This window comes from Shumkonia mesophila, assembly GCF_026163695.1.
In the GTDB taxonomy this organism is placed as follows: domain Bacteria; phylum Pseudomonadota; class Alphaproteobacteria; order Rhodospirillales; family Shumkoniaceae; genus Shumkonia; species Shumkonia mesophila.
The window spans coordinates 111,326-167,294 of the sequence record NZ_JAOTID010000011.1; the positions used below are offsets into that span (position 1 = coordinate 111,326).

52 protein-coding genes, 1 other RNA gene and 1 riboswitch (2 of these 54 cut by a window edge) are annotated in these 55,969 nt (G+C 66.8%); of the genes, 28 read left to right on the top strand and 25 right to left on the bottom strand.

The features are described from left to right. Positions 1–40: the 5' end (the start) of a hypothetical protein gene (locus ODR01_RS17430; RefSeq protein ID WP_316978970.1), read on the bottom strand. The gene continues 443 nt to the left of window position 1, outside the view; only the first 40 of its 483 coding nucleotides appear in the window; the start codon lies at positions 38–40; its stop codon lies off the left edge, out of view. A 127-nt stretch (positions 41–167) separates the two neighbouring features. On the opposite strand from ODR01_RS17430, the gene ODR01_RS17435 reads away from it, so the two are divergent. Then, a complete protein-coding gene (locus ODR01_RS17435) occupies positions 168–2,204 on the top strand; it encodes an O-linked N-acetylglucosamine transferase, SPINDLY family protein (protein ID WP_316978971.1) in 2,037 nt (678 codons plus the stop codon). Between the two features lie 532 nt (positions 2,205–2,736). Next, positions 2,737–5,367, top strand: a complete 2,631-nt coding sequence (locus tag ODR01_RS17440; protein ID WP_316978972.1) for a glycosyltransferase family 2 protein — start codon at positions 2,737–2,739, stop codon at positions 5,365–5,367. An 88-nt stretch (positions 5,368–5,455) separates the two neighbouring features. On the opposite strand, the gene ODR01_RS17445 is transcribed toward ODR01_RS17440, so the two are convergent. Next, the gene (locus ODR01_RS17445) at positions 5,456–6,451 is read right to left on the bottom strand and encodes an aldo/keto reductase (protein WP_316978973.1); all 996 of its coding nucleotides are present in this window, start codon (positions 6,449–6,451) and stop codon (positions 5,456–5,458) included. A gap of 119 nt (positions 6,452–6,570) precedes the next feature. Here ODR01_RS17445 and ODR01_RS17450 point away from each other — a divergent pair, with 119 nt between their 5' ends. Next, a complete protein-coding gene (locus ODR01_RS17450) occupies positions 6,571–7,470 on the top strand; it encodes a LysR family transcriptional regulator (protein WP_316978974.1) in 900 nt (299 codons plus the stop codon). Here the strand turns inward: ODR01_RS17450 and can are convergent. Next, complete coding sequence (gene can / locus ODR01_RS17455) at positions 7,448–8,065, bottom strand: carbonate dehydratase (RefSeq protein ID WP_316978975.1); 618 nt, start codon at positions 8,063–8,065, stop codon at positions 7,448–7,450. The two genes, ODR01_RS17450 and can, sit on opposite strands and share 23 nt — an antisense overlap. 132 nt (positions 8,066–8,197) lie before the next feature. Between can and glgX the strand changes: the two genes are divergently transcribed. Next, positions 8,198–10,342: a glycogen debranching protein GlgX gene (gene glgX, locus ODR01_RS17460; protein ID WP_316978976.1), complete on the top strand. Its 2,145-nt coding sequence runs from the start codon at positions 8,198–8,200 to the stop codon at positions 10,340–10,342. 61 nt (positions 10,343–10,403) lie between these two features. Here the strand turns inward: glgX and ODR01_RS17465 are convergent, their stop codons facing one another. Beyond that, the gene (locus ODR01_RS17465; protein WP_316978977.1) at positions 10,404–11,282 is read right to left on the bottom strand and encodes an MBL fold metallo-hydrolase; all 879 of its coding nucleotides are present in this window, start codon (positions 11,280–11,282) and stop codon (positions 10,404–10,406) included. 276 nt (positions 11,283–11,558) lie between these two features. Further along, on the bottom strand, positions 11,559–12,278 hold the full coding sequence (locus ODR01_RS17470; protein ID WP_316978978.1) for a matrixin family metalloprotease: 720 nt from the start codon (positions 12,276–12,278) through the stop codon (positions 11,559–11,561). A 219-nt stretch (positions 12,279–12,497) separates the two neighbouring features. Here ODR01_RS17470 and ODR01_RS17475 point away from each other — a divergent pair, with 219 nt between their 5' ends. Continuing rightward, positions 12,498–12,965 carry a PRC-barrel domain-containing protein gene (locus ODR01_RS17475; RefSeq protein ID WP_316978979.1) on the top strand — a complete coding sequence of 156 codons (468 nt, stop codon included), beginning with the start codon at positions 12,498–12,500 and terminating at the stop codon, positions 12,963–12,965. A 97-nt stretch (positions 12,966–13,062) separates the two neighbouring features. Here ODR01_RS17475 and ODR01_RS17480 read toward each other — a convergent pair whose 3' ends face one another. From ODR01_RS17480 to ODR01_RS17500, 5 genes are all read right to left on the bottom strand, one after another. Next, positions 13,063–14,073 (bottom strand): ABC transporter permease, encoded by a 1,011-nt coding sequence (locus tag ODR01_RS17480; protein WP_316978980.1) that lies wholly within the window; start codon positions 14,071–14,073, stop codon positions 13,063–13,065. Continuing rightward, complete coding sequence (locus ODR01_RS17485) at positions 14,070–14,831, bottom strand: ATP-binding cassette domain-containing protein (protein ID WP_316978981.1); 762 nt, start codon at positions 14,829–14,831, stop codon at positions 14,070–14,072. The genes ODR01_RS17480 and ODR01_RS17485 overlap by 4 nt, the downstream gene beginning before the upstream one ends. 70 nt (positions 14,832–14,901) lie before the next feature. Next, a complete protein-coding gene (locus ODR01_RS17490) occupies positions 14,902–15,894 on the bottom strand; it encodes a sugar ABC transporter substrate-binding protein (RefSeq protein WP_316978982.1) in 993 nt (330 codons plus the stop codon). Positions 15,895–16,010: 116 nt separating this feature from the next. Beyond that, positions 16,011–16,766 (bottom strand): FadR/GntR family transcriptional regulator, encoded by a 756-nt coding sequence (locus ODR01_RS17495; RefSeq protein WP_316978983.1) that lies wholly within the window; start codon positions 16,764–16,766, stop codon positions 16,011–16,013. 206 nt (positions 16,767–16,972) lie between these two features. Continuing rightward, positions 16,973–17,308, bottom strand: a complete 336-nt coding sequence (locus ODR01_RS17500; protein WP_316978984.1) for an NIPSNAP family protein — start codon at positions 17,306–17,308, stop codon at positions 16,973–16,975. A 147-nt stretch (positions 17,309–17,455) separates the two neighbouring features. On the opposite strand from ODR01_RS17500, the gene ODR01_RS17505 reads away from it, so the two are divergent. The 7 genes from ODR01_RS17505 (at position 17,456) to msrB (ending at position 24,238) form a co-directional block, all read left to right on the top strand. After that, positions 17,456–18,418, top strand: coding sequence for a Gfo/Idh/MocA family protein (locus tag ODR01_RS17505; RefSeq protein WP_316978985.1), 963 nt, complete (start codon positions 17,456–17,458; stop codon positions 18,416–18,418). 117 nt (positions 18,419–18,535) lie between these two features. Continuing rightward, entirely contained in the window at positions 18,536–18,661 is a 126-nt protein-coding gene (ykgO, locus tag ODR01_RS17510) for a type B 50S ribosomal protein L36 (RefSeq protein ID WP_316978986.1), read from the top strand. Positions 18,662–18,836: 175 nt separating this feature from the next. Continuing rightward, positions 18,837–20,054, top strand: a complete 1,218-nt coding sequence (gene glcE, locus ODR01_RS17515; RefSeq protein WP_316978987.1) for a glycolate oxidase subunit GlcE — start codon at positions 18,837–18,839, stop codon at positions 20,052–20,054. Positions 20,055–20,065: 11 nt separating this feature from the next. Then, entirely contained in the window at positions 20,066–21,355 is a 1,290-nt protein-coding gene (gene glcF / locus ODR01_RS17520) for a glycolate oxidase subunit GlcF (protein ID WP_316978988.1), read from the top strand. 65 nt (positions 21,356–21,420) lie between these two features. Further along, complete coding sequence (locus ODR01_RS17525; protein WP_316978989.1) at positions 21,421–21,735, top strand: UxaA family hydrolase; 315 nt, start codon at positions 21,421–21,423, stop codon at positions 21,733–21,735. Continuing rightward, entirely contained in the window at positions 21,735–22,904 is a 1,170-nt protein-coding gene (locus tag ODR01_RS17530) for a UxaA family hydrolase (protein WP_316978990.1), read from the top strand. The genes ODR01_RS17525 and ODR01_RS17530 overlap by 1 nt, the downstream gene beginning before the upstream one ends. A 203-nt stretch (positions 22,905–23,107) precedes the next feature. Next, on the top strand, positions 23,108–24,238 hold the full coding sequence (msrB, locus tag ODR01_RS25260) for a peptide-methionine (R)-S-oxide reductase MsrB (protein WP_449441455.1): 1,131 nt from the start codon (positions 23,108–23,110) through the stop codon (positions 24,236–24,238). Between the two features lie 10 nt (positions 24,239–24,248). Here msrB and ODR01_RS17545 read toward each other — a convergent pair whose 3' ends face one another. Further along, a complete protein-coding gene (locus ODR01_RS17545; RefSeq protein ID WP_316978991.1) occupies positions 24,249–24,923 on the bottom strand; it encodes an HAD family hydrolase in 675 nt (224 codons plus the stop codon). 167 nt (positions 24,924–25,090) lie between these two features. On the opposite strand from ODR01_RS17545, the gene ODR01_RS17550 reads away from it, so the two are divergent. The 3 genes from ODR01_RS17550 to ODR01_RS17560 all read left to right on the top strand — a co-directional run bounded on the left by ODR01_RS17550 (position 25,091) and on the right by ODR01_RS17560 (position 30,643). Then, positions 25,091–25,648 (top strand): tetratricopeptide repeat protein, encoded by a 558-nt coding sequence (locus ODR01_RS17550; protein ID WP_316978992.1) that lies wholly within the window; start codon positions 25,091–25,093, stop codon positions 25,646–25,648. 92 nt (positions 25,649–25,740) lie between these two features. Then, positions 25,741–27,129, top strand: coding sequence for an FAD-binding oxidoreductase (locus ODR01_RS17555; protein ID WP_316978993.1), 1,389 nt, complete (start codon positions 25,741–25,743; stop codon positions 27,127–27,129). A 133-nt stretch (positions 27,130–27,262) separates the two neighbouring features. After that, positions 27,263–30,643 (top strand): AsmA family protein, encoded by a 3,381-nt coding sequence (locus ODR01_RS17560; protein ID WP_316978994.1) that lies wholly within the window; start codon positions 27,263–27,265, stop codon positions 30,641–30,643. A gap of 8 nt (positions 30,644–30,651) precedes the next feature. Here ODR01_RS17560 and ODR01_RS17565 read toward each other — a convergent pair whose 3' ends face one another. Further along, positions 30,652–30,894, bottom strand: a complete 243-nt coding sequence (locus tag ODR01_RS17565; protein WP_316978995.1) for a ribbon-helix-helix domain-containing protein — start codon at positions 30,892–30,894, stop codon at positions 30,652–30,654. Then, positions 30,891–31,247, bottom strand: a complete 357-nt coding sequence (locus ODR01_RS17570) for a TfoX/Sxy family protein (RefSeq protein WP_316978996.1) — start codon at positions 31,245–31,247, stop codon at positions 30,891–30,893. Before ODR01_RS17570 ends, ODR01_RS17565 begins: the two co-directional genes overlap by 4 nt. 460 nt (positions 31,248–31,707) lie before the next feature. Here ODR01_RS17570 and ODR01_RS17575 point away from each other — a divergent pair, with 460 nt between their 5' ends. The 4 genes from ODR01_RS17575 to ODR01_RS17590 are packed head-to-tail and all read left to right on the top strand — an operon-like array spanning position 31,708 to position 35,536. Continuing rightward, entirely contained in the window at positions 31,708–32,730 is a 1,023-nt protein-coding gene (locus tag ODR01_RS17575; protein ID WP_394356844.1) for a sulfate ABC transporter substrate-binding protein, read from the top strand. A gap of 9 nt (positions 32,731–32,739) precedes the next feature. After that, positions 32,740–33,582, top strand: coding sequence for a sulfate ABC transporter permease subunit CysT (gene cysT / locus ODR01_RS17580; protein WP_316978997.1), 843 nt, complete (start codon positions 32,740–32,742; stop codon positions 33,580–33,582). After that, positions 33,575–34,438 (top strand): sulfate ABC transporter permease subunit CysW, encoded by an 864-nt coding sequence (cysW, locus tag ODR01_RS17585; RefSeq protein ID WP_316978998.1) that lies wholly within the window; start codon positions 33,575–33,577, stop codon positions 34,436–34,438. The genes cysT and cysW overlap by 8 nt, the downstream gene beginning before the upstream one ends. Positions 34,439–34,450: 12 nt before the next feature. Continuing rightward, the gene (locus tag ODR01_RS17590; RefSeq protein WP_316978999.1) at positions 34,451–35,536 is read left to right on the top strand and encodes a sulfate/molybdate ABC transporter ATP-binding protein; all 1,086 of its coding nucleotides are present in this window, start codon (positions 34,451–34,453) and stop codon (positions 35,534–35,536) included. A gap of 4 nt (positions 35,537–35,540) precedes the next feature. Here ODR01_RS17590 and fumC read toward each other — a convergent pair whose 3' ends face one another. The 9 genes from fumC to ODR01_RS17635 all read right to left on the bottom strand — a co-directional run bounded on the left by fumC (position 35,541) and on the right by ODR01_RS17635 (position 43,030). Continuing rightward, entirely contained in the window at positions 35,541–36,944 is a 1,404-nt protein-coding gene (fumC, locus tag ODR01_RS17595) for a class II fumarate hydratase (RefSeq protein ID WP_316979000.1), read from the bottom strand. Positions 36,945–36,997: 53 nt separating this feature from the next. Beyond that, the gene (locus ODR01_RS17600; protein ID WP_316979001.1) at positions 36,998–37,612 is read right to left on the bottom strand and encodes an alpha/beta family hydrolase; all 615 of its coding nucleotides are present in this window, start codon (positions 37,610–37,612) and stop codon (positions 36,998–37,000) included. Positions 37,613–37,637: 25 nt separating this feature from the next. Further along, positions 37,638–38,078 (bottom strand): C-GCAxxG-C-C family protein, encoded by a 441-nt coding sequence (locus ODR01_RS17605; RefSeq protein ID WP_316979002.1) that lies wholly within the window; start codon positions 38,076–38,078, stop codon positions 37,638–37,640. A gap of 15 nt (positions 38,079–38,093) precedes the next feature. After that, entirely contained in the window at positions 38,094–38,687 is a 594-nt protein-coding gene (locus ODR01_RS17610) for a SagB/ThcOx family dehydrogenase (RefSeq protein ID WP_316979003.1), read from the bottom strand. A 63-nt stretch (positions 38,688–38,750) separates the two neighbouring features. Continuing rightward, the gene (locus tag ODR01_RS17615) at positions 38,751–40,376 is read right to left on the bottom strand and encodes a fumarate hydratase (protein WP_316979004.1); all 1,626 of its coding nucleotides are present in this window, start codon (positions 40,374–40,376) and stop codon (positions 38,751–38,753) included. A gap of 81 nt (positions 40,377–40,457) precedes the next feature. Next, positions 40,458–40,976, bottom strand: a complete 519-nt coding sequence (locus tag ODR01_RS17620; RefSeq protein WP_316979005.1) for an SspB family protein — start codon at positions 40,974–40,976, stop codon at positions 40,458–40,460. Between the two features lie 43 nt (positions 40,977–41,019). Continuing rightward, positions 41,020–41,350: a transfer-messenger RNA gene (gene ssrA, locus ODR01_RS17625) on the bottom strand. Between the two features lie 87 nt (positions 41,351–41,437). Then, on the bottom strand, positions 41,438–42,679 hold the full coding sequence (nhaA, locus tag ODR01_RS17630; protein WP_316979006.1) for a Na+/H+ antiporter NhaA: 1,242 nt from the start codon (positions 42,677–42,679) through the stop codon (positions 41,438–41,440). Positions 42,680–42,718: 39 nt separating this feature from the next. After that, entirely contained in the window at positions 42,719–43,030 is a 312-nt protein-coding gene (locus ODR01_RS17635) for a hypothetical protein (protein ID WP_316979007.1), read from the bottom strand. Between the two features lie 181 nt (positions 43,031–43,211). Between ODR01_RS17635 and ODR01_RS17640 the strand changes: the two genes are divergently transcribed. Then, positions 43,212–44,132 (top strand): LysR substrate-binding domain-containing protein, encoded by a 921-nt coding sequence (locus ODR01_RS17640; RefSeq protein ID WP_316979008.1) that lies wholly within the window; start codon positions 43,212–43,214, stop codon positions 44,130–44,132. On the opposite strand, the gene ODR01_RS17645 is transcribed toward ODR01_RS17640, so the two are convergent. Then, on the bottom strand, positions 44,116–45,114 hold the full coding sequence (locus ODR01_RS17645; RefSeq protein ID WP_316979009.1) for a universal stress protein: 999 nt from the start codon (positions 45,112–45,114) through the stop codon (positions 44,116–44,118). The genes ODR01_RS17640 and ODR01_RS17645 overlap by 17 nt on opposite strands. Before the next feature lie 293 nt (positions 45,115–45,407). On the opposite strand from ODR01_RS17645, the gene thyX reads away from it, so the two are divergent. Then, positions 45,408–46,358 (top strand): FAD-dependent thymidylate synthase, encoded by a 951-nt coding sequence (thyX, locus tag ODR01_RS17650; protein ID WP_316979010.1) that lies wholly within the window; start codon positions 45,408–45,410, stop codon positions 46,356–46,358. Between the two features lie 149 nt (positions 46,359–46,507). Here thyX and thiC read toward each other — a convergent pair whose 3' ends face one another. Then, on the bottom strand, positions 46,508–48,304 hold the full coding sequence (gene thiC / locus ODR01_RS17655; protein ID WP_316979011.1) for a phosphomethylpyrimidine synthase ThiC: 1,797 nt from the start codon (positions 48,302–48,304) through the stop codon (positions 46,508–46,510). A 79-nt stretch (positions 48,305–48,383) separates the two neighbouring features. After that, positions 48,384–48,495: riboswitch (TPP riboswitch) on the bottom strand. Between the two features lie 118 nt (positions 48,496–48,613). Here thiC and ODR01_RS17660 point away from each other — a divergent pair. The 3 genes from ODR01_RS17660 to nadC all read left to right on the top strand — a co-directional run bounded on the left by ODR01_RS17660 (position 48,614) and on the right by nadC (position 51,614). Beyond that, positions 48,614–49,633, top strand: a complete 1,020-nt coding sequence (locus tag ODR01_RS17660; protein ID WP_316979012.1) for an NUDIX hydrolase — start codon at positions 48,614–48,616, stop codon at positions 49,631–49,633. 125 nt (positions 49,634–49,758) lie between these two features. Further along, on the top strand, positions 49,759–50,757 hold the full coding sequence (nadA, locus tag ODR01_RS17665; RefSeq protein WP_316979013.1) for a quinolinate synthase NadA: 999 nt from the start codon (positions 49,759–49,761) through the stop codon (positions 50,755–50,757). Then, positions 50,757–51,614, top strand: a complete 858-nt coding sequence (gene nadC / locus ODR01_RS17670) for a carboxylating nicotinate-nucleotide diphosphorylase (protein ID WP_316979031.1) — start codon at positions 50,757–50,759, stop codon at positions 51,612–51,614. The genes nadA and nadC overlap by 1 nt, the downstream gene beginning before the upstream one ends. A 70-nt stretch (positions 51,615–51,684) precedes the next feature. On the opposite strand, the gene ODR01_RS17675 is transcribed toward nadC, so the two are convergent. Then, complete coding sequence (locus tag ODR01_RS17675; protein ID WP_316979014.1) at positions 51,685–52,815, bottom strand: Mrp/NBP35 family ATP-binding protein; 1,131 nt, start codon at positions 52,813–52,815, stop codon at positions 51,685–51,687. A 189-nt stretch (positions 52,816–53,004) separates the two neighbouring features. On the opposite strand from ODR01_RS17675, the gene hflK reads away from it, so the two are divergent. The 4 genes from hflK to ODR01_RS17695 form a co-directional block, all read left to right on the top strand. Next, positions 53,005–54,120, top strand: coding sequence for an FtsH protease activity modulator HflK (gene hflK / locus ODR01_RS17680; RefSeq protein ID WP_316979015.1), 1,116 nt, complete (start codon positions 53,005–53,007; stop codon positions 54,118–54,120). A gap of 2 nt (positions 54,121–54,122) precedes the next feature. Continuing rightward, the gene (gene hflC, locus ODR01_RS17685) at positions 54,123–55,010 is read left to right on the top strand and encodes a protease modulator HflC (protein ID WP_316979016.1); all 888 of its coding nucleotides are present in this window, start codon (positions 54,123–54,125) and stop codon (positions 55,008–55,010) included. Positions 55,011–55,079: 69 nt separating this feature from the next. Beyond that, the gene (locus tag ODR01_RS17690; protein ID WP_316979017.1) at positions 55,080–55,265 is read left to right on the top strand and encodes a DUF2065 domain-containing protein; all 186 of its coding nucleotides are present in this window, start codon (positions 55,080–55,082) and stop codon (positions 55,263–55,265) included. A gap of 181 nt (positions 55,266–55,446) precedes the next feature. Next, on the top strand, positions 55,447–55,969 hold the 5' end (the start) of the coding sequence (locus ODR01_RS17695; RefSeq protein ID WP_316979032.1) for a DegQ family serine endoprotease. The gene runs 1,004 nt beyond the window's last position; only the first 523 of its 1,527 coding nucleotides appear in the window; the start codon lies at positions 55,447–55,449; the stop codon falls past the right edge of the window.

Sequence of the window (55,969 nt, forward strand, 5' to 3'; positions counted from 1 at the left end):
AGGCGAAGAAGTAGGCCCACTTCTGACGAGCGATCGACATCACAGGTTAGCTGGGAGGAAGACGCCGGCAGGTCAAGGACGAATGCCTCCTGGTGCGCGGCCCGGCGGATCGGGCTAGACTGCCGGCGCGACCGGCAGGGGCGCTCAAGGCGAGGAGAGGGATCGGCGTGTTCGACAAGGGGCAATCGGCGGACGATCTGGTCCAGCGCGGGTTGGCTCTGCATAAGCAGGGACGGCTGGCCGAGGCCCGCCCTCTTTATGCCGCCGCCCTGGCCAGCGATCCCGGGCACGCCGAGGCGTTGCACCTGATGGGGTTGGCCGCCTATCAGCAAGGCGATTTCGACGAGGCCTTGGCGCGTATCGAGGCGGCCATCCGCCAGCGGCCCGGCGTCGCCAAGTATCACAGCAACCGGGGCAACGCGCTCAAGGAAAAGGGACGGTTGGAAGAGGCCATCGCCGCCTACCGCCAGGCCATCGCCCTCGATGCCGCCTTCGCCGACGCCCCCTTCAACCTGGGGGTGGCGTTGCGCGAGGCTGGCGACGCGCCCGGCGCCGTCCGGGCCTTCCAGGCGGCGCTCCGGCTCAATCCGTCCAACGTCGACACCCGGCAGAACCTGGCGACCGCGCTCTATTCGCTGGGCCGGCACGATCAATCCATCGATCTGTTCCGCGAAGTCCTCAAGGCTCGCCCGAATGCGGCCGAAGTCCACTTCAACCTGTCGCAGACCTTGGAAAGGGCCGGCCGCTACGCCGAGGCGATCGCCGAGGCCCGCGTCGCGCTCGCCCTCGCTCCCGCCTACGCGGCGGCGGCGGCGGCGCTCCACTTCCTGATGCGGCGCTGTTGCGCGTGGGAGGGCATGAGCGAGGTGGCCGCCGTCGTCGATGCCAACATCGACGCCGCCGGTCCCGGCGTTCGCGTCGCCGAGACGCCGTTTCTCAACGTCGGGCGGTGCGACGATCCGGTCCGCAACCTGGCGGTGGCCCGAAGCTGGGGAAACGCCCTGGCGAACAGCGTGTCGCCGCTGTTCGAGCGACGGCCGCCGTCGCCCCGGGCGGAGGGGCGCATCCGCCTGGGCTATCTTTCGTCCGACATGCAGAGCCACGCGGTGGGGCAACTCATGCGGGGCCTTCTGCGCCGCCACGACCATGGCCGCTTCCACGTCTCGGTCTATTCCTACGGCCGCGACGACGGCAGCGCCTACCGGCAGGACATCGTCCGGGCGTGCGACGCCTTCCTCGACATCCGCGACCTCGCCCACGCCGACGCGGCGCGGCGCATCCACGCCGACGGCACCGACATCCTGGTCGACCTCAACGGCTGGACGCGGGGTCACCGCCTGGCCATTTGCGCCTATCGGCCGGCGCCCGTCCAGGTCGGCTTCCTCGGCTATCCCGGGACCACCGGATGCCCGTTCATCGACTACGCCATCGTCGATTCGGTGGTCGTTCCCCCCGCGCATGCCGGCCTCTTCAGCGAGGCGCTCGTCTTCCTGCCGGACTGTTATCTGGTGACCGACGACGGCCAGGCCATCGCCGGGCGCGGCCCGTCGCGGGCCGAAGCGGGCCTGCCGGCGGACGCGTTCGTATTTTGCTCGTTCAACGGGCCGGCCAAGGTCGAGCCGGTCATGTTCGATGCCTGGATGCGCATCCTGGGCGCCGTGCCCGGCAGCGTGCTGTGGCTGCGCCACGGCGACGATCTGGCCGACGCCAACCTGCGGGCGGAAGCGGAGCGCCGGGGCGTCGCCGGCGATCGCCTCGTCTTCGCCCGCGCGGTGCCGGGCAAGGACGACCATCTTTTCCGCATGGGGCTGGCCGACCTCGGGCTCGACACCCGCATCTACAACGGCCACACTACCACCGCCGACACCCTGTGGGCGGGGGTGCCGGTCGTCGCGCTGGAAGGCCGCCACTTCGCCTCGCGTGTCGCGGTGAGCTGCCTCAAGGCGGTGGGGCTCGACGAACTGGCGACTCCCACCCTCGACGCATACGAGGCCCTGGCCATCCGCTTGGCGTGCCGGCCGGACGAGATCGGGCGCCTGCGCGAACGGCTGGCGGCCAACCGCCTGGCCTTCCCGCTGTTCGACACCGCCCGGTTCGCCCGCCACATCGAGCAGGCTTTCGAGACCATGTGGCGGCGCCATGAAGGGGGCGAGCGGCCTTCCCCCATCGTCGTCCCGCCCTGTCGCGCGGTGCCCACGCCATAAATCCGCCACGATCATTCTCTATCCATCATAACCGTGATCGGAGCGGTGGAACGAGGGGAAATGGCGGAATCGAGCCGGGAACGGGCGGAAAAGGTATGCCCTAAGCCCTTGAAAAGATTCCCGTCAGGCCCCCTTGCGAATCCTGGCGATTTGGATAGAATTCGCGGCCGATGCGTTGGGGCGTTTTCCCTGGCTTGTCGTAGGAGTTGGGTTGTGGTCGCCGGTTGTCTGTCCGCCTCTCGTGGGGCGGCTTTTTTCTTGGGAAGGCCCTTCGCCCCTGCGGCGTTCCGCTCCGGCGCTTTTCATATTTCTTTTTGGCGGAACAACGAGCGTCCGCCCGATCGTGACGCCTGGCCGAGTCTCCGGCGGGTGGGAGCGGCTTCGTTGGCTTCCCTTCCCTGACGGGGTCGAGCCGTCCTACCTCCGAATTTCCCGGAACTGAGCTCTCCACACATCGATTTACAGAAACAGGGTCCGTCCCAACATTCGTCATCCGATGAAGCAGGGCGTCCCGACAAAAGAACAGACGGTCATGAGAATCCTCAACTACCTTGCGATCATCCCCTTTGCGGTGCTTTCCGTGGTGCTGTGGGCCATGGCCGATCGATCCTCCGACGAGCCGAACTGGCCGGACCGCGTCAAGGGGGTCGCTTTCTCGCCCTACCGGCTCCAGCACAATCCCGTCAGCGAGATCGACCCCACGCTCGACGATATCCGCGCCGACATCGAGCTCCTGGCCGGCAAGGTGACGAACCTGCGCACGTATACGGTGAAGGGCACGTTGGGCGACATCCCGATGCTGGCCGCCGACGCCGGCATGACGGTGACGCTGGGGATCTGGATCAACGGCGACAAGGCGGCCAACGAGGTCGAACTCGAACGCGGGATCGCCATTGCCAAGGCCAACCGCAACGTCACGCGCGTCATCGTCGGGAACGAAGTGATGGTTCGCCGGGAGCTTGAGCTCAAGGAACTCGTCTCCTACGTGGACAGGGCGCGCCAGGCGCTGGCCAAGCGCCGCATCCCGGTGAGCACGGCCGAGACCTGGGATATCTGGCTGGCCAACCCCGAACTCGGCCGCCATGTCGACTATGTCGCCGCCCACATCCTGCCCTACTGGGAAGGCGTCCATCTGGATTACGCGATGGACCACGTGAGGGCGCGCTACGCCGATCTCAAGACCACTTTCCCGAAGCTCCCCATCGTCATCGCCGAGGCGGGTTGGCCGTCCACCGGCCGTGCCCGCAAGGACGCCGTGGCCTCCAACGCCAACGAGGGCATCTTCCTGCGCCGTTTCCTTTCCGAGGCGCACCGGGAGCGCTGGGACTATTCACTGATGGAGGCCTTCGACCAGCCATGGAAGGCCATCTCCGAAGGCGCGGTCGGCGCCTACTGGGGCGTCTGGGACGCCGAGCGCAACGCCAAGTTCTCGTTCACGCAACCGCTCCGCCACCTGCCGCAGTGGCCGGGCCTGGCCATCGCGACGGCGGCCATCGCTTTTGCCTCGCTGGGCTTCCTGCTGCGCGACGGCACCCTGCTGAAAAACCGCGGCCGCAGCTTCCTGACCATCGTCGCCCATGGGGTGGCGGCGGGCGCCGTGTGGATCGGCTTTGAATACTTCAACCAGTACATGACGCCGCTCAGCATTTCCATCGGCATCGTGCTTTTCATCGGTTTCTTCGGCTTGGCCGTGGTGCTGCTGACCGAGGCCCACGAGATGGCCGAGGCCGCCTGGGTGAAGGCGCGTCGCCGTTCGTTCGCCCCGGCCCCGGTCGCTTCCGGGGCGCCGTTGCCCAAGGTCTCCATCCACGTGCCGGCCTACAACGAGCCGCCGGAAATGATGATCGACACCTTGAACGCGCTGTCGCGCCTCGACTATCCAGACTTCGAGGTGCTGGTCATCGACAACAACACCAAGGACGAGGCGGTGTGGCGCCCGGTCGAGGCGCATTGCCAGCGCTTGGGCGAGCGGTTCAAGTTCTTCCACGTCTGCCCGCTGGCCGGCTACAAGGCGGGCGCGCTCAACTACATCCTCGAACGCACCTCTCCGGATGCCGAGGTGGTGGCCGTCATCGACAGCGACTACATGGTCTCGCCCGACTGGCTCAAGGATCTGGTGCCGCACTTCAACCGGCCCGAGATCGCCATCGTCCAGGCGCCGCAGGACTACCGCGACGAGCACGAAAACATCTTCAAGAAGATGTGCTACGCCGAATACCGCGGCTTCTTCCACATCGGCATGGTGACGCGCAACGACCGCAACGCCATCATTCAGCACGGCACCATGACGATGATCCGCACCCGCGTGCTGCGCGACGTGGGCGGCTGGGCCGAGTGGTGCATCACCGAGGACGCCGAGCTAGGCCTCAAGATCCTGGAGAAGGGGTGGGAGGAAGCCTACGTCGAGAAGTCCTATGGCCGCGGCCTGATGCCCGATACCTTCATCGATTTCAAGAAACAGCGCTCGCGCTGGGCTTTCGGGGCCATCCAGATCCTGCGCAGCCATACGCGCGACATGTTCAGCCTGACCCAGTCGCGCCTGACGCTGGGCCAGCGCTACCACTTCCTGGCCGGCTGGCTGCCGTGGATGGCCGACGGGCTCAACCTCGCCTTCACGCTGGGCGCGGTGCTGTGGTCGATCGGCATGCTGATCTGGCCACTCGCGGTAGAGGCCCCGTTGGCCGCCTGCGCCATTCCGCCGTTCGCGCTGTTCTCGTTCAAGCTGATCAAGCTGCTGGTGCTTTATCGCGCCCGCGTGCGCATCCCATTCTCGCTTTCCGTCGGCGCCGCGGTGGCCGGTCTGGCCCTGTCCCACACCGTCGCCAAGGCGGTGATCGCCGGTTTCCTGACCAAGGAACGGCCGTTCTTCCGCACGCCGAAGTGCGAGAACAAGCCGCTTTTCGTGCAGGCCCTGCTGGCCGTGCAGGAAGAGGTGGCACTGCTGGTGGTGCTGGTCGGCATGGCCGTTGCCGTGTGGATGGTCGATACCGGCTGGACCTTCGAGGTCCGCGTGTGGTGCGGCATGCTGGTGATGATGGCGCTGCCCCACCTGGCGGCGCTCGCCATGTCGATCCTCAACGTCCTGCCGGCCCGCCGTCCGGCGCTGCCCAGGGTCATGCCCCAGGCGACCAAGCCGGCCGGCGATACCGTCTCGGCAGGCTGAACGGCTTTCGATATTCCGTTCCATGCGAAACCCCCGGGGGCGACCCCGGGGGTTTTCGTTTGGGGGCGGTGCCTTGCGGCGGGACCCTTCAGCGCTTCTCGCTGTCCAGGTGGGCCATCAGCGGCGCCGGATAGCGCTCGCCGGCCGCCGCCCCCTTGGGCACGGCGCGCTCGATGGCGGCGAGGTCTTCGGCGGTGAGGGAGAGATCGAGCGCGCCGAGCGATTCGGCCAGCTGGTCGCGGCGCCGGGCGCCCACCAGCGGCACGATGTCCTCGCCCTGCGCCGCCACCCAGGCGACGGCCATCTGCGCGGCACTCGCTTCTTTGGCTTCGGCCAGCCGGCCGAGGGCCTCGGCGAGCGCCAGGTTGGCCTCGGCGTTGGCGCCCTGGAAGCGCGGGCTGCGCGAGCGGAAATCGCCGGGGGTCACGGCCTCCTTGCGGAAGTGGCCGCTGATCAGGCCGCGTGACAGCACGCCATAGGCGGTGATGCCGATGCCGAGTTCGCGCACGGTGGGCAGGATGGCGTCCTCGATGCCGCGCGAGATCAGCGAATACTCGATCTGCAGGTCGCAGATGGGGTGGACGGCGGCGGCGCGGCGGATCGTTTCCGCGCCCATCTCGGAAAGCCCGATGTAGCGCACATAGCCGGCCTTCACCATGTCGGCGATGGCGCCCACCGTATCCTCGATCGGCACCTGGGGGTCGAGCCGCGAGGGCCGGTAGATGTCGATGTGGTCGAGCCCGAGGCGTTGCAGAGAATAGGCCAGAAAACTCTTTACCGCCGCCGGCCGGGCATCGTACAGGGACCAGCCGCCGGCCGGGTCGCGCAGGGCCCCGAACTTGACGCTGACGATCGCCTTGTCGCGGGCGACGCCCTTCAAGGCCTCGCCGATCAGCATCTCGTTGTGGCCCATGCCGTAGAAGTCGCCGGTATCGAGCAGGGTGACGCCGGCCTCCAGCGCCGCGTGGATGGTGGCGATGCTTTCCTGGCGGTCGGCCGGGCCGTACATGCCCGACATTCCCATGCAGCCGAGGCCGAGGGCGGAAACGGTGGGGCCGCCGGTCCCCAATCGACGCTGATGCATATCCTTAATCTCCTTGGCAGTAGATCGGCCGTCGTCGGCCCGCTGACAAGGAGTATGGGGTCTGGCGTGGCGTTCGATAATCCGCTATTCATGCTACAGGTTGTGCGGATTTACGAACAATGATGGGACCCGATCTCGGCGATCTCGGCGCTTTCGCCGCCGTCGCCCGGCATCGCAGCTTTCGCGGCGCGGCGAGAGTGCAGGGCGTTTCCGCCTCGGCCCTCAGCGAGGCGATGCGCCGGCTGGAGGCGCGGCTGGGCGTGCGCCTGCTCAACCGAACGACCCGCAGCGTGACGCCGACCGAGGCGGGAACCCGGCTGCTCGAGCGCCTGGTTCCGGCGCTGGGGGCGGTATCGGGGGCCCTCGACGCCGTCAACAGTTTCCGCGACAGCCCGGCCGGCACGCTCAGGCTCAACGTGCCGACCATCGTGGCGCGCCTCGTCCTGCCGCCGATCGCCGCCGAATTCCTGAGGGCCTATCCGGGCATCGCGCTTGAAGTCAGCGCCGAGGACAGCTTCATCGACGTGCTGGCGGCCGGCTTCGATGCCGGCGTGCGTTACGACGAGCGGCTGGAGAAGGACATGATCGCCGTGCCCATCGGGCCCCGCGTCCAGCGCTTCGCGGCGGCGGCGGCGCCCCCCTATCTGGCGGCGCACGGCCGGCCGGCGCACCCGCGGGATCTGCTTGGCCATGCCTGCATCCGCCATCGCTTCGCCAGCGGCGTCGCCCTGCCGTGGGAGTTCGAGCGCAACGGAGAAATCGTCCGGCTGAGCCCGGCCGGGCCCCTCGTCGCCAACACCCTGGAACTCGAGCTGGCCGCCGCCCTTGCCGGCCTCGGCATCGTCTACACCTTCGAGGAATGCTTGGCCGGGGCGCTGGCCGAGGGCGCCATGGCGCCGGTGCTTGAAGAGTGGTGGCAGAGCTTCTCCGGCCCCTTCCTTTACTACGCCGGCCGCCGCCACATGCCGGCGCCGCTGCGCGCCTTCGTCGACTTCATCAAGGCGCGGCCGGCGGGCTGACGCGCCCGCAGTGGAGATCCCGTATCCGGCCGTCGCTCAGCCGATAAATCCATCCGTGAACGGCCAACCGCTGGCCGCGTTCCCACGCCTGGGTGACGATCGGCGAATGGCAGACCGCCTCCACCTGGTGGGCGACGTTGAGTTCGCACACCCGGTCGACCCGCGCCTCGTGGTCAGGCAGATCGGCCAGCGCCTCGCGATGCTCCCGGCAAAGGTCGCGCACCGGGGCCAGCCAGTGCCCGACCAGGCCCTCCGGCGAGCCGTCGAGCACGGCCTGGACGCCGCCGCAGCCGTAATGCCCACAGACGATGATGTGCTTGACGGCAAGCTTCTCGACGGCGAACTGCAGGACCGACATACAGTTGATGTCGGCCGGATAGACCAGGTTGGCGATGTTGCGGTGCACGAACACCTCGCCGGGCTCGAGCCCGGTGATGACGTTGGCCGGCACCCGGCTGTCGGAACAGCCGATCCACAGGAATTCCGGGGTGTGCAGGGCGGACAGGCGGCTGAAGTAGCGGGGGTCCGCCGCGATGCGTTCCTGCGACCACCGGAGGTTTTCCTCCAGCAGATCGTCCGGTGTCTTCTTGTCCATCCGCTGCCTCCGCTGGCCGGTCGCGTCCTGCCACACAATATAGGGATGATGGCGGGAGTTCGGCCACACTTCGCAGCCTTCGGTGGAACCATCCATCCGCCCCGGACGGTTGCAAATCCGAGGAGACCCAAGATGGACGCGTCCGACTATCGCATCTGGCCCGGCCGGCCCTTTCCGCTGGGCGCGACCTGGGACGGTTCGGGAACCAACTTCGCCCTGTTTTCCGCCCACGCCGAGAAGGTCGAGCTTTGCCTGTTCGACGACGAGGCCGAGGCCGAGATCGCGCGCATCGCGCTGCCCGAGTACACCCAGGAAATCTGGCACGGCTACCTTCCCGACGTCAGGCCGGGCCAGCATTACGGCTACCGCGTGTACGGGCCCTACGAGCCGGCGGCGGGACATCGCTTCAACCCCCACAAGCTCCTGATCGATCCTTACGCCAAGGCCCTGGTCGGCGACCTCAAGTGGCACGACGCCTTGTTCGGCTACAAGGTGGGCGACAAGGCGGGGGACCTCAGCTTCGACAAGCGCGACAGCGCCCCATACATGCCGAAATGCCGGGTGATCGACCCCGCCTTCACGTGGGGGCGAAAGCCGGAACCGCGCCCATGGCACGAGGCGGTGATCTACGAGATGCACGTCCGCGGCTTCACCATGCGCCATCCCGAGGTTCCCGAGGCGATGCGCGGCACCTTCGCCGGGCTTTCCACCGGCCCCGTCGTCGATTATCTGCGCGGCCTCGGCGTGAACGCCGTCGAGCTGTTGCCGGTTCATGCCTTCGTGCAGGACCGTCACCTGATCGACGCGGGCTTACGCAACTACTGGGGCTACAACACCATCGGCTTCTTCGCGCCGCACCCGGAATACCTGGGGGCCGAACGGTTGAGCGAATTCAAGGTGTTCGTCCAGCAGATGCACGACGCCGACATCGAGGTCATCCTGGATGTCGTCTACAACCACACCGCCGAGGGCAACCACCTGGGGCCGACGCTGAGCTTCCGGGGCATCGACAACCGTTCCTACTACTACCTGATGGAGGGCGACGAGCGGTACTACAACGACTTCACCGGCACCGGCAACGCGCTCGAACTGCGCCATCCCTATGTGCTGTGCATGGTGATGGACAGCCTGCGCTATTGGGTCCTGGAGATGGGCGTCGACGGCTTTCGCTTCGACCTCGCCACGACCCTGGCCCGCGTCGCCGGCGAGTACAACGAGCATGCCAGCTTCCTCGACGCGGTCGCCCAGGACCCGGTGCTGTCTTCCGTCAAGCTGATCGCCGAGCCATGGGATACCGGGGCCGGCGGCTATCAGGTCGGCAACTTTCCGCCCGGCTGGGCGGAATGGAACGACCAGTACCGCGACACCATACGCCGCTTCTGGAAGGGTGACGAGGGGCAGTTGGCGCCCTTCGCGTCGCGCTTCTCCGGCTCGGCCGACATCTATGGCCGGCGCGGCCGGCGGACCTGGGCGTCGGTCAATTTCATCACCGCGCACGACGGCTTCACGCTGAGAGACCTGGTCAGCTACAACGACAAGCACAACGAGGCCAACAACGAGGACAACCGCGACGGCTCGTCCAACAACAACAGCTGGAACTGCGGCGCCGAAGGACCCACCGACGATGTCAAGGTCCATCGCCTGCGCCGCCAGCAGTGCCGCAACCTCCTGGCCACCCTGCTGCTGTCCCAAGGCGTGCCGATGATCCTTTCCGGCGACGAAGTGGGCCGCACCCAGGGCGGCAACAACAACGCCTACTGCCAGGACAACGAGATCAGCTGGTTCGATTGGGAAGGCATCGACGAGGAGGGCCAGTCCCTGCTTGCCTTCACCCGCCAGTTGATCGCCCTCCGGCGCGGCCACATCGTCTTTCATCGCAGCCGCTTCTTCCACGGCCAGATCATTCCCGGCACCGAGGTGAAGGACGTCGTGTGGCTGCGCCCCGACGGCGCCGAGATGGAAGGCGACGACTGGAAGAACGGCGCGACCAAGGCCCTGGGCGTGCGGCTCAGCGGCGAAGCCGGCCTCATGCACTTGAGCGAGCGGGGCGAACAGGAACTCGACGAGACGTTTCTGCTGCTCATCAACGCCTCGCCCGAAAGCGTCACCTTCAAGATGCCCGCCGATCCCCCCGGCGCCCGCTGGGAGGAGGTGCTGAATACCGCCGCCGACATGGCCGACGAGGCGGCGGCCAAGCGCTACGCCGCCGGCCGTACCTGCCCGGTCGCCGGCAATTCGCTCCACCTCCTCAAGATGCACAGCCCGCAGGAGGCGTGACGGCGGCAGGGGAGGAGGGGGATGCCGAACCGAATCGATTCCCCTCGTACGCCCGCCCTACCTACCCGCGATGCGGCGGGAAGCGGTTCAGCGGGATCTTGAGGTAGGAGACGCCGTTGGCTTCCGGCTCGGGCAGCCGGCCACCCCGCATGTTGACCTGGAGCGCGTCGACCATCAGGGCCGGCAGCGGCAGCGTGGCGTCTCGCTTGGTGCGCATCGCCACGAAGGCGTCCTCGGTCATGCCGTTGAGGTGGGGGTTGTCGCGGCGCTGTTGGCCGACCGTCGACATCCAGCGCGTCTCGCGCCCGTTGGGGCGATAGTCATGGCCGGTAAAGAGCCGGGTGTCGGAGGGCAGCGCCAGGATGCACTGGATGCTGCGATAGAGTTGGGCCGCGTCGCCGCCGGGAAAGTCGGCCCTGGCCGTGCCGCCGTCCGGCATGAAGATGGTGTCGGCCACGAAGGCGGCGTCCCCGACCACATACGTGACCGAGGCCGCCGTGTGGCCGGGCGTCGCCATCACCCGCACGTCGAGGCTGCCCACGCTTACGTGCTCGCCGTCGGCCAGCAGGCGGTCCCATTGCGAACCGTCGGCGGCGAAATCCGCGAGGTTGTAGATCTTCTTCCAGATCTTCTGGACGGCGATGGTGCCCTCGCCGATCGCCATCGGGGCGCCGAACTGCTCCTTGAGGAAGGCGGCGGCCGAGAAATGGTCGGCGTGGGGGTGGGTATCCAAGATCCACTCGACCGTCAGCCCGTTGTCCTTGACGAAGGCCACCATGCGTTGGGCGAAGTCGGTATAGGTGGCCCGCGCGCAGCGGTCGTAATCGAGCACCGGGTCGATCAGGGCGCAGCGGCCGGTTGTGGGGTCGGCGGCGACGTAGGCGACGGACCCGGTCGATTCGTGGAAAAAGCCGGTGACCTCGGGTCGGTTGACGATCATGGCCCTTACCTCCTGGAGCAGCGGGCGGCCCGATATTTAAGCCACCGCGGCGGTGCTTGCGGTAGCACAATTTTGGGCTAAGCCTTCACGCTTCGCGGCAATGTCTTCAATCTGAAAGGGGCGCAGATGGACAGCGGCGAGGATTCCCCGCCCGGCCGGAAAATCGTCCGCACGACCTATGCGGGGAACTTCCTCGACCGCGGCGGCCCGTCCCTCAGCTACCGCAAACGGCCGAAGTACCAGGTTCGGCCGGCGCGGATCAGGTCCGCATCGCCCTCAAAGTCGGGATTTGGGTGAAAGACTGGCGGATGCCGATGGCCGCACGCCGTAAAGCGAGACGATGCCGGCGATGTCGCCTTCGGTCAGCGCATCGAGGCTCTCCTGATAGGAAAAGGCCATCACCTCGCCCTCCGCCCCCGGATGATCGAGGCCGACCGCGTGGCCGACCTCGTGTGCCAGCACGCGGCGCAATTCGTAGATCGTGGTCTTGCCGTCGCCCGTGCCCCCGGCCCGCCAGGCGACCATGGGGTTGAGGCAGACCGTCGCCTGGCCGAGCCTGGCGAATTGGCTGCCTTGTACCGGCTCGTGCTGGACATTGGTATAGGCGATGCCGCGAGGCTCCGCCTGGGCACCGATCACGATGTCGGCGGTGGCCGCCGAGGCGGCGGGAACGAACGTGATGTCGGCCACGTCCTGCCACATGGAAAGCGCGCTTTCCAGCCGCTCGTCGAACGCCGCCCTGGCGATCCCGGAGGCGCCCAGCAATCCGGTGAGCCCCGTCATCGCCTGGCAGTTGATGGCCCCCGGATCGTGGCGCTCGCCCTCCAGCACGGCATAGCTGACCGTCGCCCCGGTCTGGAAGGCGGGGGGGCCCCACTTGATCAGGGTGTCGTCCAGCTTGAGCAGACGGAAGCCGCCGGCCGGAGCCTCCTGCGCCCCCATGCACAACATCAGCGCCGCGCCGGCAAGGATCCTGAGCCCGCGAAGGCACCACACGGAGCATTCCGCTCGTTCCGCACGTGGCGGCATGAACCGTTCCTCCCACGAATTATGGGTCTTGATCGGGCCCGGTTTGCCGGGTTCGCGGCAATGATGGCGGCAAGTCGTAAACAATTCGTTGCAACGAAATCGGCGCTCGCGGGTTGAGCGGGAGTCACCCCGTTCCATTCCAACGGGCGAAATCGCTTTCCCGCAACGGAACAGAGGATGGATACCATGAAAAAGCAAACCCTTCTGGGGACGATTCTGAGCGCCGCGATCGTTACCGCCGCCGGCATCGCGCTGGCCCAGCAGAGCGGCACGGGCACCCCCGGCTCCGGGGCCGGCAGCATGCCCAATCAGGCCGCCCCGACGAAGCCGGGCGACTCCGGTTCCAGCCCCATGACGCAGCAAAGCCCCGGCGGGGCGGGCGCTCCGTCGTCCATGTCGAGCCAGGCGGCCATGCCGCCGGAAACGGCGGTCGGAAAGAGCGTCGTCAACGCCAACGGCGAAGAGCTCGGCGAGATTTCCAAGATCGTCGGCAACCAGGTCATCGTCGGTGTCGGCGGCTTTCTGGGCATCGGCAGCCGCGATGTCGCGCTGGACTGGTCGAAGATCACGCCCACCGGCATGGGCGACGACATGAAACTGCAAACAACGCTCACCAAGGAAGAGCTCGAGGCCATGCCGGAATACAAGGAGTAATGTGCGGGCATTGGCCTACGGTGCACGTTCCACCGCGGCATAAAAAAAGGGCGGGGGACCGTTTGGCCCCCGCCCATGGAGTTGGGGTGGAAAACCCTCAGCGGTTGCGCTTGAGCATGAAGGCGTAGACGGAAACCGACACCGTGATCAAAAGGCCGTTGAGGAAGCGCACCCAGAAGCCGGTCAAGCCGATGGCGATGATGCCGGCTTCCAGCGAGCCGATGATGATGACGCCGATGAAGGTCCCGAAGATGGTGCCGGTGCCGCCGAACACCGAGGTGCCGCCGATGAAGACGGCGGCCAGCGTGGTCAGCAGCATGCCGTCGCCCTGGGTCGGCCAGAAGTAGGTGACCTCGGCGGTGAGAAAGATGCCGGCCAGCGCGGCGAAGAAGCCCATCTGCATGAAGGCGATGGTCTTCACCCGCTCGACGTTGATGCCCATCATGCGGGCGCTTTCCTGGTTGTCGCCGACATAGAGCAGGTGGCTGCCGTAGCGATGGCGCCGGTAGACCAGTCCGAAGGCCAGCGCGATGGCGACGAACCACACGAACTGCACGGGAATGGTGCCGAACAGGCGGCCGACGAAGACGTCGTAAAGCGCCGAGTCGCGCAGGCCGACCAGCGCGATGCCCTTGCCCTGCGACATCAGGTTGACCAGTCCGCGCCACAAAAACATGGTGCCGATGGTGGCGACGATGGAGGGCACGCCGATGCGCGTGATGATGATGCCGTTGATCATTCCGGCCAGCAGCCCGACCAGCAGGCCGCCGGCGACAGCCAGCGCGAAGCTGCCGGTGGCGACGAAGACGGTGCCGAACACCCACGACGAGATGCCGACCACCGAGGGGAACGACAGGTCGATCTCGCCCAAGGTGATCACGTAGGTCACGGAAATCGCCATGATGCCGAAGAACGGCATGGTCGTCATGAACGAGCGGTAGATCGGGAACTGGGTGAAGACCGCGGGGTTGCCGATCAGGAACACCGCATAGAGGATGACCAGGATGCCGAAGATGCTGAGCTGAAGCTTGTAGTCGCGCACGAACTTCAGCGTGTCCCTCTCGGGGGCGTCGAGGCGGGGCGAGGCGGTGCGGTCATGGGCGGTCATTGCAGGGTCCCCGAGTGATGGAGATGGACCATGTTGGCGATCAGTTCGTCCTGGCTGATCTCGGCCTTGGTGAACTGTCCGGCCACCGTCCCGCGGTCGAGGATGACGAAGCGGTCGGCGACGTCGTAGACGTGGAAGATGTTGTGGTCGATGAAGATGGCGGACTTGCCCTGGTCGCGGAAACCGCGCACGAAATTCAGCACCCGGTCGGTTTCCTTGAGCGCCAGGCCCATGGTGGGCTCGTCGAGGATGATGAGATCGGCGTGGAAATAGATGGCCCGCCCGATGGCGATGCCCTGCTTCTCGCCGCCCGACAGGCTCTTCACCGGCGAGTTCACGGTGATCGCCGAGGAGGTGAAGCCCATGTGCTCGCGCAGCAGGCGCTCGGTTTCGCGGCGCTGCGCCTTGACGTCCATGAACCCGAAGATGTTGGTGATCTCGCGCCCGGCAAAGATGTTGCGCCACATTTCCTGCTGATCGGCGAGCGCCCGCTCCTGATAGACGGTCTCGATGCCGAGCTGGCGGGATTCCTTGACCGAATGCAGGGTGATGCGGTTGCCCTTGTAGGTGACCTCGCCGGCATCGGGCTTGTGCACGCCGGTGATGATCTTGATCAGGGTCGACTTGCCGGCCCCATTGTCGCCGACCAGGGCGACGATCTCGCCGTAATCGACCTCGAGGTCGATGCCGCGAAGCACGTTGATCTTGCCGAACGATTTCTTGATTCCCTTCATGATCAGAAGTGGCTGATCGGACATGGCGGATGGCTCCGGTCCCATGGGAAAAAGGGGGGCCGGCGCCGTCGCGCCGCCGGCCCCGAGGACTCGCCTAGCGGATGGCTTCGGCCACCAGCGGCATGACCTGCTCGACGTTGGCCGATGTGATCAGCGCGGCGCCGGTATCGACGTTGAGCCCGGCGAAGCCGAACTTCTTGGCCAGGTAGAGCTGCATGACCGGTAGGAATCCCTGGAGGAACGGCTGCTGATCGAGGACGACGGCCACCCATCCCTCCTTGATGGCCTGGGCGGTCGGTGCCGACAGGTCGAACCCGCCGGCGCAGATCTGCCCTGGGTTCGCCCCCGCCGACCTCAGATAGACGCCGACCGTCGCGGTGAGCGCGCCGTGGTCGGTCACCACGGCCTTGAGATCGGGATTGGAGGCGGCGAAGGCGGTGAAGGCCGGCGTTCCCTGTACGGCGTCCTTGTTCACCTCGTCGGAGATCTCGAGGTAGGCGACGGTGATGCCGGCCTTCTTCATGGCATCGACGATGCCCTGCGTGCGCTGGCCGCGCCCCGGCTGGCCGAGCAGGCCCCAGACCAGGGCCTTGTCGCCCGCCTTCAGCTTGCACTGGGCGACCGTGGCGGCCCCCAGGGTGGCGCCCGATTCATAGAGCTTCTGCCCCACATAGCCGAACCCGGTGGCCTTGTAGCGGCTTTCCAACGTCGGCAGGTCGACGTTGGCGGTCGTCATGATGATACCCTGCTTGCGCGCCGCGTCGACCAGGGGGCCGAGGGCCTCTTCGCCGGGATGTCCCATGATCGAGATGCCGTCGGGTTGCCGGGCGATGGCTTCGCGCAGCTGCTGGACCATCTTTTCCGGGTTCCACTCGGACCACACGTATTCGACCCGACAGCCGGTCAGCTTTTCGGCGGCGTTGGCGCCGTTATAGACGATGGACGCGAAGGGATCTCCCTCGGCGCCGCCGGGGAAGAACACAAAACGCAATCCTTCGCATGAAAGGTTCTGCGCGGCGGCGGGCGAGGGGACCACCCCAAGCCCGAGCAGAACCGTCGACACCAGAGACAGAAGTGCTTTTTTCATCGCTAGTCTCCCCATTCGCCTCACACAAAATACGCGGCCCTTGCCGGCGGCTTCTTGCTCTTGGACCGTGGCCTCCGCGCGGGTTTTCCTCCCCTATCGTGCGCGGAATGGCGCCGTTATCTCGTTTCAGCGGGCAGGCGCTGCTTCGTGCTCTTGCGCGAGAGCGCCTTCAGCAACCCTTCCCGGGTGACCCACAGGAGCGACTGCATGGCGCGGCGGGCCATGCCGCCGCGGCCGGTCGCCAGGGCGTCCATCACCAAGTGGTGGTCGGCCATCGAAAAGGCCGCCGGATCGCTTTGCCAGACGATCCGCACCATGTGCGAAAAGGCCGGGGTCATCAGCGCGGCCAAGGTGCCGAGGAACGGGTTGGCCGCAGCTTCCAGGATGGCGGTGTGGAACCTGACGTTCGGACCAACCATGTCGGCGCCGGTCTCGATCGCCCGGCCCATTTCGGCCAATCGCTGGCGGATGTCACGGATGTCGTCGTCGGTCCGCCGCTCGGCCGCAAGCGCGGCGGCGTTGGGCTCGACGATCAGGCGGATCTCGAACAGGTCGCACAGGAAATCCGCGCTCGGCGTCGCCGCGCAATGCCAGGCGATGACGTCGGGGTCGACTAGGTGCCAATCGGAGCGCGGGCGCACCCGTGTGCCGGTGCGGGGGCGGGATTCGGTCAGTCCCTTGGCGGACAGCACCTTGACCGCCTCGCGCAGCGCGGTGCGCGATACATTGAATTGCAGGCTCAGTTCGGACTCGGTGGGAAGCACCCCTCCCGCCTCGAAATCGCCGGAAACGATCCGCTGGCCAAGTTTGTGCGCCACTTGGCCGCACAGGCCGCGTTTCGGATAGGTGCTCGAGGCATCGTCCCAGCGCATGAGATCTCCCCTTGCGCCAATTGTATGATGATTGATACCGGGAGGTCCACCGAAGAAATTCAACCTGCCGTCACGTTCAGGCGCACGAAACCACCTGCCGGGACGACAGCCCGGTGGCTTTGTCACGGATTACGGGCAGAACGGCCCATCCCACTTCGCAACGGGGCGGAGAGGGAGGGGCCGTTGGGTGACGCGTCAGGTTTGGGTCAGACGCCGGGGATCGGCGGGGTCGCGAAGAAGTCGACCGGCTTCATCAGGGCGTTCTGCTGGCAGGCCAGCGCCCCCAGCTTATGGCTTTCCTCGATATAGGCCAGCCATTGCGGGTCGGTCCACATGGCCGCCCGCTTGACCTCCCGGTCGCCGGCGTTCTGGTAGACCCAGATGTGGATGTACTGGTTGGGATTGCCGGTCTCGGTAGTGAGAAAAGCCAGCGGCTGGCCGAGGTGACGGCATTGCGGTTCCTTGCCCAGCTTGGCGTAGAGGGCGAGGTGGGCCTTCATCTTGCCGGGATGGCAGGTGTAGGTGCGAACGTCGAGCAGCATGGGGGTCTCTCCAAGGATTTGTCGGGAGGCAAAGCTTACCGCAGGATCTTTCCGGGCCGACAGGGAGAATCGCCGGCCCTTTGCAAGCGGGCCGATCGGACGCAGGATAGCCCGGCCATCGCAGACAAGAAACGGCGGGAGGAAGGGATGCAACGTCATCGGGTCGCCATCATCGGTTTGGGCGTCATGGGCCGGCGCATGCTGACCAACATGGCGGCCCATCCGCGATTCTCCTTCTCGGGGGTGTGGGATCCCGACGGGGAGGCCCGTCACAAGGTCGCCGGCGATTTCCCCGCCATCCCCATCGCCGCGGGCCCCGATGCGCTCATCGCGTCTTCGGATACCGACCTCGTCTACGTCGCCTGCCCGCCGGCTTGGCACAAGGGCTATGTGCTGGCCGCCGCCGCCGCCGGCAAGCCGGTGTTCTGCGAAAAGCCGCTCGGCATCGACGTCGCCGAAAGCCGGGCGCTCGTCGCCGAGTTGGCACGGCGGGGCACGCGGACCGTCGTCAACTTCATCCAATCCACCTCGCACGCCGTGGCGTTGACCCGCCAGCGCCTCGACTCGGGGGACATGGGCGCCATCGTCGGCGGCGACATCGTGGTGCACTTTTCGAAATGGCCCCGCGACTGGCAGGCCGACGCCGACTGGTTGCGTTTCCGCGCCCAGGGCGGCTTCAGCCGCGAGGTGCTGTCGCACTTCGTCTTCCTGGCCGGGCGACTCCTGGGGCAAGCCCGGCTGATCGCCGCCCGGCCCCGCTATCCGGCCGACCCGGCGCTCAGCGAAACCCATCAGCAGGCGATGCTGGACTGCGCCGGGGTGCCGGTTGGCGTGTTCGGCTCGACCGGCGGTACCGGGCCGGACCGCGTCGAATTCACCCTGTGGGGCACCAAGCGCAGCCACCGCTTGCACGACTGGTTCTGGCTGCAAAGCTCCGAGGGCGGCGACTGGGTCAAGGAACTGGCCAATATCGCGGACCCGCGCGCCGCCAATTTCAGGCGACTGCTGGACGACGTCGCCGCCTTCGCCGACGGCAAGCCCCACGTGCTGCCCTCGGCGGCCGAGGCGTTGGCGGTGCAGGAGTTGATCGAGGCCATGCTGCGGTCCTGAACCGCCGGAAGCCGCTTTTTGGTCGAGCGGCGTTGACAAGCGATGGCCGAGTCCGTATTTTCCGCCCGCGGTCGCGACCGGCAGGATTTTTGCGGCCCGTTGCCGAGGATTTGTGTCATGAAAGTCAAGAATTCCCTCCGGGCCGCCAAGACCCGCGACAAGAACTGCAAGATCGTCCGGCGCAAGGGGCGCGTTTTCGTGATCAACAAGACCCAGCCGCGGTTCAAAGCGCGCCAGGGCTGAGCCGTCCGATCGTTCCGGCCTTGGGGCCGAAGGTTGAAACCGCGCCGATCGAGCGCGGTTTTCCTTTTCCGGCATCGGCCGGATCGCCTACACTGCGGCTTGCCCGACGGAAAACGATAAGACCGACGGGGCGCCCACTTCCCGCGCTCCCGCATGGTCAGATCAGGACGCGTCCATGACCGAGACCTTCAAACCCCGCACCCCCGGCGAGATCGAGGACGCCCTTCGTTGGGCCGTTGCCGGCAAGAGGCCGCTGGAGGTTCTTGGCGGCGGCAGCAAGCGGGGGTTTGGCCGGCCCGTCGAGGCGGCGCACGGGCTCGATCTCTCCGCCCTGGCCGGCATTGTCAATTACGAGCCCAACGAACTGGTGATGAGCGCCCTTCCGGCAACGCCGCTTGCCGACATCGAGGCCGCCCTGGCCCCCAACCGTCAGCAGCTGTTGTTCGAGCCGGCCGATCTCGGCCCCCTGCTGGGTACCGCCGGCGGCACCATCGGTGGTGCCATCGCCTGCAACCTGGCTGGACCGCGCCGCATCCGGGCGGGGTCGGCGCGCGACCACGTGCTGGGTTTCCAGGCCATAAGCGGACGCGGCGAAGCGTTCAAGTCGGGCGGGCGCATGTTCAAGAACGTCACCGGCTTCGATCTCAGCAAGCTGATGAGCGGCTCGTTCGGCACGCTGGCCGTGCTGACCGAGGTGACCTTCAAGGTATTGCCGGCGGCCGAGACGGTGCGTACCGTCCTTGTTCTCGGCGCCGATTCCAAGGCGGCGGTGCGTGCCATGACGCTGGCGCTGCAAAGCCCCAACGACGTGTCGGGGGCCGCCCATCTGCCGGCCGACGTCGCTTCCGTCTCGGCGGTGGCCGCCGTCGCCGGGGCCGGCGGCGCGGTGACGGCCTTAAGGGTCGAGGGATTTGGGCCGTCGGTCGACTACCGCTGCCGGGCGCTGACCGCGCTGCTGGGTGAATTCGGCGCCATCGGCGACCTCAAGGCCGCCGACTCCGAGGCGCTGTGGCGCGAAATCCGCGACGTCCGCTTCTTCGCCAACGAGGCCGACGCCCAGGTCTGGCGCCTTTCGGTGCCGCCGGCCCAGGGCGCCCAGGCGGCCGCGAAGATCCTTGCCGCCTGCCCGGGCCGCGCCTATCTCGACTGGGGCGGCGGCCTGGTGTGGCTGGCCCTGCCGCCACGGCCGGACGCGGCGCATGCGACGGTACGCGGCGCGCTTTCCGGCATCGACGGTCACGCCACCCTGATGAGGGCCGACGCCGAAGTCCGCCGCGTCGTGCCGGTCTTCCAGCCGCAGCCCGGCCCGCTGGCCGACCTGACGGCCCGGGTCAAGCAGAGCTTCGATCCCGAACGCGTCCTCAATCCCGGCCGCATGTACGCCGGCGTCTGAGGCAAGAGGCGATGAAAACCGAATTCTCCCTGGTCCAGCTTGCCGATCCGCGCATCAAGGAAGCCAACGACATCTTCCGCAGTTGCGTGCATTGCGGCTTCTGCACGGCGACCTGCCCGACCTTCGTGCTGCTGGGCGACGAGCGCGACAGCCCGCGCGGCCGCATCTATCTGCTGAAGGACATGCTGGAAAAGGGCAAGCCGGCTTCGATCACCGTCGCCCGCCACATCGACCGCTGCCTGTCCTGCCTGTCGTGCATGACCACCTGTCCGTCGGGCGTCCATTACATGCATCTGGTCGACGAGGGACGGGCCCGCATCGAGCAGACGTACAAGCGGCCGCTGGCCGACCGTCTGCTGCGCGAGATCCTGGCCCGCGTGCTGCCCAATCCGCGGCTGTTCCGCCTGTCCCTCTATGGCGCCTGGCTGGCCCGGCCCTTCAAGGGTCTGCTGCCGGGCCGCCTCAAGGGCATGGTCGGCATGGCGCCCAAGGCGATCCCCAAGGCTTCCGCCGTGGACAAGCCGCAGGTCTTTCCGGCCGAGGGGCCGCGCCGCCTGCGCGTCGCGCTGCTGAACGGCTGCGCCCAGCCGGTGCTGCGCCCCGACATCAACGAGGCGACCATCCGCCTTCTGACCCGCCACGGCTGCGAGGTGGTGATCGCCGCCGGCTCGGGCTGCTGCGGGGCGCTGGTCCATCACATGGGCCGGGAAGAGGAGGCCAAGGCCAAGGCCCGGGCCAACGTCCGGGCGTGGACCCGCGAGATCGAGGAAAACGGGCTGGATGCCGTCGTCATCAACACCTCGGGCTGCGGCACCACGGTCAAGGACTACGGCCACATGCTGCGCGACGACCCGGAACTGGCCCAGGCGGCGGCCCGCATCGGCGCCATGACCAAGGACATCACCGAGCTCATGGCCGGCATCCCGCTCAAGGTCAAGCCCGCCGCCCGGCGGCCGGTGGTGGCCTATCACGCGGCCTGCTCGCTGCAACACGGCCAGCAGATCCGCGAGGCCCCCAAGCAGCTTTTGAAGGACGCCGGGTTCGAGATCCGCGAGGCCGCCGAAAGCCATCTGTGCTGCGGTTCGGCCGGTACCTACAACCTGTTGCAGCCGGCGCTCGCCACCCAATTGCGCGACCGCAAGGCGGCCAACATCGAGGCCCTGGGCGCCGATATGGTGGCGGCCGGCAACCTGGGCTGCATGGTGCAGATCAGCAGCGGCACCGACCTGCCGGTGGTCCACACCGCCGAATTGCTCGATTGGGCGACCGGCGGTCCCGAGCCCAAGCCTCTCAGGCGTTAGCGGCCAAGAATGAACATGAATGTTTGGGCCTCCGGGCCCTGTTTTCGCCAATCAAGGAACGTCCGATGATCGAAAATGAATTTGCCAACCTGGCGGGAGGCAAGAACGCGCTTGTCCTCGACCCGAAGGACAATGTTGCCGTCGCGTTGACGGATCTCGCCGCCGGCGAGAGTTGCCTTGTCGTCCAGGACGGCGGGGAAAAATACGAAGTCGTCGTCAACGAGAACATCGCCTTCGGCCACAAGTTTGCGCTGGCCGATCTCAAAAAGGATCAGGGCGTGTTCAAGTACGGCGAGGAAATCGGCCGGATGAAGGAGCCCTTGGCGAAGGGCGGCTGGATTCACGTGCACAACATGTACTGCGACAAGGGAATGAAATAATGGGCGACACGTTTCTAGGCTATCGGCGGGAGAACGGGGCGGTCGGCGTGCGCAACCTGATCGCCATCATTCCGTCGGTCTTCTGCGCGGCCAAAGTCGCCCAGCGCATCTCGCAGAACGTTCCCGGGACCGTCCATTTCAGCCACCCCGTGGGCTGCAGCCAGGTGGGGGACGACCTCGATGTGACGGCGCGCACCCTGATCGGCATCGGCCGCAATCCCAATTTCGCCGGCGTCGTGGTGGTCGGCCTCGGCTGCGAACGCTTCACGCCGAAGGAGTTGTTCGATGGGATCGCTCCCACCGGCAAGATGCTGGACATGGTGGTCATCCAGGAGGCTGGGGACTCGATCAAGGCCATCGACATCGGGACGCGGATGGCCCGCAAGATGCAGCAGGCCGCCTCGCTGGAAAGGCGGCAGGAGATCCCCGTCAGCGAACTGATGATCGGCCTCAACTGCGGCGGCTCGGACACGACATCCGGCCTGGTGGCCAATCCCGCCCTCGGGCTGGCCTCGGACAAGCTGGTGGGCCAGGGCGGGTCATCCGTCTTGAGCGAACTGACCGAGCTTCTCGGCACCGAGCATATCCTGGTCAGGCGGGCAGCCGACGAGAAGGTCGCCGCCGACATCCTGCGGGTGATCGGCGCCATGGAGGAACGCCTGAAGCGGCAGATCCAGACCTCCCACAACAGCCGATGGAAGAACCTCATCTCGACGGGCAATTACGACGGCGGCCTGTCGAGCGTGGTGGAAAAGTCCCTGGGCAGCATGAAGAAGTCGGGCAACGCCCAGTTCGTCGAGGTCTTCGCCTATGGCGACGCGCCGACCAAGAAGGGGTTGCTTCTGCTGGACGGGCCGGGCCATGACGGCGAAGTGACGACGGGGCTTGCCGCCGGCGGCGCCCAGATCGTCTGTTTCCCGACCGGCCGGGGAACGCCTTCCGGGTTCCCCGGCGTGCCGGTGATCAAGATCACCGGCAATCCGCGCACCTTCGAGCGGATGAAGGAGAACATCGACATCAACGCCGGCACCGTGATCCTGGGCGAAAAAACGCTCCAGGAGGTGGGCGAGGAGATCTACCGGGAAATCCTGGCGGTGGCCTCGGGCAAGATGTCCAAGGCCGAGGTCCTCGGGCACGACGAGCAGTTCTGCATCACCAGGATGCCATAGGCGCCCGACGGCTGCGGAGACAGCTCTGGAATCGCAAAGCCGCCATGGCCGGGACAAACAAGCCCGGCCATGGCGGCTCGGGCGGGCGGCCGAACACGGCCGGCTAACGCGATCGTGACCGCGACGGGCATCGATCCCTTTCCCGGCCGCCCCATATTCAGGGGCACAGCCGGTCCATTTCACGGCCATGAAAGGGTGACGCCATGTTTTCCATCGGAAAGCGCGGGTTTTCCGCCGTCCTTCTGTCCTTCCTCAGCGCGGGCGCAATTCCGGCCGCGGCCGCCGACATGGCGGCCGGCGAAAAGGCGGGCGAGGCCGTGGCCACCTTCGCCGGCGGCTGCTTCTGGTGCGTCGAGCAGGGATTTGAGAAGCTGCCGGGCGTGCGCGATGCGGTGTCCGGCTACGCCGGCGGCAAGGTCGCGAATCCCACCTACGAGCAGGTTTCGGCCGGCGGCACCGGCCATACCGAATCGGTCCAGGTCCACTACGACCCTAAGGTCATCACCTACGAGGGGCTGCTGCAGGGCTTTTGGCGCATGATCGACCCCACCGACGGCGACGGGCAGTTCGTCGACCAGGGCAACCAGTATCGCCCGGCGATCTTCTATGCCGACGCCGACCAGAAGGCGGCGGCCGAGAAAAGCCGCGACGACCTGGCGAAGTCCGGCCGGTTCGCGGCGCCGATCAAGGTCGAGATCGTACCCTTCGAGACCTTCTACGTCGCCGAGGACTACCACCAGGACTACTACAAGAAGAACCCGATCCGGTACGAGTTCTATACGTTCAACTCCGGCCGCTATCAGTTCGTAGAAAAGGCCTGGGGCGACGACCTCAAGGTCGACTATTCGCGCTACCGGCCGGCCGGCGGCACCACCTATGTCCGGCCGTCCGACGACGAAATCAAGGCGCGGCTTTCGAGCCTTCAGTACGGCGTGACCCAGGAGGACGGTACGGAACCCTCCTTCAACAACGCCTACTGGGACGAAAAGCGCCCCGGCATATACGTCGACGTGGTGACCGGCGAGCCGCTGTTCTCGTCGGCCGACAAGTACGACTCCGGCACCGGCTGGCCAAGCTTCACCCGGCCCATCGAGGACGGCGTCGTCGTCGAAAAATCCGACAACGCGTTTTTCATGCGCCGCACCGAGGTGCGCAGCCGGATCGGCGATTCCCATCTCGGGCACGTGTTCAACGACGGCCCGAAGCCGACCGGATTGCGCTACTGCATGAATTCGGCGGCCCTGCGCTTCGTGCCGGCCGAACAGTTGGCGCAGGAAGGTTATGGCCAGTACGCCGGGCGTTTCGAGAGCCAGGTCAGCGAGAGCGTGAAATGACCGGGGCCCGCTAGCGCCGGCCGCCGACCTCGTCGATGTGGCGCAACATGTCGGCGGGGTCCTCGTAGACGCGGAAGGCGCCCGACTGCTTCAACTCGTCGGGCCCGTAGCCGCCGCTCAGCAACCCCACGCCCAGCGCCTTGCAACGCGCCGCCGCCAGCATGTCCCAGATGCTGTCGCCGACCACCACGGCGGTGCCGATCGGCACGCCCAGCCGTTCGGCGGCGGCGACGAAAAGATCCGGATCGGGCTTGGCGTACTTCACCTGGTCGCGGGTGACGACGGGGGTGACGTTGGGATCGATGCCCAGCGCCGCCAGGTTCACCGCCGCCGTTTCCATGCGCCCGCTGGTGGCGATGGCCCACGGGATGGCGGCCTCGGTCAGCCACGCCAGCAGTTCGCGGGCGCCGGGAAGCGGCCGCACGTTGGCCGCCTGCCGGCGGTAGGCGGCGGCGTGCACCTGGCGCAATCGCTCGACCCGCTCGACGCTGATTTCCATGCCGGTCTCGCGCAGCAGCTGGTTGGTGAACAGCCCGCCGCTCATGCCGATCTTGCGGTGGATGCGCCACACCGAAAGCTCGATGCCCTCGGCGTCCAGCGCCTCCTTCCAGGCCAGCACGTGCTGATAGACGCTGTCCACCAGGGTGCCGTCGAGATCGAACAGGAAGACGGGCTCGATACGCATCGTGTGCTCCTTGCCGGTTGGTGGCGCTGCCGCAAGTCTACATCGCCCGCCGCCGCCGGAACAAATATCGATATCGGCGGTTCCGGCTTCATTGACCGAAACTTCCGCGGGAGTTCTGGACGATGTCTCCCTTGGCAAGGCGGGCCGCTGTGCCCATGTGTGTTTTCATGCGTGGCTTGCGTACCTTGGCAATGGTCGTTCTCGTGCTGGCGGCCCCGTTTGGCATTCCGGCGGCGCAGGCCCGCGACACCAGCCTGGACGCCCTGTTCGACCTCCTGAAAAAGGCCAAGACGGCTGCCGAGGCCCAAACCGTCGAGGGGGCCATCTGGGTCGCCTGGATGCATTCGGGCGATGCCGAGGCCGACGGCTTGATGCAGCTGGGGGCCGCGGCGATGGAGGCGGGGGACCCCGAAGCGGCCCTGGCCGTCTTCGACAAGCTGGTGGCCCGCCGGCCGGATTTCGCGGAAGCCTGGAACAAGCGGGCGACCGTTCACTACATGATGGGCGACTTCGCGGCCTCGGTCGCCGATATCCAGCGCACGCTGGCCCTCGAACCCCGCCATTTCGGGGCCTTGTCGGGCCTGGGGCTGATTTACGACGCGCTCGGCAAGGAACAGCCGGCCCTTCGCGCCTTCGAGGCCGCGCTGCGAATCCATCCGCGATTGCCGGGAGCCCGGGCCTATGTCGATGCCGTGCGCGAGAAAACGGCGGGCTTGCCCATCTGACGGCGGGCACGGCCGAAGGCGACGGGCCGCTTGAAGCGTCGGGATGCGTCGCGTAGGGTGCCGCCCTGGCGGATCGGATGGGGAGGCGGAAGATGGCGGCGCAGCCGGCGCGGGCGGATCGGGACTTGATCGCCGAACTTCAGGAAATTCTGGGCGAGCGGCTGTCGACGGCGACGGCCGTGCGCGAACAGCACGGCCGCGACGAATCCTATCATCCTTGCCACGCCCCGGATGCCGTCGCCTTTCCGCGCTCGACCGACGAGGTGGCGGCCATCGTCAGGATCTGCGCGGCCCGCGGGGTGCCGGTCATTCCCTTCGGCACCGGCACCGCGCTGGAGGGCCACATCGCGGCGCTGCACGGCGGCGTCACCATCGACACCGGCAACATGAAGGAGATCCTGGCCGTCAACGTCGCGGACATGGACGTAACCGTGCAGGCCGGGGTCACCCGCAACCAGTTGAACGCCCATCTGCGCGATACCGGGCTGTTCTTTCCGGTCGATCCGGGTGCCGACGCCTCGCTGGGCGGCATGACGGCGACGCGCGCCTCGGGGACCAACGCGGTGCGCTATGGCACCATGGCCGACTGCGTGCTCGGCATGACCGTGGTTTTGGCCGATGGGCGGATCATCCGCACCAGCCGGCGGGCCCGCAAATCGTCGGCCGGTTACGATCTCACGCATCTGTTCGTCGGTTCCGAGGGAACGCTGGGCGTGATCACCGAGATCACGCTGCGCCTGTTCGGCATCCCCGAGGCGATCGCCGCCGCCGTCGTTTCCTTCCCCGACCTGGAATCGGCGGTCAACGCCGTCATCCTGACCATCCAGTCCGGCATTCCGGTGGCCCGCATCGAGCTTCTGGACGAGGTGCAGATGGATGCGGTCAACCGCCATTCGAAGCTGGACTATCCCGTCCAGCCCACGCTTTTTCTCGAATTCCACGGCAGCGAGGCGGGCGTCGCCGAGCAGACCGGGGCGGTCCAGCAGATCGCCGGCGATTTCGGGGGGGCGGGTTTCCAGTGGTCGGTGCTGCCGGAGGAGCGCAGCCGCCTGTGGCGGGCCCGCCACGAGGCGTTTTACGCCGCCCTGGCCCTGCGGCCGGGATGCCGGGGCGTCACCACCGACGTCTGCGTGCCGATTTCCAGGCTGGCCGAATGCATTCTCGAAACCAAGGCCGACATCGAGGCCAGCTTCCTGCTGGCCCCCATCGTCGGCCACGTCGGCGACGGCAATTTCCATCTGATCATGCTGGTCGATCCCGACGATCCCAAGGACATGGCCGAGGCCAAGCGCCTCAGCGATCGCCTGGTCATGCGCGCGCTGGCCATGGACGGAACGTGCACCGGCGAGCACGGCGTCGGCCATGGCAAGATGGACTTCCTGATCCACGAGCATGGCGAAGCCGTCAGCGTCATGCGGATGGTGAAAACGGCGCTCGATCCCGCCAATATCATGAACCCCGGCAAGATCGTGCGGATCTGAGAAAAGGCCGGCGACTCTGCGCGGTTCGGTTTGCCCGGCGGGGTGGAACTCTCTAGTATTCGGAGAGTTGATCTGGCTGGTCGGGCGGGGGTGCGGCCGGTTTCCTTCAATCGTTGGCGTTGGGACTGCGCGGGTGAAGAAACTCCTTGGCATCGTTCTCGGTCTGGTGGCCATCCTGGCGATCGCAGTCGTCGTGCTGCCGGGCGTCATCGACTGGAACGACTACAAGGGGACCATCCAGGCGCAACTGAAGGGCCTGACGGGGCGCGACGTCGTCATCGGCGGCGACATTCACATCGCCGTCCTGCCGGCGCCGGCGCTGATCGCCAACGGCGTGCGCATGGCCAACCTCAAAGGGGCCGGCGCCGCCGACATGATTCGCCTCAAATCGGTGGAAGTGCGGATCGCGCTGGGGCCCCTGCTGGGCGGCAATGTCGAGGTGGAGACCATCAAGCTGGTCGACCCCATCGTCGAGTTGGAACGGCTGGCCGACGGGCGGACGAACTGGGAATTCGCGCCCGTCCGCACCGAAAACGACGGTTCGACCAGCGCGCCGCTGCCCGGCTTCGGGGCCGGCGAGGCGGGAAGCGGGACGGCGATCCGGCTGGACAGCTTCCACATCGAGAACGGTACCATCATCTATCGCGACGCCCGCTCGGGGACCGTCGAACGAATCGAGCGCCTCGAGGCCAGGCTGACCGCCGAGTCCCCGACCGGCCCGTTCGACAGCGCCGGTCGCCTGGACTTCCGGGGCATCCCCCTGGGCTATGAGCTATCGGTCGGCCGGGTCATCAACGAACGGACGGTTCCCCTCAACATGGCCGTCGTCGCCGAACCGGGGGATGCCAGGGCCGAGATCTCGGGCGCCATCGTCGAACTGGCCGAGGCGCCCAAGTTCAAGGGCAAGGTCATCGCCAGCGGCAAGATGCTGTCCGACCTCCTGGCGGCGGTCGGCGGCGGGGCGTCCCCGGCGTTTTTCGCGCAGCCCTTCGGCGCCAGCGGCGATGTCACGGTGTCGGCCCAGGATCTGTCGGTTAAACATCTGGCGGTGTCGCTGGGGGCGCTTCGGGCCGACGGCGAACTGACGGCAAACCTGGCCGAAAGCCCGATCGGCTTTACCACCAAGCTGACGATGCCGAAGGTCGACCTCGACGCCCTGCTCGCCCCCCCGCAGCCCAAGCCGGCCGCCACTCCCGCCGACGATCCGGAGGCGGCGCGGGATATCACGGTGGGCCCCGTGGCCAAGCCGAAGGCGCCGGCGCCCACCGCGCCCGCATTTGCTCTTCCCCAGAACGTCAACGGCACCGTCGAACTGACGGCGGAAACCATCACCTACCGGGGCAACATCATCAGCGACGCGCGGGCGACCGCCGATCTGCACGGGGGCGAGGTTACCTTGAGCCAGTTTACGGCGCAGTTGCCGGGCGGCTCCGACGTGTTCGTGACCGGATTTCTGACCGCCCAGGACGGGGCGCCGAAGTTCGACGGTACGCTCGACGCCAAGGTCAGCGATTTGCGCCGCGTGGTCGCATGGCTGGGGGGCGAGGTGCCGGGCATCGCCTCCGACCGCCTGCGCAAGGCGACCGTCAAGGGCCGCATTGTCGCCGATCCCGAGCAGGTGCAGGGTCTGAACCTGGACATGATGGTGGATTCCTCGCGCATCACCGGCGGCATCACCCTGGCCTTGCGCCAGCGCCTGGCCTTCGGTGCCAGTTTCACGGTCGATCGTCTGAATCTGGACGCCTATCTGTCGCCCAACGGCGCGCCGCCGGCCGCCGATGCCGCCACGGCGACGCCGCAGTCGCAACCCTCCGCCGGCCCGCAGCCGGAACCAAGCTTCGCTCTTCCCGATTTCCTCAACCGGTTCGACGCCAATCTCAAGCTTCAGGTCGAGCGCCTGACCTATCGCCAGGTTCCGGTCAACGACCTGGTCTTCGACGGCACGCTGTTCGGCGGCAACCTGGACCTGCGCCGGGCCGCCATCGGCGACCTGGCGGGCGCCTCGGCCTCGCTGTCGGGGGCTCTGAGCGGCCTGAATCTGCTGCCGTCGGTGAAGAACGGCCGCTTCGAGGCTCGCGGCATCGACGTCGACCGGTTGAGCCGCCTGCTGGAGACGCCGGTGCCGGTATCGACCCGCGACCTCGGCGTCGTCGAGATCACCGGCGGCATCGAGGGATCGCTGTTGCGTCCGCAGGTCGATCTGGCCGCCAAGACGCCGGAGGCGGCGGTCGAGCTTAAAGGACGGCTGTCGGTCCTGCCGGTGGAATCGCTGTTCGCCGGCGATGTCACGGTCCGTCACGGCGATTTCGCGCGGCTGCTGGGGCTGTTCGGGGTCAACTACCGGCCGGCCGGGCGGCCGGGCGACGTCGGCCTGTCGGCCACGGTCAAGGCGGACGCCAAGCGGGTGGCGATCTCCCAACTCGACGGCAAGGTGGGGGCGGCCACCCTTGCCGGCACGCTGAACGTCGACCTGGCCGGACCGCGACCGCGCCTGACCGGCGATCTCAAGGCCGGGCGCGTCGTCGTCGATCCCTTCCTGCCGGCTCAACGCTCGGCGGCGCTGGTTCCGCGAATCATTCCCGCCGCCTGGGTTCCGGCGAAGATGCCGGCTGGCGAGGCGCCGCGCCTGTGGCCGGCGGCCGCCACCGCCGGACGCTGGTCGACGGCGCCACTCGACCTCGCGGTTCTCAGCGCCTTCGATGCCGATCTCAAGCTGGCCGGCGAGGCCGTCGTCTATGACGGCATCATGGTGCGCGACGTGGCCGCCGATACCACCGTGACCGAAGGCGTGCTGCGCATCCCGGCGCTGAGCGGCATCCTGTTCGGCGGCGCGCTCAAGGGAGACGTTACGCTCAAGGCGGGTCCCAAGCCGGCCCTCGACGGAACGTTGTCGCTGACCGGGGGCGATTTCGGCACCTATCAGGAGGAGTTGGAGGGCAAGCGGCTGGCGACCGGCGACATCGCGTTCAGCACGGCGGTCAATTCCTCGGGCGCCAGTGTCGCCGAGATGGTTTCCGGCCTCAAGGGCGAGGGCTCCTTCGAGGTCAAGAAGGCGGCGTTGAGCGGAGACTCGGGCAAGCCGCGCGGCCCCATCGCCGCCTTGCTGTCGGGCCTCAATCAGCTGGCCGGCCTGGGCGGCGATCAGCGGCCGGAAGGACAGGCCGACATCTCGGGTTCCTTCAAGATCGACCGCGGCATCGCACGCTCGGAAGACTTGCGTCTCGTTTCCACCGTCGGCGAGGGCAAGGGCAAGGGGACCGTCGACCTTCCCAAATGGACGATGAAGGTCGACAGCGACATCCAGCTTTCCCAGAACCTGTTCGCCAAGCTGCTTTCGGGAACGACCGGCGTCGGCTTCGGTGTGCCCTTGCGGATCGAGGGCGACATCGACCAGCCCAACGTCGTGCTCGACGTCGCCAAGCTGCCCGGCAAGGCCCTCAGCATCCCGGGGTCGATCCTTCAAAATTCCGCGCCCAGCAAGATCCTGCGCAAACTGATTCCCGGCGCCGACTGAGGCTTTGGCTAGTCGGTTCCGCGACTCTCTGCCGCCCGGGCGCGCAGCTCGGCCAGCACGAAAAGGCGGATGGCGCTGGACAGGTTGCCGGTCCGCCCGCCGTCGATCTCGGCGATCAACTGGTTGACCGAAACCGCCCGTGCCGCGGCGATTTCGCGCAGCGCCTCCCAGAACTCGGGCTCGACCGATACGCTGGTGGCGTGGCCGGCGATGACGACCGAGCGCTTGCGGATGCCGTCGCGGTCGCTCATGGCTGGCGCCGCCTTCGTTTGGGCGGCGGGCCGGCGCGCCGGCCGGCTTCCCACGCCTTGGCCGCCCAGGCGCAGATTTCCGCCGGGTCCTCGAGGATATCGGCGGGCACTTCCCAGTACGGCATGGCAAAGGGCTTGTCCTCGAAGGGACGGAAGGGGCCGGTGCCGGCCGCCTCGTAGTCGGCGCGGTTGGCGTCGTCGACCTTGAAATAGAGGACGTCTCCGGCGACGAGCGCGAAGATGGTGCCGTCCCGATAGAGGCCGGCGCCGCCGAACATCCGGCGCGCCGTCACCCCGCCCAGCGGTTCCAGCATCTCCAGCACGTAGTCGCGGAATTCGGGGCTCAGCACCATGGAACGGCAGATCCTCTCGGCTCGGCGGTTTCTTTCCTCATGTTGGTAGCGCATCGGAGACCCCAAAGCCAAGGGCTTCGCCGATCCGCGCCATCGCCTTCCCGACCCGAAACACTAATATCCGATTTTCGTTATTTTTCTTTGAAATGGCAAAGTAAACAATCATACTTAATGGGTGATATTCATGAAATAAATTTAGTTATTTGATCTGTGATCTTGCTAATATGAAATCTATACGCATTTTAACTTAAATATAAACCGCCGCAATCTTGCCTGCCGCGCCTGCTTCTTGTATCATAGGGCAAAAATGGCGTGGTTGCCGGGAAGGCCAAGCGGTGGGGGAGCGTCCGAAAGGCAGCGACGGGAGAAATATCATGATCAACGGTTGCTGGCGGAGTTCGTCCTAACCCGCCCCTCTCCATCGACGGTCGTGTTGTGGCGATAGGGAGGAGGGCCTCGCATGTTCGCGAACCTGGGTGTGTGGCTGCGCGTGGGTGCCATCGGACTGGCGCTGTCGATGCTGGCTCCGGCGGGGAGCCAGGCCGGCGCCGATATCCTCAACGTCTCCTACGATCCGACGCGCGAGCTGTACCGCGACTTCAACAAGGCTTTCATCGAGGACTGGAAGGCCAAAACGGGCGAAACCGTCGCCGTGCGGATGTCGCATGGCGGGGCGGGCAAGCAGGCCCGGGCCGTCATCGACGGGCTGGCGGCCGACGTCGTGACCCTGGCTTTGGCCTATGACATCGACGTCATCGCCGGGAAGACGGGCTTGATCCCCCCCGACTGGCAGGCCCGCCTGCCCCACAACAGCGCGCCCTACACCTCGACCATCGTTTTCCTGGTGCGCAAGGGGAACCCGAAGGGCATCCGCGACTGGGGCGACCTCGCCAAGCCCGGCATCCAGGTCATCACGCCCAACCCCAAAACGTCGGGGGGCGCCCGCTGGAACTACCTGGCGGCGTGGGGATACGCACTGCGCACCTGGGGCGGCGACGAGGCCAAGGCGCGCGACTTCGTGGCGGCCATCTTTCGTAACGTGCCGATTCTCGATACCGGGGCCCGGGGGGCGACCACGACGTTCGTGCGGCGCGGCATCGGCGACGTGCTGCTGGCCTGGGAGAACGAGGCCTTCCTCGCCATCAACGAGCTGGGACCGGACAAGTTTGAAATCGTCGTCCCCTCGGTCAGCATCCTGGCCGAACCCTCGGTCGCCGTGGTCGAGGGCAACGCCCGGAAGCACGGCACGCTCGCAATCGCCGAATCCTATCTGACCTATCTCTACTCGCCGGTCGGCCAGCGGTTGGCGGCCAGGCACTACTATCGGCCGGTCACGCCCGAGCTTGCCGATGCCGCCGACGTCGCGCGCTTTCCCAAGGTCGATCTCTTCACCATCGATTGGCTGGGGGGGTGGCAGAAGGCCCAGAGCGCGCACTTCGATGACGGCGGCATGTTCGATCAACTCTACCAGCCGACTCGCTAGGAGCCGGCCATGCGGGCGGCGTCGCCAGTTTGGTTCAGGCAGCCGAGCGTCCTGCCCGGCTTCGGGATCACCGTGGGCATCAGCGTCTTTTACCTGGGCCTGGTCGTTCTGGTTCCGCTGTGCGGCCTTTTCCTGAAGTCGGCCGGCGTCGGCTGGCTGGCCTTCTGGCAGGCGGCGCTGTCGCCGCGGGCGGTGGCCGCCTACCGCCTCAGTTTCGGCGCCGCCTTTTTCGCGGCCGCCGCCAACGCCATCTTCGGGCTGCTGGTCGCCTGGGTGATGGTGCGCTATCGCTTTCCCGGCAAGCGCATCGTCGATGCCCTGATCGACCTGCCGTTCGCGCTGCCCACCGCGGTCGCCGGCATCACGCTGACCGCGCTCTATGCCGAGAACGGCTGGATCGGCGCCCTGCTGGCCCCGCTCGGCGTCAAGGTCGCCTTCACGCCGCTGGGCGTGGTGGTCGCCCTCGTCTTCATCGGCCTGCCATTCGTCGTGCGCACCGTCCAGCCGGTGCTGCAGGACATCGACGCCGAGGTCGAGGAGGCGGCGGCCAGCCTGGGCGCCGGGCGGCTGCAAACCTTCCGGCGGGTGATCCTGCCGGCGATCTTCCCGGCCATCCTCACCGGTTTCGCCCTGGCCTTCGCGCGCGGCGTCGGCGAGTACGGGTCGGTGATCTTCATCGCCGGCAACCTGCCGATGGTTTCGGAGATCGCGCCGCTCCTCATCGTCATCAAGCTGGAGCAGTACGACTACGCCGGGGCCACCGCCATCGCGGCCTTCATGCTGCTGGTGTCGTTCGCCCTCCTTTTCGTCATCAACCTGCTGCAACGCTGGAATCGCGCCCGCTATGTCTAGAAGCAGCAAAAGACGTCCCCGGTCCGTCATCTCCGAGCCCGCCTGGGTCCGGCTGGCGTTGATCGCGCTGGCGCTGGTCTTTCTCGGCCTGTTCCTGCTGGCCCCGCTGTTCGTCGTCTTCGCCGAGGCGCTGCAGGGCGGGATCGGCGCCTACGTCGAGGCGTTCACCGAACCGGACGCCCTGGCGGCCATCCGCCTGACCCTGATCACGGCGGCCATCGCGGTGCCGCTCAACATCGTCTTCGGTGTCGCCGCGGCCTGGGCCATCGCCAAGTTCGAGTTCGCGGGCAAGAGCCTGCTCGTCACCTTCATCGACCTGCCGTTCTCGGTCTCCCCGGTGATCGCCGGCCTGATCTACGTTCTGCTGTTCGGGGCGCATGGATGGTTCGGCCCGTGGCTCGTCGCCAACGACGTCGAGATCATCTTCGCGGTACCGGGCATCGTCATCGCCACCATTTTCGTCACCTTCCCGTTCGTCGCCCGCGAGCTGATCCCGCTCATGCAGGAGCAGGGCAACGAGGAGGAGGAGGCCGCGCTGTCCCTGGGCGCCGGCGGCTGGCAGACCTTCCGGCGCGTTACGCTGCCCAACATCAAATGGGGCCTGATCTACGGGGTTCTTTTGTGCAACGCCCGCGCTATGGGCGAATTCGGCGCCGTTTCGGTGGTCTCCGGCCACATCCGGGGCGAAACCAACACCATGCCGCTTCATGTCGAGATTCTTTACAACGAGTACAATTTCACGGCGGCCTTCGCCATCGCCTCGCTGCTGGCGCTGCTGGCGCTGGTGACGCTGGCGCTCAAGACGGCGCTGGAGTGGCGCTACGGCGCCGAGCTGGCGGCCGCCCGCCGCCTGTAGGAAGGATCGCCGATGCGGATCGAAGCCAAGGACATCACCAAGACGTTCGGCGAGTTCACCGCCCTGCGCGCCGTTAACTTGGCTGTGGAGTCGGGCGAGCTGGTGGCGCTGCTGGGGCCGTCCGGCTCGGGCAAGACGACGCTGCTGCGCATCATTGCCGGGCTCGAATTCCCCGACGGCGGCGCCATCCTGTTCGACGGCGACGACGCCAGCCGGCGCACCGTCCGCGAGCGCAACGTCGGCTTCGTCTTCCAGCATTTCGCGCTGTTCCGCCACATGACGGTGTTCGAAAACGTGGCCTTCGGGTTGCGCGTCAAGCCGCGGGAAAGGCGCCTTCCCGAGGCCGAGATCCGCGCCCGCGTCGGGCGCCTGCTCGACCTCGTGCAGCTCACCAATTTTGCGGCGCGCTATCCCACCCAACTGTCGGGCGGCCAGCGCCAGCGGGTGGCGCTGGCCCGCTCGCTGGCCGTCGAGCCCAGCGTGCTGCTGCTCGACGAGCCGTTCGGCGCGCTCGACGCCAAGGTGCGCCGCGAACTGCGGCGCTGGCTCCGCGCGCTCCACGAAGAAATGCATCTGACCAGCGTGTTCGTCACCCACGACCAGGACGAGGCGCTCGAACTGGCCGACCGGGTGGCGGTCATGAGCAACGGGACGATCGAACAGATCGGCTCGCCGCAGGACGTCTACGATCACCCGGCGTCGGCTTATGTCTGCGAGTTCCTGGGCAACGTCAACCGCTTCGACTGCACGATCCGGGGCGGCGTCGCCGTGGTCTGCGACGACGAATTCATGACCGTCAGATCCCCCGGCGTCGTCGAGGGGTCGGCCGTCGCCTACGTCCGTCCCCACGACATCGCCATCTATACGACCAAGGCCCAGCTCGGGCTGCCGGCGATCGTGCGCCACATCGCCGCGGCCGGCCCGGTCGCGGTGGTGGAACTGGCCGCCGAGGGGGTGAAGGCGCCGGTCGAGGCCCTGCTGTCGAGGACCCGTCACCGCGAGCTCAAGCTGACGGTCGGCCAGTCCGTCTTCCTGCGCGCCCAGGCCGCCCGCATCTATCCGGCCGAGCGGCCGGCCGTCGCCGAGGCCACCGTTTGAGCGGCTACTCCTGCGGTCCCAGCATGGTTTCCGGACGCACCCAGGCGTCGAAGTCGGCGGCATTGACGTAGCCGAGCGCAATCGCCGCCTCGCGCAGGGTGGTTCCCTCGGCGTGCGCCTTCTTGGCGATCTCGGCGGCCTTGTCGTAGCCGATGTGCGGCGACAGCGCCGTCACCAGCATGAGCGACTGTTCCATCATATGGCGCAGGCGCGGCGCGTTGGCGGTGATCCCCGACACGCAGTTGTCGGCGAAGCTGCGGCAGGCGTCCGACAGCAGGCCGATCGATTGCAGCAGGTTGTAGATGATGACCGGCTTGAAGACGTTGAGCTCGAAATGGCCACTGGCGCCGGCCACCGTGATCGTCATGTGGTTGCCGATGACCTGGGCGCACACCTGGGTCAGCGCCTCGCTCTGGGTGGGGTTTACCTTGCCCGGCATGATCGAGGAGCCGGGCTCATTGGCGGGCAGCACCAGTTCGCCCAGACCGCCGCGCGGCCCCGAGGCCAAGAGGCGGATGTCGTTGGCGATCTTCATCAGCGAGACGGCCAGAACGTTGAGCGCGCCCGATACCTCGACCAGGGTGTCGTGGGCGGCCAGCGCCTCGAACTTGTTGGGGGCCGAAACCAGCGGCAGGCCGGTGATCGCCGCCGCCTTTTCGGTGAACACCTCGGCGAAGCGCGGATGGGTGTTGAGCCCGGTGCCGATGGCGGTGCCGCCCTGGGCGATCTGGTAAAGCCGGGGCAGGCAGCCGCGCAGCCGGGCGATGCCGGCTTCGACTTGCATCGCATAGGCCGAAAACTCCTGGCCCAGGGTCATCGGCACGGCGTCCATGGTGTGGGTGCGGCCCATCTTGAGGACGTCGGAAAAGGCATCGACCTTGCGCAGCAGCATGCCGTGCAACTGATGCAGCGCGGCCAGAAGCTGGTAATGGATCTGCTCGGCGGCGGCGATGTGCATGGCCGTCGGAAAGGCGTCGTTGGAGGACTGGCCGCGGTTGACGTGGTCGTTGGGGTGGACTGGCGTGTGAGCCCCGAGTGGGCTGCCCAGCACCTCGTTGGCGCGGTTGGCGATGACCTCGTTGACGTTCATGTTGCTCTGGGTGCCCGAGCCGGTCTGCCAGACCACCAGTGGGAACTGCCCGGCCAGTTTCCCCTCGATCACCTCGTCGGCGGCCTTGCCGATGGCCTCGCCGAGCGGGGCCGGCAGTTCGCCCAGTTCGACGTTGGCCTGGGCCGCCGCCTTCTTGACGATGGCCAGCGCGCGGATGACCGACATCGGCATGGGTTCCTCGCCGATCCGGAAGTTCTCGATGGCGCGCTGCGTCTGGGCGCCCCAATAGCGGTCGGCGGGAACCTTGACCGTTCCCATGGAATCGGATTCGGTGCGGAACTTTCCGGACTCCGGCATGCGGGGGCCTCCCTGGATGCGGTTGCGGGTCGCCGTTGACCGATTTTACCCGATTATGCCGCCAAGGCGAACCCGGCAGCGAGGCCGACGGCCTCCCGCCAGTTCTGCGCCTGGGTGCGGCCGGACCGCTGGCGCGGGGTCAGGTCGTGATCGCCGTCCTCGATCCAGCAAAGGCGGATGGCGGCGGAAAGGGGATAGCCGGCCACCTCGTCCCGGCTGCCCAGGGGATCGCGGGTGCCCTGCACGATGAGGGTGGGGGTGGCGAGATCGCCCAGGTGGGCGGTGCGCAATGTGGCGGGGCGGCCCGCCGGGTGGAACGGATAGCCGAGGCAGATCAGCCCGGCGACGCCAGCCTCGTCGGCGACAAGGCTGGCGATGCGCCCGCCCATCGACTTGCCGCCGATGACCAGGCGCTTGGGACCGCCCAGCCGGCCGATCACGTCCAGCCAGGTGGCCAGCAGCACGGCCGGGCGGTCGGGTCCGCGCTTGCGGCCGTCGGCCCGCCTTGCGGCCATGTAGGGGAACTCGAAGCGGGCGACGCGCACGCCGCGTGCCGCCAACCCCTCGGCGAAAAAGGCCATGAAGGGCGAATCCATCGGCGCCCCGGCGCCGTGGGCGAGGGCCAGCGTGACCGGGGCGTCGTCGGGGCCGTCGAACAGGAATTCCATCGGCGGGCGGCCGCGCGGACCGGACCTACAGCAGATCTTCGACGATCTCGGCGGCGGAACGCACGAAGTCGGGGCACATCCGGCGGGTGATCTGCATGTCGGTATTCAGCTTGCGGCCCGCCTCGGTGGACAGGTCGACGCCGATCAGCTCCTTGCAGCCGAGGGTGCCGTGGCGGGCCTTGAACTGCTCGGTGAAGCGGTGCGCCATCTCGTAGGCCTTGGTCTTGGCGTCCTTCTCGCTCTTGGTCAGTTTGGCGGCGCGAATGCCCAGCGTCATGACCGCTCCGGTCACCGCCCCGCAGATCAGGCCGTGCGCGCCAATGCCGGCGCCAAAGCCGCGGCCGGCATTCATGGCGGCGGTTTCGTCGAATCCCACGGCGCTGGCGAAGGCAACCGCCATCGCCTGGCTGCAATTGCATTTGTCAGGCCCGAACAGTTCGACAGCTCTTTCGACCCGTTTCGACATTGGCGTCCTCCCTCTTCAAGCGTTCGGTTTTCCGAACACCATCATGTAGATCGGCTTCTCATTGTCGCCCATGGCGGCCAGGGACTGCAATCTTTGCTCGTCCAGCGCCCCGATGGCCACCGCGCCCAGTCCCAGTGCCACGGCCTGCAACGAGACGTTTTGCGCGGCGTGCCCGGCCTCCAGCAAAACGAAGTCGCGTCCCATGTCGCCATACTTGGCGGTGGTCCGTTCGAACACCGCCCCGAACAGGATGGCGGCGGTGCAGGTGGCGACGCAGGCCTGGTTCATGCAGGCGGCGGCCAGGTCGGCGCGGATGTCGCCGGCCGCCGTCTGGCCAAGGCCGTGGGTCGCCGGGTCGTAGCGGTAGACACCGGCGGCCAGTCCGTCGACGGCGCCGGCGATCAGGTAGGTTTCCAGCGGAAAGGTCGCCCCCGCCGACGGCGTCGTGCGGAACCCTTCGGGCGAGGTGACGCCGGCGGCCGACCACAGAAGCTGCGAGATGTCGGCGAGCGCGAGCGGGGTCGTCGCGTAGGCGCGTATCGAGCGGCGCTCGCGCAGGGCCTGGGCCAGGGGCATGCCCCCTGCAAGCCGGGGCTCGGGAAGTTTCATGGCGTTTCCTCTTATGGTTATCGGGCGGCGGCCGCGATGCGGCCCGCCGCGCCGGGCCGGCCTTCAGCGGGCCGGATTGATCAGTTCGGCGAAGAAGTCGTTGCCCTTGTCGTCGACGCAGATGGCGGCCGGGAAATCCTCGATCTCGATGCGCCAGACCGCTTCCATGCCGAGTTCGGGATACTCGATGCACTCGACCTTCTTGATGCAGTCGTGCGCCAGGCGCGCCGCCGGGCCGCCGGGAGAGGCCAGATAGAAGCCGCCGTGCTTCTTGCAGGCGTCGGTCACCTGCTGGGAGCGGTTGCCCTTGGCGACCATGACCAGGCTGCCGCCGTTGGCCTGGAACAGGTCGACGTAGCTGTCCATGCGCCCCGCCGTGGTCGGCCCGAAGGAGCCCGAGGCGTAGCCGGCCGGGGTCTTGGCCGGCCCGGCGTAATAGACCGGATGGTCCTTGAAGTACTGCGGCAGGCCCTTGCCGGCATCGAGGCGTTCCTTGAGCTTGGCGTGCGCGATGTCGCGGGCCACGATCATCGGCCCCGAGAGCGACACCAGGGTCTTGATCGGATGCCTGGAAAGCTCGGCCCGGATGGCGTCCATCGGCTGGTTGAGGTCGATTTTCACGATCTCATGGACCGGGCCGTGGCCTTCGATCTCGGGCAGGTACTTGGCGGGGTCGGTTTCCATCTGCTCCAGGAAGACGCCGTCCCTGGTGATCTTGGCCTTGATCTGGCGGTCGGCCGAGCACGAAACGCCCAGGCCCACCGGACACGAGGCGCCGTGGCGGGGCAGGCGGATGACCCGGACATCGTGGCAGAAGTACTTGCCGCCGAACTGGGCGCCGATGCCCATCTTCTGGGTCATTTCGAGGATCTGCTCTTCCAGCGCCACGTCGCGGAACGCCTGGCCCAACTTGCCGCCCTTGGTGGGCAGGGCGTCGAGGTAATGGGTGCTGGCCAGCTTCACCGTCTTCAGCGTCAACTCGGCCGAGGTGCCGCCGATGACCAGCGCCAGGTGATAGGGCGGGCAGGCGGCGGTGCCCAGCGTGCGGATCTTGGCGTCGACGAATTTCATCAGGCTCGCCGGATTGAGGAGGGCCTTGGTTTCCTGGAACAGGAAGGTCTTGTTGGCCGAGCCGCCGCCCTTGGCGACGAACAGGAATTTGTACTCGTCGCCCCTGGTCGCGTAGATCTCGATCTGGGCCGGCAGGTTGTTGCCGGTGTTGACCTCCTCGAACATGTCGAGGGCCGAAACTTGGCTGTAGCGCAGGTTGTCCTTGGCGAAAGTCTTCAGGATGCCTTCGGCGATGGCGGCCTCGTCGTCGGCGCCGGTAAACACGTTCTCGCCCTTCTTGCCCATGACGATGATGGTGCCGGTGTCCTGGCACATGGGCAGCACGCCTTCGGCGGAAATCGCCGCGTTCTTCAGCAGTTCGATGGCCATGAAGCGGTCGTTGGGCGACGCTTCGGGGTCGTCGAGGATCTTGCGCAGCTGCGCCAGGTGGGTGGGCCGCAGGAGATGCTGGGTATCGTGGATCGCCGCCTCGGTCAGCGCGGTCAGGGCGGCGGGATCGACTTTGAGCAGGGTCCGTCCGTCGAGCGTCACCGTCTTCACGCCGTCGGTGGCGAGCCGGCGATAGGGCGTGTCGTCATGGCCCAGGGGGAACATTTCGTGATGGACGTATGCGCTCATGGCTGGTTTCCCTATTTCGGCTTCTTGAACGAATCGGTTCCCCGGCGGGGGATTCGGCAGGACGGCGGTGGCGGAAGGGCGTCAGGACTTCTTGCGGAAGGAATCGAGGGCGATGACCTCTCCCTTCTTCTTTTCCTCGGCTGCGTCGTCGGCCGCCGCTGCGGGGGCGGTCTTGATGGCCGGGGCGGGAACCGGCTTCGCCTTGACGCCGGGGGCCTCGCCGACCGTCTGGACGGTGGCCGGGGCGGCCGGCTTGAGCTGGAGCCCGAAATTGACCGAGGGATCGGCGAACGCCGTCATGGCGGCGAACGGAATCGCCAGCCGGGCGCTGCGCCCCTGGAATTTGAGGGTCACCGAGAAGGCGACATCGTCGACCATCAGGTCCGAATACTGGTGCTGCAGCACGATGGTCATGTCCTCGGGGTAGCGGGCCTTGAGATGGCCCGGCATCTGAACGCCCGGGGCGGTGGTGCGAAAGGTGATGTAGAAGTGATGGTCGCCCGGCAATCCTTCCGACGCCGCCAGGGCCAAGGCCCGCTTGACGACGCCGGACAGGGCGTCGGCGATCCATTGGTCGTATCGGAGAGCGTCGGCGGTCATACGGTCGGTCCCTGTTATGGTCCCCTGTTGGCGGCGGGCGGAAAGTGGGGGGCTTCTGTTGCCAGGTGCCCCCCGAACCCCGTTGCCGCTAAGCGGCTACAGCAAATGCCTCGTTGTCGTTGGCATCTGTAAGCGTGGCCCGATAACGGTGGATACCATGCCGAGCAAAAACCTTACCTTTACCACGCGCGTCGATCCTGTTTCGCCCCCAGGGGATGGCCGGCTCCGCCGCGGATAACCGGCCACGAAAGGAATTGGTGGAGGCGCCGGGTACCGCCCCCGGGTCCGCTACGCTTATTCCGTAAGGCGTTTATCGCCATAGTCGGTTTCCCGACCCCCTGAATATAGTCTTTACGCGGGAGCGAGGAAAGGGGGACGGCGGGCGCCGTACGCTGTTCCAGACAAAAACCGGCGGCGGAGGGGTCCGCCGCCGGCTTGCCCGGGCAACCGTTTGTCTTGTCTTAGTTGCGCAGGCTCGACATCGACGGTTCCATATGGCGCGATCCGGCGCGATGACGGGACTTTTCCGCCTGCTTCTCGCCGGCCAGGCGCAAAAGCCAGTACCCCGTCACACCGGAGAGCAGGGAACCCGACAGCACGCCGAACCGGATGGCCGCCGCGTTGGCCGGATCGGCGAAGGCCAGCGTGCCGATGAACAGGCTCATGGTGAAGCCGATCCCGGCCAGGACGGCGACTCCGTGCATCTGCGCCCAGTTGACGCCGGCCGGCATGGCGCATAGGCCCAGGCGGATGGCTGCCCACGAGAACCCCAGGATGCCGATCTGCTTGCCGAGGAATAGACCAAGCATGATGCCGAGCGGTATCGGCGCCAGAAGCGTGTTCAGCGAGAATCCCGCGAGGGACACGCCGGCGTTGGCGAAAGCGAAAATGGGCATGACGCCAAACGCCACCCACGGCGCCAAACTGTGTTCGAGATGATGCAGCGGCGAGGATGCGCTGCCGCCGGGAACGCGCAAGGGAATGGCCAGCGCGATCACCACGCCGGCCAGCGTGGCATGGACGCCGGATTTCAGCACGCACACCCACATGACGAGACCGACCAGAAGGTAGGGAAGAAGGCGCGTCACGCCCTTCCGATTCATGGCGAAGAGCACGCCGGCACCCGCCGCGGCGATGGCCAGGGACCCCACCGACAGGTGGTCGGTGTAAAAGAGCGCGATGATGATGATGGCGCCAAGGTCATCGAGGATGGCCAGCGCCAGCAGGAAGATCTTCAATGAAACCGGCGCCCGCTTTCCCAGGAGGGCCAGCGCGCCGATGGCGAAGGCGATGTCGGTTGCCGTCGGAATGGCCCAACCTCTGAGCGCGGTCGGGTCGGCTTGGTTCAGCGCAATGTAGATGAGCCCCGGCACCAGCATGCCGCCCGCTGCCGCGATGGCGGGAAGGGAGGCCTGTTTCCACGAGGACAGCCGGCCTTCGATGATCTCGCGTTTGATTTCGAGGCCGACGTGGATGAAAAAGATCGCCATCAGCCCGTCGTTGATCCACAGCAGCAGCGGCTTGTCGATGGCAAGCGCGCCGATCTTCACCGCAATGGGCGTCGCCAGCAACGTTTTGTACAGCCAGTCGAGGGGCGAGTTGTCGATGCCGATGGCCAGTACGGCCGCCAACATCAACACGACACCGCCCGCCACGTCGCTCTGGAAGAACGCGGCCAAACGCCCGCTGGGGGAAGAGGTCATGACGTTGTCCTTTCTTTTCGTGGGCGTTTTTTCTGTTGTTCACTCCGGCGAGGCCGGGGGGGTGTAGTCACGGGTCCGGCGGTGAGATAGTGCCGCCGGGTCAGGCGGCGGAAGCTCGTCGTCCACCATGATGGCGACGCCCAGGGCCTGCATCCGTCGTTCCAGGTCCGCGATCGAGTTCCTGAGGTAGATCCTGAGGCGCCGCAGGCGCTGGACGTAAAGGTCATCCCGCTGAGGCGGGCGCGCCGTCAACCGAAGCTCCGCATCCAGGATCCGCTGCGCCGAGACCAGTGTGCGATGGCGGAAAACCAAGTCTTCGGCTTCCGAAACGTTCGAGCGCGTGGTTGGCATGAGTTGACTCCCCTGTCACCCGTCTCATCGCACCGCAGGCCCCGAAGAGCCGGGACCATCCTTGATTATGATGGGAAAAAGTTTTAGGTAGATCCAATCGATAAGGAGTGGCCGTTTATTCGGTTTTTCCTATCAGGAAAACAGGGGCCGCAAGCCTCCGGCGGCCCTGAAGGGGTGTCCCATGCCGAGCCTGAAACGCCTTCGATACCTCGTGGCCGTGGCCGAAACGCTGCATTTCCGGCGGGCCGCAGTGCTGTGCAACATCAGCCAGCCGACCCTCAGCGGCCAGTTGCAGGAACTCGAGGAACGCCTGGGCGTGCAGTTGGTCGAACGCAGCCGCTCGCGCGTCGTGCTGACCCCCATCGGCAAGGAAATCGCGGCGCGCGCCAAGCGGATCCTGAGCGATGTCAATGACATCGTCGAAATGGCTAAATACGGCGGCGCGCCATTTGGCGGCACCGTGCGCGTGGGCGTCCTGCCGACGATCGGCCCCTACCTGCTGCCGCATCTGTTGCCCGACCTTCACCGCACCTATCCCTATCTCAAGCTTTATCTGCGCGAACGGGTGACCCAGACCTTGGAGGAGGGACTGCACGATGGCACCTTCGACGCCCTGCTGACGCCGCTGCCGATCAGCGGGGTGGATACGGTCAGTGTTGCGTTATACCGGGAGCCCATGGTGGTCACGCTGCCGGCCGATCATCCGCTGGTCCACAAGACGGTCATCGAGCGCAACGATTTCAAGGGTGAAACGGTGCTGGCGCTCGAACCAGGGCATCGCCTGTACGAACAGGTCCGCGACCTGTGCGCCCAGTTCGGCGCCACGCTTTCGTTGGATTTCGGGGGGACCAGCCTGGATACCCTGCGATTGATGGTCGGCATGGGAATGGGGATCTCGCTATTGCCTGCCCTCTACGCGCGTTCCGAAATCCCCAAGGACCAGAACGTCGTCATGCGGCCTCTCAGGAATCGTCCACCGAGCCGGGTCATCGGCATGACTTGGCGGCAACAGTCGGCCCGCGCTGCCGAGTTTTCCATCCTGGCCGACCTGTTTCAGCGGATTCTCTCGGAGAAGGTGCCCGAGGTCATACCCGTGCGCTGACCGATGGCACCGGATAGCCGGGGCGATAGGTGGCCGCCTTCTCGACCGACGGCACGAAGGCGGCGGACTTGACGGCCAGCACCGCGCAATCGGCCAGCGGCAGGATGCGTTCGACCAGATTGCTGTATATGAAGCGGTCGATACCCGTCCGGCTGACGGTCCCGGCGACGATCAGGTCGACGTCGCTCTTCCACGAGAAATCCAGGAGAATCCGGTAGGGATCGCCTTTCGGCATATGCACTTCATGGTCGATGCCGTCGAGGTCGAAATCGGAGAGGACGCTGCTGAGGGCTTTTGCATGCGCGAGGCGATTGCGCCGGTACAATGCCCTCCACATTGGCGGCAACATTTCCGAGCGGCTGGTTTCAAGATCCTGGCCCTTGAAATCCCAGGCGTGGACGATGTCGAGCCTGCATCCTTCCGCGTAGGCCAGCTTGGCGGCTAGCGACAGCACGGCGTGATCGATATCTTCGGGGGCCCCCTCCGCGCCTTCGGCTCCGATAGCCGCCACGATGCGGCGGCAGAGGGGTGCCGCCTGCGGCTTGACGATCCAGACAGGGCAGGGGCAGGCACGCATGATGCGTGATGCCGGCTTGCCGAAGAGGAGACCTTCCAGAGTCGTGCGGGTTTCTTCCGCGGTGATGACCAAATCGTAACCGTAGCGCACGACGGCACGGACGATTTCCGTATGGCGCGCGCCGCTAAAGACGGCGGGTCTGACGTCGATGCCTTGGTCGCGGGCCTCGTGGAGGATACGCTCCAGGCGGTTGCGGTAGTCGACTTCCTCATATTCCGAAGTCACCGGAATGACCGAGGAAAAGGGATTGAACCGGGACAATGCGCCGCCGGCCGCCTCGGGGATCACCTCGGCGATGGTCAGCTTGGCGCCGTCCCGCTTTGCCAGGGTCACAGCCCTGCCCAGGGCGGCCTCGAATCCGGCGGCATCGTCGTGTATGAGCAGGATGTTCTCGAACCCGTCCATGGCATCCTCGCTTTCTATCCCTTCTGCCGTCTCGGCGGTCGGCCGGGACGATGGCGTGGCCATGGATACAATGGTGAGAGCCCCCCGAGTGTGAATCAAATCGATCTTGTGGCGTGATGTGATAGATATTAACGATCAGCTTATGAAAGGTGATGAGCGGTTTTCGTGCCGGGGAGGGCGCCGGGGCGGCCGCTTTTTCGATTCGGGGTATTCGCCAGGGGGCGGCTTCAAGGCCTTTCCGCTGCCGGTGCGAATGGCTAAAGTGGCGCCGCCAGCCTGAAGGAGAGACGAGAATGAGCCTGACGCCGGACCAGCGGGCCGAAATCGACGAAGCGCGTGCCCAGCAGGGGCAAACCCGCCGCCCCACCGTGCCGGCGCTGGAGGAGATCCTCTACGAGCCGTTGGCGGTGCTCGACCACGGGTTCGTGCGCGTCATCGACTACATGGGCGACGACGCCGCCATCGTGCAGGCGGCGCGGGTTTCCTATGGCAAGGGCACCCGCAAGGCCAGGGACGACGCCGGTCTGGTGCGCTATCTGATGCGCCACCGCCATACGACGCCATTCGAAATGTGCGAGATCAAATACCACGTCAAGCTGCCGATCTTCGTGGCCCGGCAGTGGATTCGCCACCGCACCGCCAACGTCAACGAGTACTCGGCGCGCTATTCGATCATGGATCGCGAGTACTACATCCCGGCGCCGGCCCAACTGGGCGCCCAGTCGAGCGCCAACCGCCAGGGCCGCGGCGACGTTCTGGAGGGCGAGGAGGCGGCCGCCGTGCTGCGCGTCCTCAAGGAGGACGCCGAGCGCTGCCATACCGACTACGAGGCGATGTTGAACGAGGACGCCGAGGGCAACCCGCGCGATCCGAAACGCAAGGGGCTGGCCCGCGAGCTGGCCCGCATGAACCTGACGCTCAACACCTATACCCAGTGGTACTGGAAGATCGACCTCCACAACCTGCTGCACTTCCTGAGCCTCCGGGCCGACTCCCATGCCCAGTACGAGATCCGCGTCTATGCCGATGCCATGCTGGATACGGTCAAACGCTGGGTGCCGGTCACCTACGACGCCTTCGTCAACTACGGGATGGGCGGCGCCCAGATTTCGGCGGCGGGGCTCGCCGTCGTCCGCCGCCTGCTGGCCGGGGAATCGGTGACCCAGGCCGAAAGCGGCATGAGCGGCCGGGAATGGCGCGAACTGATGGCGGTCCTGGGACGGGAAGAACCCAGCCGCGGCTAATATGAAATTCCCTCTCCGCCCCAGTGGGGCGGAGAGGGTAGGGAGAGGTGGGGGCGCCGCAATCCCGCTGGGCCCACCTCACCCTCCCACGCCCATGGCGTGGGCCCCACCCTCTCCCCCCTCAAAGGGCGGAGAGGGAAGGATTGGATTCAAGCCCGCGGCGAAGGGGCTTCTCTAGCGTCGACGTACATTTCCGAGCCCATTTCGCGGAAGGTTTCCGCCATTCTCGCCAGGCCCTGCTCCCTGTCGTTGAGAAGGGCGGCGGCGTCGCGCACGTCCTGGCTGATCTTCATCGAGCAGAACTTCGGCCCGCACATGGAACAGAAATGCGCGCTCTTGTGGGCCTCGCGCGGCATCGTCTCGTCGTGGAAGGTCCTGGCCGTGTCGGGGTCGAGCGACAGGTTGAACTGGTCCTCCCAGCGGAAATCGAAGCGGGCGCGGGACAGCGCATCGTCCCTGGCCTGCGCCGCCGGATGGCCCTTGGCGAGGTCGGCGGCGTGGGCGGCGATCTTATAGGCGATCATGCCCTGCTTGACGTCGTCGCGGTCGGGCAGGCCGAGATGCTCCTTGGGCGTCACGTAGCACAGCATGGCGGTGCCGAACCAGCCGATCATGGCGGCGCCGATGGCCGACGTGATGTGGTCGTAGCCCGGCGCGATGTCGGTGACCAGCGGCCCCAGGGTATAGAACGGGGCCTCGTGGCAGACCTGCATCTGGCGCTCGACGTTGACCTTGATCTTGTGCATGGGCACGTGGCCGGGCCCCTCGATCATCACCTGGCAGCCCTTGTCCCAGGCGGCGGGGGTCAGTTCGCCCAGCGTTTCCAGCTCGGCGAACTGGGCGGCGTCGTTGGCATCGGCGATGGAGCCGGGGCGCAGGCCGTCGCCCAGCGAGAACGAAACGTCGTAGCGGCGCATGATGTCGCAGATGTCGCCGAACCGCTCGTAGAGGAAGTTTTCCTTGTGGTGGTGCAGGCACCACTTGGCGAGGATCGAGCCGCCGCGCGACACGATGCCGGTGACCCGATCGGCGGTCAGGTGGATGTGGCCCAGCCGGACCCCGGCATGGATGGTGAAGTAATCCACCCCCTGTTCGCACTGCTCGATCAGGGTGTCCTTGAAGACCTCCCAGTCCAGTTTCTCGGCGATGCCGCCGACCTTTTCCAGGGCCTGGTAGATCGGCACCGTGCCGATCGGCACCGGGCTGTTGCGCAGAATCCATTCGCGGGTGGCGTGGATGTCGCGCCCGGTCGACAGATCCATGACGGTATCGGCCCCCCAGCGGATGGCCCACACCATCTTTTCGACCTCCTCCTCGACCGAGGACACCACCGCCGAATTGCCGATGTTGGCGTTGACCTTGACCAGGAAGTTGCGCCCGATGATGACGGGTTCCAGCTCGGCGTGGTTGATATTGGCGGGAATGATGGCGCGCCCGGCGGCGACCTCCTGGCGCACGAACTCCGGCGTGATGAGGGCGGATGCGGCTTCGTCGCCAAGGGTCTCGCGCGTCGCCACGAAGACCATCTCGGGGGTGACGATGCCGGCCCGCGCCGCCTCCAGTTGGGTCAGGGGCGCGCCGCCGTCGCCGCGGCGGGGCCGATGGGCGACGGAAAAGGCGGGGGCCCGCTCGTTGCCGCCGTTGTCGGCCGGAATGATCGGCCGGCCGTCATACCGGTCGATCCCGGCGCGGCCGGCGAACCAGGCGTCGCGTGGCCGCGGCAGGCCGAGGGCGACGTCGATCGGCTGGGCGGGATCGGTATAGGGGCCGGACGTGTCATAGACGCGCACGGGCGGTTCGGCGGCATCCGAAAGGGCGATTTCGCGGAACGGTACCCTGAGGCTGGGCGCTTCGGGCGGCGAGACGTAGACCTTACGGGAAGCGGGAAGGGGGGTGGTCGTTACCCCGGGTGCCGGCGTCTTGGCGCCGGCTGGTGGCGTGCTCATGGGGGATCTCCCGGTTGGCGGTGGCGTTGGGGGAATCCGCAATGCCGCCGGGAAAAGGCTCACGCGCAAACTGTGGGGGGCGCATCTGTGGCTCCGATTCCTACGCCGGCATTACCCGGATCAGGTTCAAAGGGTTCGGCGTCGGCTTGGACGCCATCTCAGCCCCTCGCGGGGCACCCCTGGAAACGCCTTTGAGGCTATAAGGATCGGGCGGGGCTTTCAAGGCCGTTGTCCATGCCCAAGCGGAATTGTCGCCAATGCCCTCCGTCTTGATGTAATTTGCCCTGGGTTTCCGGCGGAAGGAAGGGCATGGCGACGCAGCAAACGGCCCTGGGGTTGTCGGCGGTCACGGTCGCGGTCACCAACGAGGTGCCGCGCGTGTTGGCGGTGCGGCGCATGACCCACGAGCTGGCCACGCCGGTGCAGCGCGGCGGCCTGCCGGTGGGCGGTGAATCCGCGCTTGCCCTGCCCTTCGGCCCCTTCCAGCCGGAACGCCACCGCACCCTGGAACTGGGCCTGCGGCTGTGGGTCGAGGAACTGACCGGGCTCAAGCTGCGCTATGTCGAGCAGCTTTACACCTTTGGCGACCGCTTTCGCGATCCGCGCGAGACGGCCGGCGGGCCGCGCGTGGTCTCGGTCGGCTATCTGGCGCTGGTCCACGAGGCGCCGCTGACCGGCACCGGAGAGGCCGAGTGGTGCGACTGGTACGATTTTTTCCCCTGGGAGGACTGGCGCAAGGGCCGTCCGTCCGTCATCGAGGGCATTGTCCGGCCGCGACTGGACGCCTGGGTATTTCTGGCTGCCGACGATTGGGAACGCCGGGCCCGGGCCGGCCGCGTGGCGCAATGTTTCGGCGTCGACGAGCAGTGGGACATCGAACGGACGCTGGACCGCTATGAGCTTCTCTACGAGGCGAGGCTGATTCCCGAGGCGGCGCAGGACGGCTGCGTGGCCGATCCGCCGCCCGTCGACGAGGAGGCCGCGCGCTTCCTCGGACGGCCGATGGCGCTCGACAACCGGCGCATCCTCGCCACCGCCATGGGCCGCCTGCGCGGCAAGCTTCGGTATCGTCCGCTGGTTTTCGACCTGCTGGCGCCCAGCTTCACCTTGCTGCAGTTGCAGCGGGTGGTCGAGGCGTTGTCGGGCAAACGCCTGCACAAGCAGAATTTCCGCCGGCTGCTGCAGGCGGGCGGCCTGGTCGAACCGACCGGCCAGCTCGAAGCCGCCGGCCGAGGCCGGCCGGCCGAGTTGTTCCGGTTCCGCCGCGAGGTCCTGCACGAGCGGGTGGCGCCCGGCGTCGGCATCCCCACGGTGCGGGTCGGCGGCTGACCCTTTCCTCCCGGTAACGACACCGGCCTCCCAGAATCCTTCTTGACTCTCAATTATGCTCAAATGTAGCATAACATATATACTCTTGATGAGCATAATATCCCCCGGAAATGGAGGGTCATGTGATGCCCGATACCGGATTTGCGCCTGCCGTGCGGGTGGCGACCCAGCCGATCTTCGAGCGCCTGAAGCGCGTCGTCCCCGAGGCGGAGTGGCTGTTTCACGCCCCGCTGATCGCCCGCATCAACGCATTGAAGGAAAGCCGCAACGCCGTCATCCTGGCGCACAATTACCAGACGCCCGAAATCTTCCACGGCGTGGCCGACATCGTCGGCGATTCGCTGGCCCTGGCCCGGCAGGCGACGGAGTGCGACGCCGAGGTGATCGTGCTGGCCGGCGTCCATTTCATGGCCGAAACGGCCAAGCTGCTCAACCCGGACAAAACCGTGCTCATTCCCGATCTGGGCGCCGGCTGTTCGCTGGCGTCCTCGATCACCGGCGCCGACGTCCGCGCGCTTCGCCGCCGTTATCCAGGCGTTCCGGTCGTCTCCTACGTCAATACCTCGGTCGAGGTGAAGGCGGAAACCGACGTCTGCTGCACGTCCTCGAACGCGCTTGGGATCGTCGAGGCGCTGGGTGTGCCCCGCGTCATTTTCCTGCCCGACGAATACCTGGCCAAGCACGTCGCCCGCCAGACCGAGGTCGAGATCATCCCCTGGCACGGCCACTGCGAGGTCCACGAACGCTTCACCGGGGCCGAGATCGAAGGGTTCCGCCGGGGTTTCGCGGGTCTCGCCGTGCTGGCCCATCCCGAGTGCCCGCCCGACGTGCTGGACGCCGCCGATTATGTCGGCTCCACCCAGCAGATGATCGATTATGTGGAGGAGCGCCGGCCGGCCCGGGTGCTGCTGGTCACCGAGTGTTCGATGAGCGACAACGTGGCCGCCGCGCACCCCGACATCGAATTCGTGCGCCCCTGCAACCTGTGCCCGCACATGAAGCGGATCACGCTGGGGAACATCCTGACCGCGCTCGAAACCCTTCGTCCCGCCGTCGAGATCGCCCCCGAACTGGCCGAACCGGCCCGCCGGGCGGTGGCCCGCATGCTGGAGCTGAGCCGATGATGCCCCACTGCGCCCTTCATGCGGTGCAGTACGAGCCGATCGTCCGCCGCGCCCTGGAAGAGGACCTGGGCCGGGCCGGCGATCTCACCACCGATGCCCTCGTCGATCCGCAAAGCCACGCCGTCGCCCACATCGTCGCCCGCGAGGCCGGGCGCGTCGCCGGGCTGGCGCCGGCGCTCTCGGCATTCTCGATGCTCGATGGCACGCTGGCCATCCGCTGTCCCGTCGCCGACGGCGCCGCCGTCGAGGCGGCGACCGTGTTGGCCACCCTGACCGGCCCGGCCAGGGCCATCCTTTCGGCCGAGCGGGTGGCGCTCAACCTGCTGGGCCGCATGTGCGGCATCGCCACCGCCACGGCGCGCGCCATGGCGGCCTGCAAGGGGACCGAGGCGACGGTGGTGTGCACGCGCAAGACGGCCCCGGGGCTGCGCATGCTCGACAAGTACGCGGTCAGGATGGGCGGCGGCGGCAACCACCGCTTCGGGCTCGACGACGGCATCCTGATCAAGGACAACCACATCGCCGCCGTCGGCGGCATCGACACCGCCTTGGCGCGGGTCAAGGAACGGGCCGGCCACATGGTCAAGGTCGAGATCGAGGTCGACACCCTGGATCAGTTGGACCGGGTGCTGGCCCTGGGCGGCGTCGACGCCGTGCTCCTCGACAACATGTCGCCCGACACGATGCGCGAGGCGGTGCGCCGCGTCGGCGGGCGTTTTCTGACCGAGGCGTCGGGCGGCATCACGCCCGAGCGCATCGCGGCGGTGGCGGCGGCGGGGGTGGACCTCATTTCGCTGGGCTGGCTTACTCATTCGGTAAAGAACTTCGACGTCGCTCTGGATTTCCAATACCGTTGAGGGCGGCGGAAACAGAGCGGGCCGCCCCCCGGAGGGCGGCCCGCCTGTACGGCCGACGGAAAGACGCCTACTACTGCACGAGAATACGGGGCGCCGCCCGTTCGCGCTCGGCCAGTTCCGCCTCCACCTTGACCCACACCTTGTCGGCGATGTCGAGATACGCCTTGGCGTGCGGCGAGGCGGGATCGGAAACGACGATCGGGTTGCCGCCGTCCGAGGTTTCGCGGATGACGATGTCGAGCGGCACCTCGCCCAGGCAGTCGACGCCCAACAGCTCGGCCTCGGCCCTGGCGCCGCCGTGACTGAAGATGTCGGTGCGCTCGCCGCAATGCGGGCAGGCGAAGTAGCTCATGTTCTCGACGATGCCCAGGACCGGCACGTTGACCTTGCGGAACATGTTGAGGCCCTTCCTGGCGTCGGCGAGCGCGATGTCCTGCGGCGTCGAGACGATCACCGCGCCGATCAGCGGCACCCTTTGGGCCATGGTCAGCTGGGCGTCGCCGGTTCCGGGCGGCATGTCAACCACCATGATGTCGAGCGGGCTCCAGCGCACGTCCTTCATCATCTGCTCCAGCGCGCTCATCACCATCGGACCGCGCCAGATGATCGGCATCTCCTCCTCGACCAGGAAGCCGATCGACATGCACTCCACGCCGTGGTTGCGCATGGGGTTGATCGAACGGCCGTCGCTGGAGGTCGGCTGGCCCTTGATGCCGAGCATGCGCGGAATCGACGGTCCATAGATATCGGCGTCGAGAACGCCGACCTTGAGCCCGCGGACGGCCAATGCCAGGGCGAGGTTGACGGCGGTCGTCGACTTGCCGACGCCGCCCTTGCCCGAGGCGACGGCGACGATGGCGCGCACCTGCGGCAGCAGCGGTTCGTCCTGGTGGCCGTGACCATGGCCGTGGTCATGGGCGTGCGGGGCCGGCTTCGGCTCCGCCGCCGCCTGGCGTTCGGCCGTCAGCACGACGGTGGCGGTCAAGACGCCGGGCAGGGCGTGGACGGTCTGTTCGGCTTTCTTGCGAAGCGGCTCCAGGCGGGGGCCGCGCTCGGGCTCGACCTGAAGGGCAAAGGCGACGTGGCCCTGCTTGACCTGCAGGCCGCTGACCATGCCAAGAGAGACGATATCCTGGTTCTTTTCCTCGTCGACGACCCCGGAAAGGGCCTCCAGCACTTGTTGTTCGCTGATTTGGGCCATGCTTGAAAACTCCGCCAATGACTTCGATATCCCGGCGAAGCTGGCCGCTTGACATTGCGTGGCCGGCCGGGCAGTCCTATAACCTAACGGGTAACCAAAGAGACAATGCGGTAGATATACGAAGCCGCCTGTCAAAACACAAAGCCCAATTCCCTCTCATCCAGGACCACGAGAAAGGAACGCACCGATATGGCATGGAATCCACAGGGTGGTGGCCCTTGGGGCGGCGGCGGCCAGGGCCCGTGGGGGCGTGGACCCTCCGGACCGCGACCGCCGGACTTCGAAGACCTCATTCGGCGTAGCCAGGATCGGTTCAAGCAGTTCCTGCCGGGCGGGATGGGGGCTGGCAAGGGGTTGGTCGTCGCCGTTATCGCGGTTTTGGCCCTGTGGATGGGGACCGGCATCTATCGCGTCCAGCCGGCCGAGCAGGGCGTCGAAATGCTGTTCGGCAAGTGGCAGCAGACCACCGGCCCGGGGCTGCACTGGTGGCCACCGGCGCCGATCGGCGAGGTGATGACGCCCGAGGTGACGCGCGTCAACCGCGTCGAAGTCGGCTTCCGGGAGGGTGGCACCGGCCAGCGGGGCGGCGTGCTGCGCGCCGTGCCCCAGGAAAGCCTGATGCTGACCGGCGACGAGAACATCATCGACGTCCAGGCGGCGGTGTTCTGGTACGTCAAGGATGCCGGGCAATTCCTGTTCAACCTCCGCAACCAGGAAGCGACGGTCAAGGACGCCTCCGAGGCGGCGTTGCGCGAGATCGTCGGCAAGAACGAGTTCGAGTACGCCCGCACCCAGGGCCGCGTGCAGATCGAAAAGGACGCGCAGGATCTGATCCAGCGCATCCTCGATTGGTACGGTTCGGGCATCCAGGTGCAGCAGGTGCAGCTCCAGAAGATCGATCCGCCGGGCAAGGTGCTCGACGCCTTCCGCGACGTCCAGGCGGCGCGCGCCGACAAGGAACGAGCGGTCAACGAGGCGACGGCCTATCTCAACGAGGTCGTGCAGCGGGCCGAGGGCGAATCGCAGAGGATCATCAAGGACGCCGAAGGCTACCGCGAGCAGAAGATCGCACTGGCCACCGGCGAGGCGCAGCGCTTCCTGTCGGTCTACGAGCAGTACCTCAAGGAAAAGAACGTCACCACGCGGCGCATCTATCTCGAAACCATGCGTACGATCATGGCCGGGATGGACAAGGTGCTCATCGACAGCCGGGTGGGAGGTAGCGGCGTCGTTCCCTATCTGCCGCTCGACGCCCTGACCGGCCGCGGCGCCGGCACCCCCAGCACGACGACGGGAGGGAAGTGATCATGCGTGGACCGCTTTTAATCCTCGGTATCGTCGTCATCGTCCTTGGGTTCCTGGGCTTTTCGTCCATGTTCACCGTGCGTCAGGACGAGCAGGCCCTGGTCCTGCAGTTCGGCGAACCGATCCGCACCGTGACGGCGCCCGGCCTTCACTTCAAGTACCCCCTGCTTCAGAACGTCGCCAAGTTCGACAAGCGGGTACTCGATTTCGATGCCGAGGCCGAAGAAGTGCCGACCCGCGACCAGAAGCAACTGGTGGTGAACGCCTTCGCCCGCTATCGCATCATCGACCCGCTGCTGTTTTTCCAGACCGTCAACAACGAGTTCGGGATGCGCCAGCGGTTGGGCAACGTCATCAACGCCAATCTGCGTGCCGTCTTCGGCGAGGCCGAACTGGCCCGTCTGTTGACCGAGGAACGCGCCAAGCTGATCCAGGTGATCGCCAAACGAACCCACGATCAGGGCCGGTCGTTCGGCATCGACGTCCTCGACGTGCGCATCAAGCGCGTCGACCTGCCCGAGGAGAACAGCCAGTCCATCTTCCGCCGCATGCAGTCCCAGCGCGAGCAGGAGGCCCGCAAGATCAGGGCCGAGGGCGATGCCGATTCGCGGCGCATCAAGGCCGAAGCCGACAAGCAGCGGACCATCATCGTCGCCAACGCCAACCGGCAGTCCGAAATCCTGCGCGGCGAGGGCGAGGCCGAGGCCCAGCGCACCTACAACGATGCCTATGGCCGGGACGAGACGTTCTTCGACTTCTGGGTGTCGATGGACGCGATGCGTCTGGGCCTGACGGGTGAAAACACCCGCTACGTCGGGCCGCCGGACAACGAGTTCTTCCGCTTCTTCGGCGGACTGCCCGGTCAAGGGGTCGAGCAGCCGGCCAAGTAGCCGGGAGCCAACAAGCAGAGACGGGGGCGCTGGGTGAAACCAGCGCCCTTTCGTCGAGGCGGAGGAAGAATGTCCGATCTGATCACCGCCGTCGGCTTGGCGATGGCCATCGAGGGACTGCTCTATGCGCTGTTTCCCGACGGTATGAAGGCGGCCATGGCCAAGCTGCAGACCCAGCCGTCCTCGCACCTCCGTACGGCGGGTCTGGTGGCCGCCGTCGTCGGTGTGGGCGTGGTCTGGCTGGTCCGTGGATAGGGGCGCGGGAACGGCGATGAATGGCCCGGAAAATGCCATATTTCAGGGGCACAAGGATTCCGCCCGGGGGCCGGCCGACGGGTTGAAAGGCCGCAGCCCCGGGATTAGATCAAACACAGACCTTTTCCCGATCTTTGCGTATAGTTGATTCATTCGTTGGGCGATGGAGATGGCCGAAGTGATGCGTTCCCGTATTCATGATGTCCGGTCCCGGCGCGATGCGCGCGTCGTTGCGGTGGCGCGCCGTCAGGACGGCGGCCGGGCGTTGGCGTGGTTCCTGGCCGCCGCCGTGGCGTTGGCGCTGATGGCGGCCTCGGTGGCCGCCCAGGCGAAGACGATGCCCGGCAGCTTTTCCGACCTGGCCGAAAAGCTGTTGCCGGCGGTGGTCAACGTTTCGACCACCCAGACCCTTCGGGGGCGGAGCGGTCCCGAGCTTCCGCAACTGCCGCCGGGGTCGCCGTTCGAGGAGTTCTTCAAGGAATTCTTCGATCGCAACCAGCCCCAACAGCAGCGCAAGGCAACCTCGCTGGGCTCGGGTTTCATCATCGATTCGGCCGGCTACGTGGTGACCAACAACCACGTGATCCAGGACGCCGAGGAGATCACGGTCATCCTGCAGGACGACACGCAACTGCCGGCCGAACTGATCGGGCACGACCCGAAGACCGACCTCGCGGTTCTCAAGGTGAAGTCCGACCGCCAGC

Excerpts from the sequence above, each read along its gene's own strand:
- ODR01_RS17440 (WP_316978972.1), top strand. The coding sequence starts at position 2,737 with ATGAGAATCCTCAACTACCTTGCGATCATCCCCTTTGCGGTGCTTTCC.
- ODR01_RS17445 (WP_316978973.1), bottom strand. The coding sequence starts at position 6,451 with ATGCATCAGCGTCGATTGGGGACCGGCGGCCCCACCGTTTCCGCCCTC.
- ODR01_RS17450 (WP_316978974.1), top strand. The coding sequence starts at position 6,571 with ATGATGGGACCCGATCTCGGCGATCTCGGCGCTTTCGCCGCCGTCGCC.
- can (WP_316978975.1), bottom strand. The coding sequence starts at position 8,065 with ATGGACAAGAAGACACCGGACGATCTGCTGGAGGAAAACCTCCGGTGG.
- glgX (WP_316978976.1), top strand. The coding sequence starts at position 8,198 with ATGGACGCGTCCGACTATCGCATCTGGCCCGGCCGGCCCTTTCCGCTG.
- ODR01_RS17465 (WP_316978977.1), bottom strand. The coding sequence starts at position 11,282 with ATGATCGTCAACCGACCCGAGGTCACCGGCTTTTTCCACGAATCGACC.
- ODR01_RS17475 (WP_316978979.1), top strand. The coding sequence starts at position 12,498 with ATGAAAAAGCAAACCCTTCTGGGGACGATTCTGAGCGCCGCGATCGTT.
- ODR01_RS17480 (WP_316978980.1), bottom strand. The coding sequence starts at position 14,073 with ATGACCGCCCATGACCGCACCGCCTCGCCCCGCCTCGACGCCCCCGAG.
- ODR01_RS17485 (WP_316978981.1), bottom strand. The coding sequence starts at position 14,831 with ATGTCCGATCAGCCACTTCTGATCATGAAGGGAATCAAGAAATCGTTC.
- ODR01_RS17490 (WP_316978982.1), bottom strand. The coding sequence starts at position 15,894 with ATGAAAAAAGCACTTCTGTCTCTGGTGTCGACGGTTCTGCTCGGGCTT.
- ODR01_RS17495 (WP_316978983.1), bottom strand. The coding sequence starts at position 16,766 with ATGCGCTGGGACGATGCCTCGAGCACCTATCCGAAACGCGGCCTGTGC.
- ODR01_RS17500 (WP_316978984.1), bottom strand. The coding sequence starts at position 17,308 with ATGCTGCTCGACGTTCGCACCTACACCTGCCATCCCGGCAAGATGAAG.
- ODR01_RS17505 (WP_316978985.1), top strand. The coding sequence starts at position 17,456 with ATGCAACGTCATCGGGTCGCCATCATCGGTTTGGGCGTCATGGGCCGG.
- ykgO (WP_316978986.1), top strand. The coding sequence starts at position 18,536 with ATGAAAGTCAAGAATTCCCTCCGGGCCGCCAAGACCCGCGACAAGAAC.
- glcE (WP_316978987.1), top strand. The coding sequence starts at position 18,837 with ATGACCGAGACCTTCAAACCCCGCACCCCCGGCGAGATCGAGGACGCC.
- glcF (WP_316978988.1), top strand. The coding sequence starts at position 20,066 with ATGAAAACCGAATTCTCCCTGGTCCAGCTTGCCGATCCGCGCATCAAG.
- ODR01_RS17525 (WP_316978989.1), top strand. The coding sequence starts at position 21,421 with ATGATCGAAAATGAATTTGCCAACCTGGCGGGAGGCAAGAACGCGCTT.
- ODR01_RS17530 (WP_316978990.1), top strand. The coding sequence starts at position 21,735 with ATGGGCGACACGTTTCTAGGCTATCGGCGGGAGAACGGGGCGGTCGGC.
- msrB (WP_449441455.1), top strand. The coding sequence starts at position 23,108 with ATGTTTTCCATCGGAAAGCGCGGGTTTTCCGCCGTCCTTCTGTCCTTC.
- ODR01_RS17545 (WP_316978991.1), bottom strand. The coding sequence starts at position 24,923 with ATGCGTATCGAGCCCGTCTTCCTGTTCGATCTCGACGGCACCCTGGTG.
- ODR01_RS17550 (WP_316978992.1), top strand. The coding sequence starts at position 25,091 with ATGCGTGGCTTGCGTACCTTGGCAATGGTCGTTCTCGTGCTGGCGGCC.
- ODR01_RS17555 (WP_316978993.1), top strand. The coding sequence starts at position 25,741 with ATGGCGGCGCAGCCGGCGCGGGCGGATCGGGACTTGATCGCCGAACTT.
- ODR01_RS17565 (WP_316978995.1), bottom strand. The coding sequence starts at position 30,894 with ATGAGCGACCGCGACGGCATCCGCAAGCGCTCGGTCGTCATCGCCGGC.
- ODR01_RS17570 (WP_316978996.1), bottom strand. The coding sequence starts at position 31,247 with ATGGTGCTGAGCCCCGAATTCCGCGACTACGTGCTGGAGATGCTGGAA.
- ODR01_RS17575 (WP_394356844.1), top strand. The coding sequence starts at position 31,708 with ATGTTCGCGAACCTGGGTGTGTGGCTGCGCGTGGGTGCCATCGGACTG.
- cysT (WP_316978997.1), top strand. The coding sequence starts at position 32,740 with ATGCGGGCGGCGTCGCCAGTTTGGTTCAGGCAGCCGAGCGTCCTGCCC.
- cysW (WP_316978998.1), top strand. The coding sequence starts at position 33,575 with ATGTCTAGAAGCAGCAAAAGACGTCCCCGGTCCGTCATCTCCGAGCCC.
- ODR01_RS17590 (WP_316978999.1), top strand. The coding sequence starts at position 34,451 with ATGCGGATCGAAGCCAAGGACATCACCAAGACGTTCGGCGAGTTCACC.
- fumC (WP_316979000.1), bottom strand. The coding sequence starts at position 36,944 with ATGCCGGAGTCCGGAAAGTTCCGCACCGAATCCGATTCCATGGGAACG.
- ODR01_RS17600 (WP_316979001.1), bottom strand. The coding sequence starts at position 37,612 with ATGGAATTCCTGTTCGACGGCCCCGACGACGCCCCGGTCACGCTGGCC.
- ODR01_RS17605 (WP_316979002.1), bottom strand. The coding sequence starts at position 38,078 with ATGTCGAAACGGGTCGAAAGAGCTGTCGAACTGTTCGGGCCTGACAAA.
- ODR01_RS17610 (WP_316979003.1), bottom strand. The coding sequence starts at position 38,687 with ATGAAACTTCCCGAGCCCCGGCTTGCAGGGGGCATGCCCCTGGCCCAG.
- ODR01_RS17615 (WP_316979004.1), bottom strand. The coding sequence starts at position 40,376 with ATGAGCGCATACGTCCATCACGAAATGTTCCCCCTGGGCCATGACGAC.
- ODR01_RS17620 (WP_316979005.1), bottom strand. The coding sequence starts at position 40,976 with ATGACCGCCGACGCTCTCCGATACGACCAATGGATCGCCGACGCCCTG.
- nhaA (WP_316979006.1), bottom strand. The coding sequence starts at position 42,679 with ATGACCTCTTCCCCCAGCGGGCGTTTGGCCGCGTTCTTCCAGAGCGAC.
- ODR01_RS17635 (WP_316979007.1), bottom strand. The coding sequence starts at position 43,030 with ATGCCAACCACGCGCTCGAACGTTTCGGAAGCCGAAGACTTGGTTTTC.
- ODR01_RS17640 (WP_316979008.1), top strand. The coding sequence starts at position 43,212 with ATGCCGAGCCTGAAACGCCTTCGATACCTCGTGGCCGTGGCCGAAACG.
- ODR01_RS17645 (WP_316979009.1), bottom strand. The coding sequence starts at position 45,114 with ATGGACGGGTTCGAGAACATCCTGCTCATACACGACGATGCCGCCGGA.
- thyX (WP_316979010.1), top strand. The coding sequence starts at position 45,408 with ATGAGCCTGACGCCGGACCAGCGGGCCGAAATCGACGAAGCGCGTGCC.
- thiC (WP_316979011.1), bottom strand. The coding sequence starts at position 48,304 with ATGAGCACGCCACCAGCCGGCGCCAAGACGCCGGCACCCGGGGTAACG.
- ODR01_RS17660 (WP_316979012.1), top strand. The coding sequence starts at position 48,614 with ATGGCGACGCAGCAAACGGCCCTGGGGTTGTCGGCGGTCACGGTCGCG.
- nadA (WP_316979013.1), top strand. The coding sequence starts at position 49,759 with ATGCCCGATACCGGATTTGCGCCTGCCGTGCGGGTGGCGACCCAGCCG.
- nadC (WP_316979031.1), top strand. The coding sequence starts at position 50,757 with ATGCCCCACTGCGCCCTTCATGCGGTGCAGTACGAGCCGATCGTCCGC.
- ODR01_RS17675 (WP_316979014.1), bottom strand. The coding sequence starts at position 52,815 with ATGGCCCAAATCAGCGAACAACAAGTGCTGGAGGCCCTTTCCGGGGTC.
- hflK (WP_316979015.1), top strand. The coding sequence starts at position 53,005 with ATGGCATGGAATCCACAGGGTGGTGGCCCTTGGGGCGGCGGCGGCCAG.
- hflC (WP_316979016.1), top strand. The coding sequence starts at position 54,123 with ATGCGTGGACCGCTTTTAATCCTCGGTATCGTCGTCATCGTCCTTGGG.
- ODR01_RS17690 (WP_316979017.1), top strand. The coding sequence starts at position 55,080 with ATGTCCGATCTGATCACCGCCGTCGGCTTGGCGATGGCCATCGAGGGA.